Origin of the sequence: Marinobacter salinexigens (assembly GCF_008370345.1) — a bacterium.
Taxonomy (GTDB): Bacteria; Pseudomonadota; Gammaproteobacteria; order Pseudomonadales; family Oleiphilaceae; genus Marinobacter; species Marinobacter salinexigens.
Genome location: NZ_VTUU01000007.1, coordinates 57,672 through 114,696, shown reverse-complemented (window position 1 = coordinate 114,696; position 57,025 = coordinate 57,672). Strand labels below are relative to the sequence as shown.

Annotated in this window: 57 protein-coding genes, 1 tRNA gene and 1 riboswitch (2 of these 59 only partly in view); of the genes, 31 read left to right on the top strand and 27 right to left on the bottom strand. The window is 55.7% G+C overall.

Translation table 11 applies throughout. The features are described 5' to 3' along the window. The 4 genes in view from moaB to FWJ25_RS14400 are tightly spaced (at most 22 nt apart) and all read left to right on the top strand, a layout consistent with a single transcriptional unit that may run on beyond the window. Positions 1–263, top strand: partial view of a molybdenum cofactor biosynthesis protein B gene (gene moaB / locus FWJ25_RS14415; RefSeq protein ID WP_149600959.1) — the 3' portion only. Its footprint begins 310 nt before the window's first position; 263 of the gene's 573 nt are visible here — the last part of the coding sequence; the start codon falls outside the window, past its left edge; its stop codon occupies positions 261–263. Between the two features lie 22 nt (positions 264–285). Then, complete coding sequence (locus tag FWJ25_RS14410; RefSeq protein ID WP_149600958.1) at positions 286–1,500, top strand: molybdopterin molybdotransferase MoeA; 1,215 nt, start codon at positions 286–288, stop codon at positions 1,498–1,500. Between the two features lie 2 nt (positions 1,501–1,502). After that, on the top strand, positions 1,503–1,763 hold the full coding sequence (moaD, locus tag FWJ25_RS14405; protein WP_149600957.1) for a molybdopterin converting factor subunit 1: 261 nt from the start codon (positions 1,503–1,505) through the stop codon (positions 1,761–1,763). Between the two features lies 1 nt (position 1,764). Then, a complete protein-coding gene (locus tag FWJ25_RS14400) occupies positions 1,765–2,211 on the top strand; it encodes a molybdenum cofactor biosynthesis protein MoaE (RefSeq protein ID WP_149600956.1) in 447 nt (148 codons plus the stop codon). Positions 2,212–2,358: 147 nt separating this feature from the next. Here the strand turns inward: FWJ25_RS14400 and mobA are convergent, their stop codons facing one another. Further along, positions 2,359–2,958 carry a molybdenum cofactor guanylyltransferase MobA gene (mobA, locus tag FWJ25_RS14395; RefSeq protein ID WP_149600955.1) on the bottom strand — a complete coding sequence of 200 codons (600 nt, stop codon included), beginning with the start codon at positions 2,956–2,958 and terminating at the stop codon, positions 2,359–2,361. A 62-nt stretch (positions 2,959–3,020) separates the two neighbouring features. Next, positions 3,021–3,347 carry a thioredoxin TrxA gene (trxA, locus tag FWJ25_RS14390; RefSeq protein WP_012139190.1) on the bottom strand — a complete coding sequence of 109 codons (327 nt, stop codon included), beginning with the start codon at positions 3,345–3,347 and terminating at the stop codon, positions 3,021–3,023. A gap of 335 nt (positions 3,348–3,682) precedes the next feature. Between trxA and ppx the strand changes: the two genes are divergently transcribed. Continuing rightward, complete coding sequence (ppx, locus tag FWJ25_RS14385) at positions 3,683–5,164, top strand: exopolyphosphatase (RefSeq protein WP_149601033.1); 1,482 nt, start codon at positions 3,683–3,685, stop codon at positions 5,162–5,164. Between the two features lie 28 nt (positions 5,165–5,192). Here the strand turns inward: ppx and FWJ25_RS14380 are convergent, their stop codons facing one another. After that, positions 5,193–7,136: an ATP-binding cassette domain-containing protein gene (locus FWJ25_RS14380; protein WP_149600954.1), complete on the bottom strand. Its 1,944-nt coding sequence runs from the start codon at positions 7,134–7,136 to the stop codon at positions 5,193–5,195. Positions 7,137–7,176: 40 nt separating this feature from the next. Here FWJ25_RS14380 and FWJ25_RS14375 point away from each other — a divergent pair, with 40 nt between their 5' ends. From FWJ25_RS14375 to bamJ, 3 genes are all read left to right on the top strand, one after another. Continuing rightward, positions 7,177–7,689 carry a DUF2390 domain-containing protein gene (locus FWJ25_RS14375; RefSeq protein ID WP_149600953.1) on the top strand — a complete coding sequence of 171 codons (513 nt, stop codon included), beginning with the start codon at positions 7,177–7,179 and terminating at the stop codon, positions 7,687–7,689. Next, positions 7,686–8,069: a DUF4124 domain-containing protein gene (locus tag FWJ25_RS14370; protein WP_149600952.1), complete on the top strand. Its 384-nt coding sequence runs from the start codon at positions 7,686–7,688 to the stop codon at positions 8,067–8,069. Before FWJ25_RS14375 ends, FWJ25_RS14370 begins: the two co-directional genes overlap by 4 nt. Before the next feature lie 124 nt (positions 8,070–8,193). Further along, positions 8,194–8,931, top strand: a complete 738-nt coding sequence (gene bamJ / locus FWJ25_RS14365; protein WP_149600951.1) for a BamJ family beta-barrel-assembly machinery protein — start codon at positions 8,194–8,196, stop codon at positions 8,929–8,931. A gap of 83 nt (positions 8,932–9,014) precedes the next feature. On the opposite strand, the gene rsd is transcribed toward bamJ, so the two are convergent. Beyond that, a complete protein-coding gene (gene rsd, locus FWJ25_RS14360; RefSeq protein ID WP_149600950.1) occupies positions 9,015–9,494 on the bottom strand; it encodes a sigma D regulator in 480 nt (159 codons plus the stop codon). A 102-nt stretch (positions 9,495–9,596) separates the two neighbouring features. Beyond that, the gene (locus tag FWJ25_RS14355; RefSeq protein ID WP_149600949.1) at positions 9,597–10,103 is read right to left on the bottom strand and encodes a disulfide bond formation protein B; all 507 of its coding nucleotides are present in this window, start codon (positions 10,101–10,103) and stop codon (positions 9,597–9,599) included. A 136-nt stretch (positions 10,104–10,239) separates the two neighbouring features. Here FWJ25_RS14355 and FWJ25_RS14350 point away from each other — a divergent pair, with 136 nt between their 5' ends. After that, entirely contained in the window at positions 10,240–10,689 is a 450-nt protein-coding gene (locus tag FWJ25_RS14350; RefSeq protein ID WP_149600948.1) for a flagellar basal body-associated FliL family protein, read from the top strand. A gap of 9 nt (positions 10,690–10,698) precedes the next feature. Here FWJ25_RS14350 and rmf read toward each other — a convergent pair whose 3' ends face one another. The 4 genes from rmf to FWJ25_RS14330 all read right to left on the bottom strand — a co-directional run bounded on the left by rmf (position 10,699) and on the right by FWJ25_RS14330 (position 16,789). Beyond that, a complete protein-coding gene (gene rmf, locus FWJ25_RS14345) occupies positions 10,699–10,914 on the bottom strand; it encodes a ribosome modulation factor (protein ID WP_149600947.1) in 216 nt (71 codons plus the stop codon). A 114-nt stretch (positions 10,915–11,028) separates the two neighbouring features. Next, positions 11,029–12,588, bottom strand: a complete 1,560-nt coding sequence (gene gshA / locus FWJ25_RS14340; protein ID WP_149600946.1) for a glutamate--cysteine ligase — start codon at positions 12,586–12,588, stop codon at positions 11,029–11,031. A gap of 67 nt (positions 12,589–12,655) precedes the next feature. After that, a complete protein-coding gene (locus tag FWJ25_RS14335; RefSeq protein WP_149600945.1) occupies positions 12,656–14,998 on the bottom strand; it encodes a Tex family protein in 2,343 nt (780 codons plus the stop codon). A gap of 54 nt (positions 14,999–15,052) precedes the next feature. Beyond that, positions 15,053–16,789 carry an EAL domain-containing protein gene (locus tag FWJ25_RS14330; RefSeq protein WP_149600944.1) on the bottom strand — a complete coding sequence of 579 codons (1,737 nt, stop codon included), beginning with the start codon at positions 16,787–16,789 and terminating at the stop codon, positions 15,053–15,055. Positions 16,790–16,933: 144 nt separating this feature from the next. Here FWJ25_RS14330 and rep point away from each other — a divergent pair, with 144 nt between their 5' ends. After that, entirely contained in the window at positions 16,934–18,952 is a 2,019-nt protein-coding gene (gene rep / locus FWJ25_RS14325) for a DNA helicase Rep (protein WP_149600943.1), read from the top strand. 50 nt (positions 18,953–19,002) lie between these two features. Here rep and FWJ25_RS14320 read toward each other — a convergent pair whose 3' ends face one another. Further along, on the bottom strand, positions 19,003–19,416 hold the full coding sequence (locus FWJ25_RS14320) for a c-type cytochrome (protein ID WP_149600942.1): 414 nt from the start codon (positions 19,414–19,416) through the stop codon (positions 19,003–19,005). Between the two features lie 202 nt (positions 19,417–19,618). Between FWJ25_RS14320 and FWJ25_RS14315 the strand changes: the two genes are divergently transcribed. Beyond that, positions 19,619–19,957: a hypothetical protein gene (locus FWJ25_RS14315; protein WP_149600941.1), complete on the top strand. Its 339-nt coding sequence runs from the start codon at positions 19,619–19,621 to the stop codon at positions 19,955–19,957. Positions 19,958–19,968: 11 nt separating this feature from the next. Further along, positions 19,969–21,075 carry a phospholipase A gene (locus FWJ25_RS14310; RefSeq protein WP_149600940.1) on the top strand — a complete coding sequence of 369 codons (1,107 nt, stop codon included), beginning with the start codon at positions 19,969–19,971 and terminating at the stop codon, positions 21,073–21,075. A gap of 153 nt (positions 21,076–21,228) precedes the next feature. Here FWJ25_RS14310 and FWJ25_RS14305 read toward each other — a convergent pair whose 3' ends face one another. The 6 genes from FWJ25_RS14305 to FWJ25_RS14280 all read right to left on the bottom strand — a co-directional run bounded on the left by FWJ25_RS14305 (position 21,229) and on the right by FWJ25_RS14280 (position 26,035). After that, on the bottom strand, positions 21,229–22,587 hold the full coding sequence (locus tag FWJ25_RS14305) for a phosphohexomutase domain-containing protein (protein ID WP_149600939.1): 1,359 nt from the start codon (positions 22,585–22,587) through the stop codon (positions 21,229–21,231). Between the two features lie 170 nt (positions 22,588–22,757). Continuing rightward, positions 22,758–23,234 carry a bacterioferritin gene (gene bfr / locus FWJ25_RS14300; protein WP_149600938.1) on the bottom strand — a complete coding sequence of 159 codons (477 nt, stop codon included), beginning with the start codon at positions 23,232–23,234 and terminating at the stop codon, positions 22,758–22,760. A 118-nt stretch (positions 23,235–23,352) separates the two neighbouring features. Then, positions 23,353–23,559: a bacterioferritin-associated ferredoxin gene (locus tag FWJ25_RS14295; protein WP_149600937.1), complete on the bottom strand. Its 207-nt coding sequence runs from the start codon at positions 23,557–23,559 to the stop codon at positions 23,353–23,355. 93 nt (positions 23,560–23,652) lie between these two features. Then, positions 23,653–24,951, bottom strand: a complete 1,299-nt coding sequence (gene pepQ / locus FWJ25_RS14290; RefSeq protein WP_149600936.1) for a Xaa-Pro dipeptidase — start codon at positions 24,949–24,951, stop codon at positions 23,653–23,655. A gap of 9 nt (positions 24,952–24,960) precedes the next feature. Continuing rightward, the gene (locus FWJ25_RS14285; RefSeq protein WP_149600935.1) at positions 24,961–25,683 is read right to left on the bottom strand and encodes an LrgB family protein; all 723 of its coding nucleotides are present in this window, start codon (positions 25,681–25,683) and stop codon (positions 24,961–24,963) included. Continuing rightward, complete coding sequence (locus FWJ25_RS14280) at positions 25,676–26,035, bottom strand: CidA/LrgA family protein (RefSeq protein WP_149600934.1); 360 nt, start codon at positions 26,033–26,035, stop codon at positions 25,676–25,678. Before FWJ25_RS14280 ends, FWJ25_RS14285 begins: the two co-directional genes overlap by 8 nt. Before the next feature lie 70 nt (positions 26,036–26,105). Here FWJ25_RS14280 and FWJ25_RS14275 point away from each other — a divergent pair, with 70 nt between their 5' ends. The 6 genes from FWJ25_RS14275 to FWJ25_RS14250 all read left to right on the top strand — a co-directional run bounded on the left by FWJ25_RS14275 (position 26,106) and on the right by FWJ25_RS14250 (position 30,855). Next, complete coding sequence (locus tag FWJ25_RS14275; RefSeq protein ID WP_149600933.1) at positions 26,106–26,651, top strand: YaeQ family protein; 546 nt, start codon at positions 26,106–26,108, stop codon at positions 26,649–26,651. Between the two features lie 91 nt (positions 26,652–26,742). Next, positions 26,743–26,819 (top strand) — tRNA-Arg (locus tag FWJ25_RS14270). Positions 26,820–27,311: 492 nt separating this feature from the next. Continuing rightward, on the top strand, positions 27,312–28,421 hold the full coding sequence (locus FWJ25_RS14265) for a P-loop NTPase family protein (protein WP_149600932.1): 1,110 nt from the start codon (positions 27,312–27,314) through the stop codon (positions 28,419–28,421). Between the two features lie 122 nt (positions 28,422–28,543). Next, complete coding sequence (gene acuR / locus FWJ25_RS14260; RefSeq protein ID WP_149600931.1) at positions 28,544–29,182, top strand: acrylate utilization transcriptional regulator AcuR; 639 nt, start codon at positions 28,544–28,546, stop codon at positions 29,180–29,182. A gap of 52 nt (positions 29,183–29,234) precedes the next feature. Beyond that, positions 29,235–30,218 carry an acrylyl-CoA reductase (NADPH) gene (gene acuI, locus FWJ25_RS14255; protein ID WP_149600930.1) on the top strand — a complete coding sequence of 328 codons (984 nt, stop codon included), beginning with the start codon at positions 29,235–29,237 and terminating at the stop codon, positions 30,216–30,218. 46 nt (positions 30,219–30,264) lie between these two features. After that, positions 30,265–30,855, top strand: coding sequence for a peroxidase-related enzyme (locus tag FWJ25_RS14250; protein ID WP_246166844.1), 591 nt, complete (start codon positions 30,265–30,267; stop codon positions 30,853–30,855). A gap of 139 nt (positions 30,856–30,994) precedes the next feature. Here FWJ25_RS14250 and FWJ25_RS19645 read toward each other — a convergent pair whose 3' ends face one another. Further along, positions 30,995–31,168: a hypothetical protein gene (locus FWJ25_RS19645; RefSeq protein ID WP_188093640.1), complete on the bottom strand. Its 174-nt coding sequence runs from the start codon at positions 31,166–31,168 to the stop codon at positions 30,995–30,997. Positions 31,169–31,327: 159 nt separating this feature from the next. Here FWJ25_RS19645 and FWJ25_RS14245 point away from each other — a divergent pair, with 159 nt between their 5' ends. Beyond that, positions 31,328–31,603 carry a hypothetical protein gene (locus tag FWJ25_RS14245; RefSeq protein WP_149600929.1) on the top strand — a complete coding sequence of 92 codons (276 nt, stop codon included), beginning with the start codon at positions 31,328–31,330 and terminating at the stop codon, positions 31,601–31,603. A 65-nt stretch (positions 31,604–31,668) separates the two neighbouring features. On the opposite strand, the gene FWJ25_RS14240 is transcribed toward FWJ25_RS14245, so the two are convergent. Further along, entirely contained in the window at positions 31,669–32,739 is a 1,071-nt protein-coding gene (locus FWJ25_RS14240; RefSeq protein ID WP_223163260.1) for a C4-dicarboxylate TRAP transporter substrate-binding protein, read from the bottom strand. A 184-nt stretch (positions 32,740–32,923) separates the two neighbouring features. After that, complete coding sequence (locus tag FWJ25_RS14235) at positions 32,924–33,727, bottom strand: AraC family transcriptional regulator (RefSeq protein ID WP_223163259.1); 804 nt, start codon at positions 33,725–33,727, stop codon at positions 32,924–32,926. A 95-nt stretch (positions 33,728–33,822) separates the two neighbouring features. Between FWJ25_RS14235 and FWJ25_RS14230 the strand changes: the two genes are divergently transcribed. From FWJ25_RS14230 to FWJ25_RS14185, 10 genes are all read left to right on the top strand, one after another. Further along, positions 33,823–34,815: a bile acid:sodium symporter family protein gene (locus tag FWJ25_RS14230; RefSeq protein WP_149600928.1), complete on the top strand. Its 993-nt coding sequence runs from the start codon at positions 33,823–33,825 to the stop codon at positions 34,813–34,815. A gap of 109 nt (positions 34,816–34,924) precedes the next feature. Beyond that, positions 34,925–35,033, top strand: a riboswitch (TPP riboswitch). After that, the gene (locus FWJ25_RS14225; protein WP_149600927.1) at positions 35,025–36,398 is read left to right on the top strand and encodes a sodium:solute symporter family transporter; all 1,374 of its coding nucleotides are present in this window, start codon (positions 35,025–35,027) and stop codon (positions 36,396–36,398) included. (Overlaps the previous riboswitch by 9 nt.) Positions 36,399–36,595: 197 nt before the next feature. Then, positions 36,596–37,621, top strand: coding sequence for a phosphotransferase family protein (locus FWJ25_RS14220; RefSeq protein WP_223163258.1), 1,026 nt, complete (start codon positions 36,596–36,598; stop codon positions 37,619–37,621). Beyond that, positions 37,621–38,013: a DUF6285 domain-containing protein gene (locus FWJ25_RS14215; protein ID WP_149600926.1), complete on the top strand. Its 393-nt coding sequence runs from the start codon at positions 37,621–37,623 to the stop codon at positions 38,011–38,013. The genes FWJ25_RS14220 and FWJ25_RS14215 overlap by 1 nt, the downstream gene beginning before the upstream one ends. After that, positions 38,003–39,283: an acyl-CoA dehydrogenase family protein gene (locus FWJ25_RS14210; RefSeq protein WP_149600925.1), complete on the top strand. Its 1,281-nt coding sequence runs from the start codon at positions 38,003–38,005 to the stop codon at positions 39,281–39,283. The genes FWJ25_RS14215 and FWJ25_RS14210 overlap by 11 nt, the downstream gene beginning before the upstream one ends. Before the next feature lie 92 nt (positions 39,284–39,375). After that, positions 39,376–40,569, top strand: a complete 1,194-nt coding sequence (locus tag FWJ25_RS14205) for a lipid-transfer protein (protein ID WP_149600924.1) — start codon at positions 39,376–39,378, stop codon at positions 40,567–40,569. Positions 40,570–40,718: 149 nt separating this feature from the next. Beyond that, positions 40,719–41,759 (top strand): TRAP transporter substrate-binding protein, encoded by a 1,041-nt coding sequence (locus FWJ25_RS14200; protein WP_188093639.1) that lies wholly within the window; start codon positions 40,719–40,721, stop codon positions 41,757–41,759. Positions 41,760–41,835: 76 nt separating this feature from the next. Then, positions 41,836–42,420 carry a TRAP transporter small permease gene (locus FWJ25_RS14195; protein ID WP_223163257.1) on the top strand — a complete coding sequence of 195 codons (585 nt, stop codon included), beginning with the start codon at positions 41,836–41,838 and terminating at the stop codon, positions 42,418–42,420. Between the two features lie 3 nt (positions 42,421–42,423). Continuing rightward, a complete protein-coding gene (locus FWJ25_RS14190; RefSeq protein WP_149600922.1) occupies positions 42,424–43,758 on the top strand; it encodes a TRAP transporter large permease in 1,335 nt (444 codons plus the stop codon). A gap of 51 nt (positions 43,759–43,809) precedes the next feature. After that, the gene (locus FWJ25_RS14185; protein ID WP_149600921.1) at positions 43,810–45,366 is read left to right on the top strand and encodes a long-chain-fatty-acid--CoA ligase; all 1,557 of its coding nucleotides are present in this window, start codon (positions 43,810–43,812) and stop codon (positions 45,364–45,366) included. A 7-nt stretch (positions 45,367–45,373) separates the two neighbouring features. Here FWJ25_RS14185 and FWJ25_RS14180 read toward each other — a convergent pair whose 3' ends face one another. Together FWJ25_RS14180 and FWJ25_RS14175 are read right to left on the bottom strand one after the other, a co-directional pair. Then, positions 45,374–46,426 carry an AraC family transcriptional regulator gene (locus FWJ25_RS14180; RefSeq protein WP_149600920.1) on the bottom strand — a complete coding sequence of 351 codons (1,053 nt, stop codon included), beginning with the start codon at positions 46,424–46,426 and terminating at the stop codon, positions 45,374–45,376. Positions 46,427–46,561: 135 nt separating this feature from the next. Beyond that, entirely contained in the window at positions 46,562–47,686 is a 1,125-nt protein-coding gene (locus FWJ25_RS14175; protein ID WP_149601027.1) for an acyl-CoA dehydrogenase family protein, read from the bottom strand. Between the two features lie 360 nt (positions 47,687–48,046). Between FWJ25_RS14175 and FWJ25_RS14170 the strand changes: the two genes are divergently transcribed. Together FWJ25_RS14170 and FWJ25_RS14165 are read left to right on the top strand one after the other, a co-directional pair. After that, positions 48,047–49,216 (top strand): acyl-CoA dehydrogenase family protein, encoded by a 1,170-nt coding sequence (locus tag FWJ25_RS14170; protein WP_149600919.1) that lies wholly within the window; start codon positions 48,047–48,049, stop codon positions 49,214–49,216. A gap of 39 nt (positions 49,217–49,255) precedes the next feature. Beyond that, positions 49,256–50,398 carry an acyl-CoA dehydrogenase family protein gene (locus FWJ25_RS14165; RefSeq protein ID WP_149600918.1) on the top strand — a complete coding sequence of 381 codons (1,143 nt, stop codon included), beginning with the start codon at positions 49,256–49,258 and terminating at the stop codon, positions 50,396–50,398. A 56-nt stretch (positions 50,399–50,454) separates the two neighbouring features. Here FWJ25_RS14165 and FWJ25_RS14160 read toward each other — a convergent pair whose 3' ends face one another. The 6 genes from FWJ25_RS14160 to FWJ25_RS14135 all read right to left on the bottom strand — a co-directional run. After that, positions 50,455–51,618, bottom strand: coding sequence for an acyl-CoA dehydrogenase family protein (locus tag FWJ25_RS14160; RefSeq protein ID WP_149600917.1), 1,164 nt, complete (start codon positions 51,616–51,618; stop codon positions 50,455–50,457). 28 nt (positions 51,619–51,646) lie between these two features. Beyond that, positions 51,647–52,699 carry an MBL fold metallo-hydrolase gene (locus FWJ25_RS14155; protein ID WP_188093638.1) on the bottom strand — a complete coding sequence of 351 codons (1,053 nt, stop codon included), beginning with the start codon at positions 52,697–52,699 and terminating at the stop codon, positions 51,647–51,649. Next, entirely contained in the window at positions 52,692–54,368 is a 1,677-nt protein-coding gene (locus tag FWJ25_RS14150; RefSeq protein WP_149600915.1) for a long-chain fatty acid--CoA ligase, read from the bottom strand. Before FWJ25_RS14150 ends, FWJ25_RS14155 begins: the two co-directional genes overlap by 8 nt. Positions 54,369–54,462: 94 nt before the next feature. After that, positions 54,463–55,278: an HpcH/HpaI aldolase/citrate lyase family protein gene (locus FWJ25_RS14145; RefSeq protein WP_149600914.1), complete on the bottom strand. Its 816-nt coding sequence runs from the start codon at positions 55,276–55,278 to the stop codon at positions 54,463–54,465. 34 nt (positions 55,279–55,312) lie between these two features. Then, positions 55,313–56,512: a CaiB/BaiF CoA transferase family protein gene (locus tag FWJ25_RS14140; protein WP_149600913.1), complete on the bottom strand. Its 1,200-nt coding sequence runs from the start codon at positions 56,510–56,512 to the stop codon at positions 55,313–55,315. A 25-nt stretch (positions 56,513–56,537) separates the two neighbouring features. Beyond that, positions 56,538–57,025, bottom strand: the 3' end of a protein-coding gene (locus FWJ25_RS14135; protein ID WP_149600912.1) for an acyl-CoA dehydrogenase family protein. Its footprint extends 676 nt past the window's final position; only the last 488 of its 1,164 coding nucleotides appear in the window; its start codon lies off the right edge, out of view; its stop codon occupies positions 56,538–56,540.

Here is a 57,025-nt window from a genome sequence, read left to right as displayed (position 1 = left end):
GCGAGGAATTCCGCCGGATTTCAGCGTCTGAGATCGGTACCTCAACCATTCAGTCCAGAGCCTTCGGCGGCCTGGCAAATCACACCGTCATCTTTTGCCTGCCAGGATCTACCGGAGCCTGCCGTACGGGCTGGGAAGGCATTCTGGCCACCCAACTGGACAGTCGCCACGGCCCCTGCAATTTCTCTGCTCTGGTGCTGCGCAAGCCTGAAGGCCCGGCACACCGGGTTCATGAGATCATTGGCAACCGCGCGACGCGTTAAGCCAGTTAGGAGCATTGCCTGAATGAAAGGCCAACACCTTACCCCTGTCGAAGACGCTCTCACACACATCCTGGAGCGGGCAACCGTTGTTCCCGCTTCAGGAGACGTAGCATTGACCGATGCACTGGACCGAATTCTCGCCGCGGACCAGTATGTTCCGGCCGATGTACCGCCAGCGGATAATAGCGCTGTCGATGGCTATGCCGTACGCCAGGAAGACGTGAAGCCGGGAACCATTCTGCCGATATCCGCCCGGATTCCCGCGGGTACCGCCCCGGAACCTCTCTTGCCAGGCACCGCAGCCCGGATTTTTACGGGATCGGAAGTGCCTCCCGGAGCCGACTCGGTGGTGATGCAAGAGCGTGTCGCGAGCTCCGATTCCGGCATTGAGGTCCAGGCGGAGGTATCAGCGGGCCAAAATATACGGCGCCGGGGGCAGGATCTTGCCAAGGGCGATCTGGCTCTGGCCCGGGGTACCCGCATCCGTCCCCAGGAAATGGGTTTGCTGGCTTCTATGGGGTTCGCCAGGGTGCCTGTGCTGGACAGGCTCAAAGTCGCCATCCTGACCACCGGCGACGAGCTGGTCGATCCGGGCAAGCCGCTGGCGCCCGGACAGATCTATAACACCAACCGCTACACCCTGCTCGGTCTGCTGGCCCGTGCTGGATGCGACATCGTCCTGTGCGAGACATTGGAGGACACTCGGGAAGCCACCCGGGCTACCCTGCAACGAGCCGCCACGGCTGCCGATCTGGTTATTACCAGTGGAGGTGTGTCGGTGGGAGAGGAAGATCATGTAAGGGCAGTCCTGGAAGACGGTGGTGAACTGTCGCTGTGGCGACTTGCCATCAAACCGGGCAAGCCGCTGGCGTTCGGCCATATTGCCGGCACTCCGGTACTTGGCCTGCCAGGAAATCCGGCGGCTGTACTGGTGACGTTTCTGATGATCGGTATGCCGTTTATTCGAAAATGCCAGGGCAGACCAGTAACGGCGCCGCTGTCAGAAACACTGCCCGCTGCATTCCCGGTGGCATCGCCGTCGGTCAGACGAGAATTCGTCCGCGCACGAAAGGAACTGATTGATGGCGAAACCCGCGTGGCGGCGTATCCGAATCAAAGTTCCGGCGTGCTTAGCTCAGCCTGCTGGGCTGATGGCCTGGCTATCGTGCCTGAAAACACCACGGTGCAGCCGGGCGATCTGTTAACCTATTACTCATTCTCTGAATTATTGGCCTGATCATGCACTCAGATACTATCACCGTCCGTTTCTTTGCCAGACTGAGAGAAGAGCTGGAGACAGAAACACTGGAGATGCCAGCGCGGCCGGAACTGACGGCGGGTGATTTACTTGAAGAACTTGCCGGGCGGGGTGGAGCCTGGTCCCAATTGAATGGCGAGCAACCGGTAATGGTGGCAGTCAATCAGGCGATCGCCAAACCATCAACGGGGATAAAAGCCGGCGACGAGGTAGCATTTTTCCCGCCGGTGACCGGAGGCTGATGTGATTTCAATCCAGATTGAGGACTTTGATGTCGCCGCAGAACACTCAGCACTGCGAAGCAGCGGTGCAGGTACCGGTGCAATTGCCACGTTCACCGGCCTGGTTCGTGATTCCGGCGACATGGAAGGAGTTACGGGGCTCTGTCTGGAGCATTATCCGGGTATGACTGAGCAGGTCATTGCCGGGCTGATTGAGCAGGCATCCCAACGCTGGAATGTCCGGGAGGCCCGGGTGATTCACCGGGTTGGGCGGTTAACACTGAGCGATCAGATCGTATTTGTGGGAGTCTGCAGTGCGCATCGGGGCGATGCGTTTGCCGCTTGTGAATTTATTATGGATGCGCTCAAAACATCCGCGCCGTTCTGGAAGAAGGAGTTGACCAAGGACGGGGAGCATTGGGTTGAGCAGAAGAACTCCGACCTGGACAAGACCAAAACCTGGGATTGATCCTCCTGGCCTGTCACTTATAGCCTGGCCGGCCGTTAGTGCGTTTCACCCCCGAAAACCGCTACGGGCACATCCATGTGCGCTTGGGCTCCGCCATCCATGGCTCCGCACATTTTCGGGGGTGAAACGCACTAACGGCCTGCAATTTTATTTTCCTGCAAGGTCTTCTGGCCTGTTTCTGTTCTGGAAGGCAGCTTCGGCTTCTGGACAATCCACGACTACCGCATTTACCGATTCCGCGAACTTCATCACTCTTCGATTACCAGACGCCAGCCATTCACTGAGTTGAATCAGAACGCTGACGGGGTAGACACCGTGCAACGGGTGGATTCGGCCTTCGCATTCTGCGACAACCGGTCGCAATGGCTGAATTTTCCAGGCTTCTACCAATGCGCTTAGCGTTGCAGGGGTGATGTCCGGTGTGTCACATGGGCTGACCAGAACCGCCTGGGCACCCAGTCCTTCGGCTTCAATCAACCCTCGAAGAAGGCCGGCAAGCGGGCCGTTATGGGTATTATCAGGTGTGTCAGGATAAACGTGGCCGGGAGCGATCTTTTCGTAGAACACCAGGGATCGGTTGGCACTGATCAATACAGGAGACACAACGGTACTCAAGGCCCGGTAAACCCGTTCCGCCATGGGTTCGCCTTTCCAGGTCAGGAGGCCTTTGTCCTGGCCGCCCATTCGCGTACCTTTGCCGCCAGCCAACAACAGGCCGACAATCTCGCCGCTCTTTTCTGTGGTCATGGCATTAAAAAGCCGCCCGTGAACCTCTGCTCAGGGGCGGCTTTTCCGCAATCATCCAGCAATCAGAGATTGCTATCCAGGAAAGCGGCCAGCTGGGACTTGGACAGTGCGCCAACTTTGGTTGCATCCACGTTGCCGTTCTTGAACAGCATCAGAGTCGGGATACCACGGATGTTGAACTTGGGCGGAGTCTGTTCGTTTTCGTCGATGTTCAGCTTGCAGATTTTCAGCTTGCCATCGTATTCATCGGCAATTTCTTCCAGTACCGGTGCGATCATCTTGCAGGGGCCGCACCACTCTGCCCAGTAGTCCACCAGTACGGGAACGTCGGACTGAAGTACGTCCTGCTCGAAAGAAGCGTCGGTTACGTTAACGATATTTCCGCTCATTACCTTTTCCTGATTCATGCGTCCCGCGTTTGCCAGGACGGCCGCCTAACTACTGCCGGAACGCTGTTGACCATAGGTGAAAGCCTGCCACTGGTTAGTAAACAACCTATCACCCTCGTAACAATAGCCATACTTTACGCGATTGATCCGTCGGATGTGAAGCAGTAGATCTACTTGTCCTGTATGGAAAGGGCTGATGCCGATCAATCCGGGGCCACCACGTACTGACAGCCCAGAAGCATTTCGCTTATAGTAAACCGCAAGTTCACCGTATAAGGATTTCGACCAACGTGACGGCCGCATCCACCCCAGGGAACGCTGCATCTGCTCCGGAAATGATCGCAGCGATTGATATGGGCTCCAACAGTTTCCACATGGTCGTTGCCCGTTTGGTGCACGGCGAAATACGCACTCTGGAAAAAATGGGTGAGAAGGTTCAGCTCGGCGCCGGGCTGGATCAATACAATCGCTTAACCGATGAGGCTCAGGAACGCGGTCTTGAGTGCCTGAGCCGGTTTGCTCAGCGCCTTCACGGGATGCCTGTCGAAGCCGTCCAGGTGGTTGGAACCAACGCGCTGCGGGTTGCCCGCAATGCCGGTGTGTTCATTGCCAGGGCAGAAGAGGTTCTCGGCTTTCCTGTTGAGGTTATTGCCGGCCGGGAAGAAGCTCGCCTGATTTACCTCGGCGTGTCTCACACGCTTTCGGACGACGAAGGACGCCGCCTGGTTATCGACATCGGTGGTGGAAGCACCGAGTTCATCATCGGCCAACGCTTCGAGCCGGAACACCTCGAAAGCCTTCACATGGGCTGCGTGTCTTTCCGCAATCTCTATTTTCCTGACGGAAAAATCACCCGCCGCCAGATGGACAAGGCTATCACCCATGCCGAGCAGGAACTGCTGAACATTCGCAAGCGCTACCGGTCAGTTGGCTGGCAAAGCGCTGTCGGCTCATCGGGATCGATCAAGGCCATTGCCAACGTTTTGGCCAATCTGAAGATTACCGATGGCACGGTCACACTGGCCGGCATGCAGGAGTTGAGAAAGCGCCTGGTGGATATGGGCAAAACCGAAAAGCTCGGAGACCTCGGAGTGCGCCCGGACCGACAGAGCATTTTCCCTGCCGGATTTGCGATCCTGATGGCAGCTTTCCAGTCTCTGGAAATCAACGACATGGAGTTTGCTGACGGAGCCCTCCGGGAAGGCCTGCTGTATGACATTGTCGGCCGCATTCGTCACGAAGATGTTCGGGAAAGGAGCATTTCAGCACTGCAGGAGCGCTACCATGTTGATCAGGATCATGGTGCTGCCGTAGAGGCCACAGCCCTCGCAGCCTGGGATCAGGTGGCAGATAACTGGGGAATACGCTCCACCAACGACGAGGAAGTGCTCCGCTGGGCGTGTCGCCTGCACGAAATCGGTCTGACTATATCCCACAGTCAGTATCACAAGCATGGCGCTTATCTGCTTCAGTACTCGGACCTTCCCGGATTCAGTCAGCAATTCCAGCAGGAACTGGCGACCCTCGTACGCGGCCATCGCCGCAAGTTTGCCTCTGCGATTTTCGACAATGTCCCCGAGGACGATCTGGCACGGCTGCGCTATCTCTGCGTACTCACGCGCCTTGGCGTTCTGTTGCAGCACCCCCGGAATATGGAGGAACCGCCAGCGTTCACCCTGAAAGCCGGAAAAAACAAGCTGGTGGTGGAGTTTCCCGAGGGCTGGATGGATGAGCGCCCGCTGACCATGGCAGACCTGAAAAACGAACGGGACTACCTGGCCCGGCAAGATTTTGAGCTGGTGATTGAAGGGGCCTGAACGGCCCCGAGCCTCTTGTCAGCTTGTGTTAGCCCGCTAACTCTTGCTCCATGGCCTCTACCGTTTCACTGACCTCAAGCCAGTCAGCCTCAACGTCATCCAGACGCCCTTTCGCTTCCGCCTGTTTGCCCAGCAGCTCCGTCAGACGCGCCTTGCCACCGGCGTCATAAAGCCCGGGGTCTGCCAACTCGGTTTCCAGATTTTTCAGCTCGGCCTGCAGCTTTTCCATCTCGGCTTCGAGGGCCGACTGTTTCTTACGGAACGGACTCAGCTTCTGGCGCAGCTCGGCCTCCGCACGTTTGCGGGCCTTTCGGTCTTCAGCGGTTTCCCTGATCGGCGCGGAGATATCAGCGTCGCCCTCACCGTCTTCAACCTGACGACGCGGCGCTTCAGCTTCATCCTTCCGGCGATCGGCCAACCAGCGCTCGTAGTCTTCCAGGTCTCCCCGGTATTCTTCTACACGACCATCATTCACCAGCCAGAAATCGTCTACTGTGTTGCGCAACAAGTGGCGATCGTGGGATACAACCACGATGGCACCCTCGAAATTCTGCAGCGCCATGGTCAGCGCCTGGCGCATTTCCAGATCCAGGTGGTTGGTGGGCTCGTCCAACAGCAAGAGGTTCGGCTTCTGCCAGGCAATAACGGCCAACGCCACCCGCGCCTTCTCGCCCCCGGAGAAGGATCGGATCGGGCTCAGGGCTTCATCTCCGTGAAAATTAAAGCCCCCAAGGAAATTCCGGATACTTTGTTCGGACGCCCTCGGGCTCAGTCGCTGCAAGTGCAGGAACGGACTGGCGTTAAGATCCAAAGACTCCAGCTGATGCTGCGCGAAGTAACCAATGGCCAGATGCTCGCCACAGGTACGCTCACCAGAAAGCAACGTCCCCTCCCCCCGCAGAGCATCCATCAGAGTGGATTTACCGGCGCCGTTGGGGCCAAGCAGACCAATCCTGCTGCCGGGCAAAAGCGTGACATTAATTCCCGAAAGAACAGTCACGTCGCCGTGGCCGGCCTTCCCATGACGAATGGATAGCAGGGGATTGGATACCTTTTCCGAAACTGGAAACTCAAAACTGAACGGCGAGTCGATATGTGCGGGAGCTATTCGCTCCATGCGCTCCAATGCTTTCACCCGGCTCTGGGCCTGCTTGGCCTTTGTCGCCTTTGCCTTGAAGCGATCAATGAAGCGCTGTATTTCAGCAATCCGGGCCTGCTGCCGTTCGAAGCCCGCCTGCTGTTGAGCCAGCCGCTCGCTTCGCTGACCCTCAAATGCGGAATAGTTGCCGGTGTAGAGAACCAGTTTGCGCTGATCGAAATGGACAATATGGGTGGCGACCCGGTCCATGAAATCCCGGTCATGGGATATAAACAGCAAGGTTCCGGGGTACCGTCTGAGCCAGTTTTCCAGCCAGAGGCAGGCATCCAGATCCAGGTGGTTGGTTGGTTCGTCCAGCAGCAGAAGATCCGATGGACGCATCAGCGCCTGCGCCAGGTTCAAGCGTATTCGCCAGCCCCCGGAGAACGCTGACACCGGGCGATCAGCATCGGAATCTGCAAAACCCAGTCCTCTCAGCAGACTTTCTGCACGGCGCGGTGCCGACCAGGCTTCGTGGACATCCAGCTCACCGTGAATCCGGGCAACGGCATGGTCATCGCCCCTGGCCTCCGCTTCTGCCAATTCGCCCTCAAGCCGACGAAGATCCAGATCCCCGTCCAGAACGAAGTCGCGGGCACTGCGCCCCGAAGACTCAACCTCCTGCGCCATATGGGCAAGGCGACATCCGCCGGGCAGAGACACACTGCCGCTTTCCGGTGAAAGCTGGCCCAACAGAAGTTGAAACAAGCTGGACTTGCCGGCGCCATTGGCACCCACAATGGCCACTCGCTGCCCGGGCTGAACCGTCAAGCTGACGGATTCTAGCAACCAGACACCACCCCGTTGTAAACTGAGATCCGTTATCGATAGCATAAATTACTTATATCAACACAAAGGTTTCAGGAAAGCCCCCATGGACCTGCCGGACCCGCTGGAGGTGGACAACCCGCTCTGGCAATTTGCCAGGACATTCTGGCGCTCAGATGACGTTCAGACAGCCTGCCTGAGCCTTCAGGAACAGGGCTGGAGCGTCACCCGTATACTCTGTGCCGGATGGATGGCCCTGAACGGCAGAGCATACTCCGGCATTGAAGGCGCTACGGTACCAGAGTGGCGGGACCGTGTAACCGGTGCATTAAGAGGGGCGCGAAAAGCTCTGCCCAAGACCCACAGCGGCTGCTGTGCCTTGAGAGCCGACATTGCCTCCCTTGAACTGGCGGCTGAGCAACTCGAACTGGCATTGGCCTGGCAAACAATAGTGAATCGAAGCCCGGAACATGAGATCATGCAAGGCTTCGACGAATTGATCGACCAGAATCTCAAGGCAGCCGCCCCGGAACACGGCTACACTCAGGGGAACATGCCGCAACTGAATACACTGGCCAGCGCTCTGGCCCTTTTCCCCAGGGGAGACTCCCGGCCATGATGACCAAATGGCTTGTACGCCTCTCGTTCCCGGCACTCGGCTTGCTGCTGCTGCTGATTTTCTTTGGCCTCAAGGAGCCAGAGCACACGACCGAACCAGTGGCCGACGAGCAGACAGACGAGATTCCCGCATTTGAAGGCATGGTACCGTCACCCGTTCCTACGGACGGCCCGGATATCGTCTTTAAATGGCAGGACACGGAAGGTAACTGGCACTACGCTGACCAGCCACCCGATCACGGCCCCTGGAACACCCTGGCCATCGAACGGCCGGAGCAGAATCTGTCTCAGGAGCGGACCCAGAATCCCGACACTGACTGGCAATCGCCCTACCACGCTCCCTTCTCCCTCGGACCAACCGCTGGCAGCAATGGAAGTTAAGAGAACCCGTCTGTTTTCTTAACACATGTTCAGTGGCATCTCGCGCCAGAACCCGCTACCTTCTCCGTTCAGATAAACACAATTCGGGGATAACTCCCCTGCCGATATCTAAAAGGATGACGTAATGAAGAAGACGCTGCTTGTGCTGGCGATGGCTGGCATCTTTGCCGGCTGCTCCACCCCACCGGAAGCTCCGGAAGACCCCAAGCTGGACTCTGTTGACCAGAAAGTCAGCTACGGTATGGGCCTGGTGCTCGGTGAGCGCATGAGCAATGACCTGCCGGACCTGCAGATGGATCAGTTCCTCCAGGGTATCCAGCACGGCCACGCCGGTGACGAAGACGCCAAGCGCATGACCCGCGATGAAATCCAGCAGGCACTGATGACCTATCAGAAGGAACTGCAGGAAGAGCAAACCCGCCAGATGGAAGAACTGGCCCAGAAGAACAAGGATGCTGGTGAGGCGTTCCTGGCAGAAAACGGCGCCCGCGAAGGTGTGGAGACCACCGAGTCTGGTCTGCAGTATGAAGTTCTGGAAGCCGGCGATGGTGAAAAGCCAGCCGCGACCGACAAGGTCAAAGTGCACTACACCGGCGAACTGCTGTCTGGCGAAGTCTTCGACAGCTCCCGCGAGCGTGGCGAGCCTGTGACCTTTGGCCTGAACCAGGTTATCCCTGGCTGGACTGAGGGCCTCCAACTGATGAGCGAAGGCGCTCGCTACAAGCTCTATATCCCCTCTGAACTGGCTTACGGCCCTGGTGGAAACCGCGGCATCGGACCCAACGAAACACTGGTATTTGACGTTGAACTTCTGAGCATCAATCCGGATGCGAACGAAGCGGAAGGTTCAGACACCGAGTAAGCCTGTTCCCACAAAAAAGCCTCAGCCCGTTACCGGTGCTGAGGCTTTTTTGCATCTGCGCCTGCAGGCAGGCAGCCGTCAGGTCAGACAGATTCCAGCTTCGCCGCGTGTACGTTGTGCAGATGCTCGATCAGGAAATCTTCCATCTCGAAGCGGGTTTCCAGGATTTCCCCAAGCTTTGACAGCTCGCCAAACAACGCCTTCACATCCCCTTCGGTCAATTCACCGCCATCCAGACGATCATTGAAGTTCAGTGCGGCTTCGGTGGTTTCCTCGATCCTTGGATAAACCTTGGCAGCCAATTCAACACCCCCGTCGTTAAACTCCCGGGCTTCCTGAACCAACTGCTCATAGATCTCAAAGTGGCCGGTGGACACGTAATCCACCAGCACCTCGCAGAAGCTTACCATTTGCGCTTTCAGTGCCTCAGTCTCGGATGAGTCACTCTCTCCGGACAGATTACAATACTGAACCAGCAACTCCTGACGTTCCTTCAGCCAACGGTCAATGAGTTCACTCACCCCACCCCAACGTTCCGTGGCATTTCGGCAATTTTCCAACATGACGCCCAGTCTCCGCTTGCTAGTTCACTCTGATTATTCTGATTCTGACTTATTTCAGGTGACAACCAAGTTACCCCAAGGGCGCTATTGGCCGCAACCGTTTCAACCGTCAATCCAGTCTCGCGACCCCGGCCGACGAATCAGCAGAACCAGACCGGTGATCACCACCAGAGTAAAGAAAACGGCAGTCCAACCAGGGATGCTCAATCCCAGGAAGCGCCAGACGACTTCGGCACAGTCGCCGGTGCCTTTGAGCGCGGTGGACAACACATCGAAGAACGGTAGTACTTCAAGCATATACTCCACACTGGGGCCACAAGCTGGCACCTGATCCGCCGGGAGGCTCTGCAGCCATAACTGACGGCCGGCAACCCCAAGCCCGGCACCGGCAGTTAATGCCAGCAGGAATCCATAAATACGAACCCCAAAGCCGGTAGGTCCCTGCAAAAACGCCAGTAAACTGACCAACCCCGCCCCCATGAAACCAAAGCGCTGCAACCAGCACAGCGGACAGGGTTCCAGCCCCATCACATGCTCCATATAGAACGCCACACCCAGTAAACCGGCACAAAGCACGAAAATCAGTCCAAACACCCACCTGCTTGTCAAAAGAACACCTCGGATCTATCAATTGTTACTGCGAATTGAAACTGCATCCTCGCCCCGGGCCTGCTATTCTCGGTTCATCCGGTGGCGCCGTCATTGATTCGTCACTAAATCTTAAACCAGGATCAACTTCAAGCCTATGACACTTCGACCAAAATACTTTCTAACGTTGATGATCTTGCTGACCACATTAAGTTCCCTTCCGCCGACCTCTCAGGCCTCCGAAAGCGAGGATGAGGAAGCAGCGGCTGAAACAGGCGGGGTAACGGATTACATTGCCGTGGAGCCGGCATTCGTCACTCACGTCGGGCCTGCCAGTACCAAGTTGACGTATCTGAAAGCCTCCGTCAGCCTCCGGACGTCTTCAGCCGGAGCGCGCCCAGCGATCGAAACTCATATGCCGAGGCTCCGGCACGAGCTGGTCATGTTGTTCGGGGAGCAAACCGACACCAACAAACTGACCACCATGGAAGGCCAGCAGGCACTGAGGGAAGAAGCGAAGAAAAGAATAAATGCTGTACTGGAAGAGCAACACACCGGAGAGAGCGTCACCGGCGTGCTGTTTACGGAGTTTGTCGTACAGAAATAATACCGGGTTTCAGGCGATCCTGGAGAACAGGTCGTCCCAGTCGGAGCTGTCATCGACTGCGACGGCTCCGGCATCATCCCAGCCGGCTTCCCAGGCAGCGATTACCACCTCACCCCGATACGGGCAGCGAGATTTATCCATTCCCATGGATGCAGCCATATACCCCTGACGGTAGGCTTTATTCAGCGCTTCCACATCCCAGCCAAGCTTCATGTCCCGGGCCATACCAGCACCTCCCTGTTTGCGACCTTCCAAAAACTAACAGCCGCTCTGGCATCTGACAATTTTTTGATCAGCAATTTGTGCGTCAGGTCCGAAAGGAAACCGACGTTACACCGATCAGGATTTCAGATACTGCTCCAGAAACTCGCCAAATGGCTGGGTGTCACTCTCTTCAAGCTGCTTCTGTTCCGTCAGCGACGATTCCGTCATGGCCTCGAAAGCAGCCCGGACATCAGGCTCCAGCGCCTCATCTCTCAGCGTTTGCTGATGACGGCGGGACATCTCCAACACCCATTCACGATGCCCCATACCTGAAGCTTCCATCGCCGTAACCACCTGGGCTGACGGCACGGACCATATTCCGGTTTCAGGCACCTTATCCCGTTGCGCCTTCAACGCACTTCGGTAGGTTTGTGAGCCCGTCCAGCTGTCCAGTTTCTCTGCCAACGGCTCCAGGCGGTCCAGCAATTCCGATGCAGCCTGGCCAACGGCCAGTCTCTCACCAGCACGACACAGTGTCAGGGTGCGATCACGGCCATGGGCAACCACATCATCGTAGTTGTCATCCATTCGCTCGCATTCGGCATCGCCAATCCGAGGGCTGTCAGATAATAGGCAGTCCAGCAGAAACAGATCCAGAAAATCGATCTGGCTTTCGTTGACGCCCACCGGAGAAAAGGGGTCCAGATCCAGGCAGCGGACTTCAATGTACTCTACACCACGGGCCTGGAGCGCCTGAATCGGCTTTTCTTCCCGCTCGGTGGTCCGCTTTGGCCGCACAGGGCTGTAGTATTCATTTTCAATCTGCAGCACGTTGGTGTTGATCTGGATGAACTGATCCTCACGGCTGGTACCAATGGACTCATAGGCAGGCCAGGGCGTATGAATTGCCCGGTGCAGAGCGCCCGTGTATGAGTCCAGCTTGTTGAAACAAATGTTCAGGGATGACTGGGCATTATTGTGATAGCCAAGATCACCCATACGCAGCGACGTGGCATCCAGCCCATACCAGGTATTCGCATCAAAACGATCCAGGTGATGGCTGACGTTTGCGACAAAACTTGCGTCCAGCGCCGGAGAAGCACCGAACAGCAGCATCAGCAACCAACTGCGACGCCGGAAGTTCCGGATCAGCCAGAAATACTGGTCCGATTTGAAGTCTTTGAGAGAATCCTGATTACCCAACAATGACTGCCACTTTTGCCAGAACTCGTCTGGCAGTGACAGATTGTAGTGAGCACCGGCAATACTCTGCATCATCCGTCCGTAACGAACGGCCAGCCCCTGGCGATAGACGTGTTTGAGGCGACCGATATTTGAGGTGCCGTATTCCGCGATGGGAATGCTGGCGTCACCGTCCAACTCGCAGGGCATACTTCCAGCCCAGAACACTTCGTCCCCCAGTTTTTGCTGCACGAACCGGTGGATGTTGCGAAGTGATTCCAGCATCTCCGTCGTGCTTTTACACACCGGGGTGATCAGCTCCAGCAGGGATTCGGAGTAATCGGTGGTAATCCGGGGGTGCGTCAGCGTAGAACCGAGTGATTCAGGGTGAGGCGTCTGGGCGATAAAGCCATTGCGGTCGACCCGCAGCCCTTCTTTCTCTACCCCTTTCAGAAAACCGTTCCAGTCACTGGCGGCGAACTGGCTAAACAAAGCGTGGCGGGATTCAGCCATGTTGAACTCCTGCTGCGATCGACCCCGCCGAAAGACAGGGCCGACCGGTGGATACGTTTAAATCCGCTTAACGACCGCTTTTCCGGGCCGATGCAAATGCCTGCGCCAGCGCACCTGCCATGGCACCCTGCTGCGTTTTTTCATTACCGCCGGACTGCCTGGGGTTGCGGCTACCGCTTCTCTGCTCATTCCGGCTTCGACCGGCACCGGCGGGTTTACCATCATTCTTCTCACCCGGCTGGTCGTCCATGCGCATGGACAACGCAATCCGCTTCCGGGGTATATCCACATCCATCACTTTTACTTTTACGATATCGCCGGCTTTGACCACATCCCTCGGGTCTTTCACAAAGGTGCTGGACAGCGCGGAGATATGTACCAGACCATCCTGATGAACACCGATATCCACAAACGCACCGAAGTTGGTTACGTTGGTCACCGAGCCTTCGAGTATCATACCGGGCTCAAGATCGTTGAGAGTTTCCACGCCTTCTTCAAAACTCGCAAACCGGAACTCGGGACGCGGATCCCGACCAGGCTTCTCCAGCTCGGAAATGATGTCCTTGATGGTGGGCAGGCCAAACTGGTCCGTCACGTAATCCTGAGGATTCAGGCTGCGAAGGAATGCACCGTCTCCGATAACATCGTCCACATTGCGCTGATTGCGGCTGGCAATCGCTTCCACAACACCATAGGCCTCAGGGTGAACGGAGGAACGATCCAGCGGGTTGGCACCACCGGCAATACGGAGGAAACCGGCTGCCTGCTCAAACGTTCGATCCCCCAGGCGGGCCACTTTCAGCAGCTGTTTACGATCGTTAAATTTGCCATTCTGGCTACGGAAATCAACGATGTTCTGGGCAATGCTTTGATTCAGGCCAGATACCCGCGACAGCAAAGGTACAGAGGCGGTATTGAGATCCACGCCCACACCGTTTACACAGTCCTCTACGACAGCATCAAGGCTGCGGGACAACTGAACCTGTGACACATCGTGCTGGTACTGGCCCACCCCGATAGACTTGGGTTCAATTTTCACCAATTCCGCCAGCGGATCCTGCAGACGCCGGGCAATAGAGACAGCACCACGAATGGTCACGTCCAGGTCCGGCAGTTCTTTCGATGCAAACTCGGAGGCAGAATATATGGATGCGCCGGACTCACTGACCACAATTCGCGCCAGCTTCAGCTCCGGGTAGCGTTTGCACAGATCCGCCACAAGCTTTTCTGTCTCCCGGGACGCGGTGCCATTGCCGATGGCCACCAGCTCAATTTTGTACTCCCGGCACCACTTGGCCAACTGTTCAATGGACTGGTCCCACTGATTTTTGGGTGCATGGGGAAAAATCGCGCCGTGCCCCACCACCTGGCTTGTGCCATCAATAACGGCGACTTTAACGCCTGTACGCAGCCCCGGGTCCAGACCCAGAGTCGGGCGCGGGCCTGCTGGTGCGAGCAGCAACAAATCCTTGAGGTTGGCTGCAAACACGTTAATGGCTTCGCCTTCAGCGGATTCGCGGACCTGCGCCATCAGGTCAGTTTCAATCTGAGTAGAAAGCTTGACCCGCCAGGTCCAGCGCACCACCTCAGACAACCATTTGTCTGCAGGCCGGTCGTTGTCCCGGATGTTCCAGCGTGCGGCGATACGCTGCTCCGCAGGATGAGGCTGACGCCGATCCTCCTCGCCATCACCCACAACAATGGAATAAGAGAGAATACCTTCGTTACGCCCGCGAAGTATGGCCAGCGCCCGGTGCGACGGCACTTTTTTCAGGGGCTCAACATGATCAAAGTAATCCCGGAACTTGGCACCTTCATTTTCCTTGCCTTCGATTACCGAGACTTTCAACTGCCCCTCCTGCCAGATGAAATCACGCAGGTTGCCCAGCAGTTCAGCGTCTTCAGCAAAACGCTCCATCAGGATGTAACGGGCGCCATCCAGAGCCGCTTTGGTGTCTTCAACGCCGGCATCCTTATTCAGATAACCCGCAGCCGTGGTTTCAGGATCCAGGGACGGATCCCCGTATAGCGCATCCGCGAGCGGTTCAAGGCCGGCCTCACGAGCGATCTGGGCCTTGGTCCGACGCTTGGGCTTGTAGGGCAGGTAGAGATCTTCCAGCCGGTTCTTGGTATCAGCGCCGTCAATACTGACCCGCAGTTCGTCGGTCAGCTTGCCTTGCTCATCAATACTTTTGAGGATGGCCGAGCGACGGTCTTCCAGTTCCCGAAGGTAACGCAGCCGCTCTTCCAGGGTCCGTAGCTGACTGTCATCCAGAGAACCGGTGACCTCCTTCCGGTAACGGGCGATAAAGGGAACCGTTGCACCTTCATCCAGCAACTCGACGGTAGCGTTAACCTGCTGTTCATTTACGCCGAGTTCGTCAGCAATGCGCCTGGAAATACTGTTCATGGAACCTCTGTATATAGCGTCGGGATCAGATCAAGGAGGAAAAGGTACAGCGGCTCACCGTTCCAGGCAAGCCGCCTGGTCACGATTGTTCAGGAACTGCACAAGGTCATTCCAGGGCATCGGGCGGGCATAGTAGTAACCCTGGATTTCATCACAGTGCTGCTGACGCAGAAACTCGAGCTGACCTTCTTTTTCCACACCCTCGGCGACGACACTGATCTGCAGGCTGTGGGCCAGACTGATGATAGCCCGGATGATGTGTTCTGCGTCGGCGGAGTGTCCGAGGTCCTGAACAAAAGATTTATCGATTTTGACCAGAGAGATAGGAAGGTGCTGAAGATTGCTCAGGGAGGAAAAGCCGGTACCAAAATCATCGAGGGCGAAACTGATGCCAAGCTGATTCAACTCCCGCAGGCACCGCTGGGCATATTCAGGATCGTGCATCATGGCGCTTTCTGTGAGTTCCAGTTCCAGAAGACTGGTGTCCACATTGGCATTGAAGATGATCCGAAAAATGGTTTCCGTCATCTTGCGGTCATGGAACTGGCGGAATGACAGGTTAACGGCAAAGACCAGGCCCGGGAAGCCGAGTTCGCCAGACTCCTGCAAACGTTTACAGGCCTGCTCAATCACCCAGTAGCCAATTGGCACGATAAGGCCACTGCGCTCCGCGACCGGGATAAACTCGTCTGGCCCGACCAGCCCGCGTTCAGGATGGTTCCAGCGCAACAGGCACTCAACTCCTCGCACTTCTTCCGTGGCCAGATCGATACGGGGCTGGTAGTAAAGCTCCAGTTCGTTGCCACGCAGCGCGGTGCGGAGATCCGCTTCGAGCCGGAGCTGGTAACCCGCCGAGATGTGTAACTGGCGGTCGTAAAAACGATAGCTCGTGCCCGGGTCCCGCTTGGCTTCAAACATCGCCCGGTTGGCTCTGCGAAGCAGGTTTTCAGCGTTGTCCCCGGCTTCCGGATAAGTCGCGACACCCAGGCTCGCGCTCACCCCAATGGCTTGTCCGTCAATGGTTACCGGATCATTCATGGCAGTAACAACCTTGCGAATGATCTGGGTAATATCCAGGGAGTCTTCCACCTTCTCGACGATAATCGCCAATTCATCCCCGCCAATACGCATCAGTGAATCAACCCGCCTCAGGCTGTTACGCAGGCGATCCGCCAGCTTGATCATCAGCTGGTCGCTCTTCTGGTACCCGAAGGATTCATTAATGCTGCGGAAGTCATCGATATTAAGGTGGAGCAGCGCCAGCCGGTGCCCCCCACGCTCAGCCCTGAGGAGTGCCTGATGCAGCCGGTCAAAAAACAGGTCCCGGTTAATAAAACCTGTCGCCACATCCCTGCCAAAATGGCCCTGGGAGGATTCCGACAACTGCACCCGATACCACAAGGCCTTTACCGCTCGACAGAAGGACCAGCGCTCCAGCGAAGACCGGCAGAGATAATCCGAAGCTCCGGCGGCCAGAAGCCCCGGACCACGCTCATCGGGAGATTCGGCACTGAGCGCCAGAATGGGCTTCTCATTGCTGGCAACCGAGAGATACTGGAGAAACGCCGTTTCAGACCCTCCGTGGAAAACGCAGTCCCAGATAATGACATCAAAATTGGCGTTGCGTATCAGATCATCGCAGTCAATCAGATCCGGACACCAGGTTGCATCCGGGAAAAACTCTGCCTCCCCGGCGAGAAGGGAAGTCAGCCAGAGAAAGTCCGAGTAATCCGGAACCAGGACCAACAGGCGCAGCTGATTAGTCGCTGATGTTTCCAGAGGCAATGTCATCAAGCAGGATCCATTTGTGCGTAAACCACCAATTCCGTTGTATCTAGGATAGCCGATAGACAGACAAGGTACAGAATGTCCGGGTGGTGTAGAATACACCAAACGTCCGATAACTCCATTTGCTGCACTTCTGGCCCCGAATCTGTGAACAAGCTCAACCCGAGACAACGCGAGGCGGTTCGCTACGCCGATGGCCCACTGCTGGTGCTTGCCGGCGCCGGCAGCGGCAAAACCAGCGTGATCACCCGAAAGATTGCCTACCTGATTGAAGAACTGGGCATTCCGGGGCGTCATATTGCGGCCGTTACGTTTACCAACAAGGCTGCCCGTGAAATGAAAGAACGGGTGGGCCGGATTGTGGATCGCAGCCAGACCCGGGGGCTCATCGTCTCCACGTTTCACAACCTCGGCCTGAATATGATCCGGGAAGAGCATACTCATCTGGGCTACCACCCGGGGTTCTCGATTTTCGACGCAGAGGATGCCAAGGCCCTGCTGCAGGATCTGATGATGCAGGGAGGGAGCCTTGAAGCCGGGGATGAAGTGAGTGATGTCCAGATGACCATCTCTTCATGGAAAAACGCCCTGCGAAGCCCCGCCGAGGCCCTCAGCAAAGCCGCGGATGAACGCGAACAGCGCATTGCCATCATCTATGGCAAGTACAACGAATACCTGAAGGCCTACAACGCTGTCGACTTCGACGATCTGATCCTGCTACCAGTGCAACTGTTCCGCACCCACCCGGATGTTCTCGCAAAGTGGCGCAGGAAGATTCGCTACATGCTGGTGGATGAATACCAGGACACCAACGTGTGCCAGTATGAGCTGGTCAAACTGTTGGTTGCCGAACGCGCAGCCTTTACCGTGGTTGGCGACGACGATCAGTCGATCTACGCCTGGCGGGGAGCCAGGCCGGAAAACCTCGCCCAGCTCAAAGAAGACTTCCCAAGCCTGAAAATCGTCAAACTTGAGCAGAACTACCGCTCAACGGCCCGCATCCTGCGCAGCGCCAACACTGTGATCGCCAACAACCCTCACGTCTTCGATAAGGCGCTCTGGAGCGACCACGCCATTGGCGAAGAGCTCAGGATCATCCGGTGCCGGAGTGAAGACGCGGAAACCGAGCGGGTGGCCACCGAGATCATTGATCAGAAACTGAAACAGGGGCTGGATTTCCGGGACTTTGCGGTACTCTACCGGGGCAACCATCAGGCCCGCTTGCTGGAAATGAAGTTACAGGCCTACCAGATTCCCTACCGGCTCTCAGGTGGCCAATCCTTCTTCTCCAAAAACGAGATCAAAGATGCGATGTCCTACCTTCGCCTTCTGATCAACCCGGACGACGATGCAGCTTTCCTGCGAGTGGTTAACGTTCCGAGACGGGAAATCGGCCCCCGCACACTGGAGCAGCTCAGCCATTACGCCCGGGCCCGCAACGTCAGCCTGTTCAAGGCCTTGGGGGATATGGGCGCGGAAAGCCACATCACCGAAAAGGGACTGGACCGGCTTCGCCGCTTCGCACACTGGGTGGACAAAACCTGCGAACGCCTGCATTCGGAAGACCCGATTCCGGTTATCAAACAGCTGTTCACCGACATTGAATATGAAGAATGGCTGCACCAGCATTCCGGCAGCCCGAAGCAGGCCGAACGGCGCATGGAGAATATCTGGTATCTGGTGGAATCCGTTCAGCGAATGCTGGATGACGGCAAGGGAACGGCAGACGAAATCGGCATTGAAGACGCCATCACCAAGCTGATTCTGAGAGATATGATGGAGCAGCGGGAAGAGGAGGATGACAGCGACAAAGTACAGTTGCTCACCCTTCACGCGTCCAAAGGGCTGGAATTCCCCCACGTGTTCATCATGGGACTTGAGGAAGAGATACTGCCCCACCGTACCAGCATAGAAGAAGGCAACATTGAGGAAGAACGACGCCTGATGTACGTGGGTATCACCCGGGCCAGGGAGACGCTGACGCTGACCTACGCAGCCTCGCGGAAACAGTACGGAGAAAAAATTGAAACCATTCCGAGCCGGTTTCTGGACGAGTTACCCGAAGAAGATCTGAGATGGGAAGGCACTGGCGACCTTGATGCCGAGGCCAACCAGAAAAAAGGCAAGGCTACCCTGAGCGCGCTGCTCGGTGATCTCGGCCTGTAAACAAAAAGCCTCCGCGTTGCGGAGGCTTCTGTACTCATGGAGCAGAAAGCTTATTTGCTTTCAGAAACCATAAACTCTACAGCCGCCTGAATTTCCTCATCAGGACAGCTCGCGCAACCACCTTTGGCCGGCATGGCGTTGAAGCCATTCAGCGCGTGGTTGATCAGGGTTTCCATGCCCTTGTCGATGCGTGGAGCCCAGGCAGACGCATCGCCTTTCACCGGCGCACCGGCAACGCCAGTACCGTGACAAGCCATACACACGGAGTTGTACACTTCATCGCCGGAACGCGGGCCCGCATTCGCAGCCTGAGTCGGAGCTGCCGCAGCGCCACACTCTTCACCTTCCAGACACATTTCGCCAACCGGGGCGATACGTGCGCCGATTTCTTCTTCAACACTTGCCATTGCAGTGCCGGCCACCAGGCCGAAACCAAGCAGAACAGCTGCCAGAACTCTCTTCATCTTCACAATGCACCTCGCATCAGAGCGTTATAATCGTTCGGTCGCCGCATTATAGCGACTGAGTCCAGGCAAAAAAACCAAACCAAAGAATCATAAATTGATTTCGACCATTTTAGTTGCCATTTGGTAAGCCTGAAGCACTGCTCCAACAATGCAGGTAACATAGCCGGCAAGTTGAATTTGAGCACAGCGGAAACCTCATATGGCCCATCCAGAAAAACCTTCTCCACATCCCCTGCGGAAAATTTTCCTGACCGTGGAGTTTTCCTCCCTGGCGATCCTTCTGGCCTCCATGGCCTGGCTCTCTCGCCAGACAACAGACACAGGAAGCATCAACCCGGCATGGTTACTGATTCCTGCGCTGGCGAGTCTTGGCGTTTTTCTGAGCTTTATCGGCCTGATGTATCTGCGCTGGGTTGTGTCGGCCGATGACAGCAGCCGGTCCGGCCACAAAATCATTTTTTCACTTTTGGCAGTTACCCTGCTCGGTGTCTGGGTGTATGGCATTGCCAATACCTGGTTCAGTCTCAACACCCAATAAGGAACGGCTCAATGAAGCTTCGCCTGCTTCCCGGATCAACAACTCTGATGCTGCTGGCCACCAGCCCGATGCTGGTATACGCCCAGGGTGCAGAAAGTGATTCAGATGCGACAACGCTGAAGGATGAGGAACAGTGCGCCCTGATTGCAAACGGCGTCAGGCGACTGGCCTGCTATGACACTTTGTACCCAACAGGCCAGATCCGAAAGGCCGCTGACTCAGAAGATATCGAGCAGGCCGAAGCAGCTTTCGCTGTACCTGCAGACAACACCAATTCTCTCGATGGTGATGAGGACGAGGACGACGGGGTCATGGACGGTATCGTCGATCGATATATTGCTGCGGAGAAGGCCATTTTTTCGTTCTCCGGCAGTTTTGTTGGCCATCGCCCGACCTATATTTTGCCAATCAGCTGGGTCAAGGATCCCAACCCAACACCTACCAGCCCCAGGCTGCTATCGACGGATTACGACTATGACCTTCGGCATGAAGAAGCCAAATATCAAATCAGCTTCAAGGTGCCACTGCTGACGGGCTTACTGGATGACCGTACGACCCTGTGGTTCGGTTACACCCAGCAGTCTTTCTGGCAGGTTTATAATCAGGACGAATCTGCGCCGTTCAGGGAAACCAACTACCAGCCGGAACTCTTTGCCCGCTATCAGACTGACTGGAAGTTTGGCCCCGGCAAACTGAATGCGTTGACCGTTGGTTTCAATCACCAGTCGAACGGGCAATCCGAACCCCGCTCCCGGAGCTGGAACCGGATTGTCGGCTCCGCTGCCTACAGCTACAAGCGCTGGCTATTCGTTGTAGAGCCCTGGTACCGGATTCCTGAAAACAATGACGATGACAATGCCGACATTGAGCGCTATCTGGGCTATGGCAATTACTATGCGGTTTACAAGCTGAGTGAGGATCGTACGTTTTCGCTGCGGCTGATGAACAATATGCGTTCGGATAACCGGACCACGGTCGAGTTCGGGTACAGCTTTCCCATGGGGGATACGGTCAAGGGGTTCTTTCAGTACTACAACGGGTATGGGGAGAGTCTGATTGACTACAATCACCGGATTGAGAGGTTCGGGATCGGGATTATGCTGAACGACTGGCTGTAAATTCCTCGCCCTGAGACACCGTGCCGGGCAGGGGATGATTCGCTTCTCTGAAAACCGCTCCTTGCGGCACGTCCATGTGGCGCTTGGGCTCCGCCATCCATGGCTCCGCACATTTTCAGAGAAGCGAATCACCCCCTGCCCTCAACATCAGAGTTAGCCTGCTTCGTTCAGGCGTTGCATTTCTGCCAGTAGCTCTTCTGTTTTTTCTTCCATCAATACCTTGTCCGCCCGCGATTCCACGTTCAAACGAACGACCGGTTCGGTGTTGGACATGCGCAGGTTAAAACGCCACTTGTCATATTCGATGCTCAGACCGTCAACGTGGTTGATGGATTTGGCATCGGGGCTGTATTGGGCTTCGATGGCGGCGATGACTTTGGCCGGGTTGTCGATGGTGCGGTTGATTTCGCCGCTGGCCGGGTAGGCTTCGATTCTGGCGTCGATGAGGGACGAGAGGGTATGGCCGGATTGGCAGAGGCGTTCGGCAACCAGTAGCCACGGAATCATGCCGCTGTCGCAGTAGGAGAAGTCGCGGAAATAGTGGTGGGCGCTCATTTCGCCGCCGTAGATAGCGTCTTCGTCTCGCATGCGCTGTTTGATGAAGGCGTGGCCGGTTTTACTTTCCACCGCTTCACCACCAGCGGCTTTGACCAGGTCGAGGGTGTTCCAGGTCAGGCGGGGATCGTGGATCACTTTTCCTCCACCGGTTTTGCGCAGGAACTGGTCGGCCAGCAGGCCTACGATGTAATAACCCTCAATGAAGCGGCCGTTTTCGTCGAAGAAGAAACAGCGGTCGTAATCACCGTCCCAGGCAATCCCCATGGCTGCACCGTGCTCAATCACCGCATCAGCTGTCGCGGCGCGGTTTTCCGGCAGGATCGGGTTGGGCACGCCATTGGGGAAGCTGCCGTCCGGCTGGTGGTGAACCTTGATGAATTCGAATGGCAGGTGTTTTTCCAGCTGATCGATCACCAGCCCTGCTCCACCGTTGCCAGCGTTGCAGACAATTCTCATAGGCTTGAGTGAGCCTGCGTCGATGTATCCGAGCAGATGATCAACATAGGCAGCCATCACCTCCAACGGCTCGTGCCCGCCCCGGTTTGGTGCATTAGAGAAGGGCTCCAGTACCCGGTCCCGTATATCGTTCAGGCCGTTATCGGAACTGATAGGTCGGGATTCCGGGCCGACCATTTTCATTCCGTTGTGGTCTCTCGGATTATGGCTGGCGGTGACCATGATGCCGCCGTCCATCTTGTAGTGACTAGTCGCGAAATACACCTGCTCGGTGCCGCACAGCCCGATGTCGAACACGTCTGCGCCAGCCGCCATCAGCCCTTCGCTCAGGGCTTCTGCGATGTCCGGACTGGAAAGGCGAATATCGTATCCGACGATGACTTTTTTCGCGCCGGTGACTTCCACATAGGCGCGGCCAATTTTTTCGGCAAGTTCAGGGTTGAGTTGATCAGGCACCCGACCACGGAGGTCGTAAGCCTTGAAGCAGGACAGGTCCATTGCAGTCTCCCGTTTTGTTTGCATCCAGAAGGACGGATGATTCAGAGCATCACTTGCGCCCTATTCTACCCACAATAAGAGGCAAATACCGGGCCACGGGAGGAAAAGACGGGGATTTGGGGCGGGATTCGGCAATCGCCATTCAGGCGGCGATTGCCGGTAAAGAGCGATTATTCAGCGGCGCTCGATTGCAGCTGGATATAGTTCTGAATTCCCATCTGGGAGATCATTTCCAGTTGGGTCTCAAGCCAGTCGATATGCTCTTCTTCGCTATCCAGAATGCCGCGGAAAAGCTGGCGACTGGTGTAGTCCTGAATCTCTTCGCAGTAGGCAATGGCTTCTTTCAGATCCGTGTGGGCAATATGCTCCAGCTTGAGATCACACTGGATCATTTCCTCAACGTTCTCGCCGATCAGGAGTTTGTTGAGATCCTGAAGATTGGGCAGGCCTTCGAGGAAAAGAATACGTTCGATCAGCAGATCGGCGTGCTTCATTTCATCGATGGACTCTTCGTACTCTTTTGCAGCCAGCTTGCTGATACCCCAGTCCTTGTACATACGGGAATGGAGGAAATACTGGTTGATGGCGGTCAGCTCGTTGGCCAAGACCTTGTTCAGAAACTGAATGACTTTCTTATCGCCTTTCATCGTCGGAGTCCTTGTTTGGTTCACCAGTCTAGGTAAACAAGGATAGACGGTTTAGGCGCAATAAAAAATCACGACTGCAAAGAGGTCGCAATTGATAATGAGGGAGGGAAACGCAGCCTCAGGCAGGCTGCGCGAGCATATTAGCGAGCGACAGGTAATCCGCTGAACGACTTTCCCGGAGAATCTCCCGAGCCATGCAGGCACAGCGACCACATTGGCGGCCTACCCCGAGTTCTTTGCCCAGCTGACGCATGGAAGACACCCCATTCTCAGCTGCTTCACGGATTTCCCGGTCAGTCACACCCTGGCAAAGGCACACGTACATAGAAAATACTCACTAACACCATTAAATTTAGTGATAAGTATTGTCATTTGCACCCGCTAATGCAACCCCTTTGTGTTAATTTTTGTGCAGATTTCAGACCTGCCGTTCGGCTTCACGGGTCAGGTTTCGGGCACCACCCGCCATCACGGCTACATTATCCTCAATTCGTATGCCACCACAGCCACCGAGCTCTTCAATCAACCGCCCGTTCACATGCGTCGCTAGCCTCCCTTCAAGAAGAGGCTGGAGCAATGAAGGGATAAAGTAGAGACCGGGCTCGATGGTTACGACCATGCCTTTTTCAAGCTTCCGGGTCAGGCGCAAAAAGGGTGCCTCGACAGGCGCAGGGGTTGGTTTTCCCGCCACATCGTGCACCTGTACGCCCAGGTAGTGGCCGATTCCATGGGGGAAGAAGGCCCGCGTAATGCCTGCCTCCACCATGCTTTCGTCACTCATGCCCGACACCAGACCAGAGGCGGATAAGAGTGCCGCAACACCCAGGTGGGCCTTGCGATGGATGTCGATGTAGTCGACTCCGGGGCCAACCATATCGCAGAGTCGTCTTTGGATACTTTCCAGCCCGTGGACCAAAGCGCTAAAACGGCCTTCGCCCGGCCCCGGTATCGTTCGGGTAATATCCGAACAGTAGCCGCGAAAGCGAACGCCCGCATCAATCAGCAGGCTGCGGGGCCGTGCCGGCGTCCGGGTATCATAGTATTGATAATGCAGGGTTCCAGCGTGCTCGTTCAGACCGATGATGCTGTGGTAGGGGGCATCCGCTTCACGCTGCTGTGTTGCCTGCTGGTAGGCCAGACTAATGCCGAACTCACTTTCCCCCGCAAGGAATGCCTCCCTCGCCGCCCGGTGCCCCTGTAACGCAAGCCGGTTAGCAACGGACAGGCACTCAATTTCATAGTCGGTTTTCCGGACGCGGGTTTCTTCAATGGCCCGAACGAGCCCCATGGGATTGTGATCTCCCGGAGCACCGTCCAGGCAGGCAGGATCGCCCAGCACCGCGAGGCGTCCCGGGCTTTCCAGCTCGGGTGCACCGGTTTCCTGACGCCCCCGCAACTCGATACATTGCTGCCAGGGTTCCTCTGGTAAGGTTGGGCTGGCATGCCAGAAGTCGATTGGCTGATACAGCCATAGCACGGGTTTCTCACCGGCCCGAATCCACAGCCAGGCATGCTCCTGGCCAGTCAGACCTGTCCAGTGAACGAACGGGCCATAACCCTGAAAATGCCATGCCTGATCATCGCCATACCGGTAAGGAGCTGCACCGGAAGCAATCAGCAGGCTGTCGTACCCGTTATCTGCCAACGCCTGTTCGTAGCGGACCTGTAGCTCCGAGAGATGCTCAGGCTGAAGAGTCAGGACAGATTGCTTGAACATGGCAGCGCCTCAGAAAGGAAACATAAACGGCAGGAACAACGCCGTAAAAACACCCGTGAGCCCCATTCCCAACGAGGAAAATGCCCCCGCCGTTGGGCTTATTTCAAACGCTCTGGCGGTTCCAACGGCGTGGCCATTAAGCCCCAGGGCGAAACCGATAATCCGCTCATCGGTTACCTTCATCCATTTTGCCCCCCAATCGACAAACAGAGAAGCCAACACACCCGTTATAAGCAGGGCTCCCAGCGTCAGGGAAACAGAACCACCGAGTTGTTCAGACACCCCCATGGCAATGGGTGCTGTCACCGATTTGGGGGCGAGGGATGCCAACACCATGGGACTGGCTCCCATACCCCAGGCAATCACCAACGAATAGACCGCCGCCAGGGTCGCAGCAATCGGCAAGGTCACCAGTATTGGTTTCCAGAGTGCCCGGATGTGATGCATCTGCTGGTACAGCGGTATTCCCAGAGCAACAGTAGCGGGCCCAAGCAAGGCCGTCAGCCAGCGTGCGCCGTGCTGGTATTTTTCATAACCAATCCCACTCAGGGCAACGACTCCCGACAGCAATACCGCTGCAATAAGAACCGGGGGCATCCACAATGGTCGACGAATTCGCACAAAGATCCATTGTGCCGCAAGGAATGCGGCCAGAGTCATCGCAATGGACAATAGTGGGCCAACCGTCCACACCGACATCAATTCGTTATAGACGCCAGAACGCTCAGTCATGCTTCTTGCCCTCGGACGCAGCAACCCAATTCATTACCCAGAGGGTTGTAAGAACACTCAACAAAGTCCCTGCAGCCAACGCGACCGCCACGGTCAACCAGTGTTCAGAAAATTGATCTGCGATAAAAAAAACACCCACTACCCCCGGCGAGATCAACATAACCAGAACCGCAATCAAGCCCTGGCTGGCTGATGCCAGTTCGTCACTAACGCGACCACGCAACATCAGTGTACCCGTGGCCATAACCATGCCCAAAACACCACCACTGATGGGCAGCCCTGCCAGTACCCGAACCGCCTCCCCGAGCAGAAAGAAAACCACCAGAGTTAAAAAACCACGCAACAACACCATGCTGTAATGTCCTGTCACTTCAAAATTGCACTAAACTTAGGCACCCATTTTCTATAAGGACCGCCCCTGAATGGCACTGAAAGCCACGATATTCAAAGCCACCCTCCATATCGCCGATATGGACAGGCACTACTATGCGGATCACCACCTGACCGTGGCACGCCACCCTTCAGAAACCGACGAGCGCATGATGATTCGTCTGCTGGCCTTCGTTCTGAATGCCAGTGAGAACCTGGAATTCACCAAGGGACTGAGCACGGACGACGAACCGGAACTCTGGCAGAAATCCCTGACCGATGAGATAGAACTCTGGGTGGATCTGGGGTTACCGGACGAGGACCGCCTGCGAAAAGCCTGCAACCGCTCGCAAAAGGTGACTCTCTATACCTACGGTGGGCGCGCCGTACCCGTATGGTGGGAGAAACACCATAACAAGCTGGAGCGATTTGGCAACCTGACGATTGTCGACCTGGCTGCCGAAGAAACCGAGGCCCTGGCAAACCTTGCTGAGCGTTCAATGGACTTTCAGGTGACCGTTCAGGACGGTGAAGTCACCTTCAGCAATGACCAAAGTCTGGTGAGCATCACCCCCCACCAGCGCCTGCCTGCAGCCTGACACCAATCCATGTCTGGAAGGGCTGGACAGACGCCCCCTGCACACGTAAGATTGCGCACTCGAAATTGACGCACCATGCGAACAGTTTCATCCGCCCGTAGCTCAGCTGGATAGAGCGCTGCCCTCCGGAGGCAGAGGTCAGAGGTTCGAATCCTCTCGGGCGGGCCATTATTTTCAAAGGCTTGCGTGAAAACGCAGGCCTTTTTTGTTTGGGTGTGTCCTAATGGTGTCCATGGTGTGTCCACGGTTTTGAGGGAATTATTCTGAGTGCAAACATTCCGACCTTTGCACTGAAAACATTATATTCGACCCCGGACACATGAAACTTCTGAATCACCCTTCTCAGATGGGCGTGAGCCACTTTCTAACCTTTGATTGACCCTACCCCAAAATAGATCCAGATGCATTTCGCAAGCAACTCATATCGGCGGCCCCTTTTTTCGATGAAAAGCTGAGCGACTCGGCGATTGAGGAGATGGTGACTCTGCACGCTCGGGAATTCACGGACGATCAGATCGTGGAGTTCATTCTCCTGGGTATGACAGCTGCGGATATTCCTCCTCCAGAGAGGCACTGAACTACCCCGCAGAACATGCTTTATTAAGCTTTAGTAGCGTGACATACTAATTAGTAAATTCGATTACTAAATGGTACTAAGGCATGGCAATCAACTGGCACTACCCTCGCCCTGACCTAACTGAGAGGGTTCTTAACGCTTTTGATACCGGCGTTTCAAGCACTTTGACCTTATTCGCGCCAAGGCGAATGGGAAAAACTGAATTCGTCCTCTATGACTTGATACCCGAAGCGGCAAAACGCGGGTACGTGCCCGTCTATGCCAGTTTTTGGGACAACAAAGATGATCCCACATCGGCTTTGCTGCAAGCCATCAATGCCGCCCTCTCCGAAAGAAGTTGGTGGAAGCGTGCAACCAGTCGTATTGGTGGGGCTCATGTTAATGTCCGAACTGGCGCAGATGGATTCGAAGCTGGCATGGGCGTTACCGAGTCCCATCCAGTCACTCCGGATTCTGTTTCTTTAGAAGAGCTTCGAAAGCAGTTCTCTGAGTTGTTGAGGAAGAATGATCGGATACTGCTCTGTCTGGATGAGGCTCAACACCTAGCAACCAGTCAGGCCTTCGAAAACTTAGTGTTCTTTTTAAGAACGCTCTTGGATAAGAACAGGGAAAAAATCTTCGTGATGTATACCGGCTCCAGCCGGGACGGTTTGCGTAAGTTGTTCAGCCGTCGAAAAGCTGCCTTATTTCAAAGCTCCTCCCAGATTGATCTACCAAACCTTGGCTCAGGGTTCATTGAACACATGAGAGGGTGCTACAGGCTGGCTTCAGGGCGAGAGTTTTCCTTCGCAGAAGCTCAGAGGGCCTTCAGTCTGTTGCACTATGTCCCACGGGAGTTCCGGTCAGTGATTGAAAGGATGATCCTGACCGGAACTGACAACATATTGAATGAGGCAGCTTTGGCAAATGATGATCAGATGGAAGACAGCGGCTACCCGGCAATGTGGAAGACCCTCAAGGCCATAGATCAAGCCCTGCTCATCTGGATTGCATCAGGAAATGCAGCGCTATACCAAGATCCATGCAAAGAGTTTCTTGCGGACAGATTGGGCGTGGACTCAATTGAAACTCATACCATCCAGAACGCCATTAATCGACTACGGGGTGAATACGTTTCACTGATCTCACATGGGCACTATGAGTTCGAGGACGCTCGGTTCCAGGACTGGGTAGTTCAGCATTGTGATGAATGAATGTAACCAGTGTAGCGGCCAACTAATCCTCCCCCCCCCCTTTAGAAGCGGATGGGCTTTAAAAAAAAGAAAGTAGCAGCTAGCCACTTTTATTTTTGAGACAATCGGTCTAATATCGAGACATGGACACCAATCAAACTCTGCATCGCCGTCGTGGAAGGCCACCCAAGCGACGGGAAAATACCGATAACACCCGAGAACTCCTGCTACGTGCTGGTTTAGAAGTTCTCACTGAGAAAGGTTTTTCTGCTACCGGTATTGATGAGATTCTGCGCCGAGTGGGAGTGCCTAAAGGGTCGTTCTATCACTATTTCGATAGTAAAGAGGACTTTGGGCTCGCCCTTATTGACTGTTACGGGAAGTTCTTTGCCAGGAAGCTTGACTTACATCTACTGAATCAAGAACTCAATCCAATAGATCGACTTCATGCCTTTGTGCACGACGCGATTCGGGGTATGGCACGCTTTGAATATAGGAGGGGTTGCCTGATAGGTAATCTGGGGCAAGAGATGGGTTCGCTTCCTGACAGCTTCCGGGCTCAATTGAGAGGAACTTTCGAGGATTGGCAGAGAAGGTTCGCGACTTGTCTGGAGGAAGCTCAAAACAAAGGAGAGCTCTCAAGAGATGCAAATCCCGCGCAGTTAGCTCTTTTCTTCTGGATAGGTTGGGAGGGCGCAGTACTGCGGGCAAAGCTGGACAGGAATCCTGAGCCTTTGCACCTTTTTTCTGAGGGCTTTTTCGCGAGCTTGCCCGTGAGTTAAAAAATTTTACCATTTTAAAGACGATCGGTCTAAATTCGAAAAGGAGGATAACGTGTTTAGAGGTGTCTTGATTCAGAAGGACGAAACTGGCCTGCACGCGGCTGTTCGGGAAATTGAAGATCATCAGTTGCCTGATGGAGACGTTACGGTTCGTGTTAGCCATTCGACGATCAACTATAAAGACGCATTAGCCATCACAGGCCGGGGGCGGGTCGTAAAAAACTTTCCAATGATCCCGGGTATAGATCTGGCGGGGATTGTTGAGAGCAGTTCCCATCCGAATTGGAGAGAGGGAGACCGCGTGCTCCTGAACGGGTGGGGGGTCGGAGAATCTCATTGGGGCGGTCTGGCACAGAAAGCCCGCGTGAATGGCGATTGGTTAATTCCGCTTCCTGAGGCATTTACACCGCAACAATCCATGGCAATCGGCACTGCCGGCTACACTGCCATGCTGTGTGTGCTCGCATTGGAGAAACATGGCGTAAAGCCGGAGGACGGAGAAATCCTCGTAACGGGCGCCGCAGGAGGTGTTGGAAGCTTTGCTGTAGCCATACTTGCCAAGCTGGGTTATTCGGTGGTTGGCGCTACCGGCAGCAACAGCAACAGCGGATATTTAAAGCAACTCGGGGCAATGGAGGTTCTCCCTCGAACAGAACTTTCTACTCCGAACAAGCCTTTACAAAAAGCGCGATGGGCTGGCGTCGTTGATGTGGCCGGCAGCCATCTCCTGGCCAATGCATGCGCTTCTACAAAATACGGCGGCGTGGTCACAGCATGTGGTTTAGCTGCTGGTATGGATTTTCCGTCCACTGTTGCGCCCTTTATTCTTCGGGGCGTTACGTTAGCTGGAATAGATAGTGTGCAGTGTCCGGTTCCTGCTCGGATCGCAGCTTGGCAACGTCTCAGTACAGACCTCGACTTAAGCAAACTTGGTGATATTGGACAGGAGATCGGACTCTTCGAAGCAGTTCCAGCTGCGACACAACTTCTGAACGGTCAGGTTCGCGGGCGTCTCATCATAAATGTAAACCAGTAAGTCTATCAGGCATCTCAAGACCGCTTTGAACAACCAGGAGTCAAATATGAACGAAGTTATGAATACTGCGAATGGCCCCCAAATAAGCCGCTTTCCTGTGCCAAAACTTGAAGACATGCCCGATGATATCCGGGAAAGAATTCTTGCCGTCGAGGAAAAATCGGGGTTCATTCCGAATGTCTTCCTGATGCTGGCACATCGTCCTGATGAGTTCCGAGCATTTTTCGAATACCACGACGCATTGATGGAAAAACCAGGCAACTTAACCAAAGCCGAGCGGGAGATGATTGTCGTTGCAACCAGTAGCATTAACCAATGCCAGTACTGCGTTATAGCACACGGAGCCATTTTGCGGGTTCGAGCCAAGAATCCTCTGATTGCTGACCAGATTGCCACCAACTACCGTAAGGCGGAGATCACTGAACGGCAGCGAGTTATGATCGACTTCGCAATGAGAGTCTCGCGACAAGCTGAACTCGTTGGAGAGGATGACTTTAACTTGCTTAAGAATCATGGGTTCGAAGAAGAGGATATCTGGGATATTGCAGCGATTTCTGCTTTCTTCGGAATGTCCAACCGCTTGGCAAATGTGACCAACATGGTACCTAACCCCGAGTTCTACTCAATCGGTCGTTAAAGAAAAACCCTTCTAAAACCCCGCAGATGGCTGGCCAGGATTGAAAACCAATATAGGCCGGGATAACTCTCCCGGCCGCAACCCGTGCAGGTATACGCAGGTTTATGAGTTATGGTCGATTATCAGCATCTAACAATCCTCAACGAGGTACGCCGCCTCTGGCCGGGGGATCACCGTAGTTACGGACTAGCTGTCGAAGGAAGAAGGATGCCATCCAGGCATTCGCGCGATCCGGCTGGGTGCTAACGGACCACAGAAGAACATCCACCGTGTGGTCCAGCAAGGCGATCAAAGCAAGCAGAAACCCCGACACACATCACATCTTCGGAAACTCCCGATACCGGCCCCACGCCGCTTGCTCTATCGTATAGCCCCTATATTCATCGGAGGTTTTGTGCAGTCATATCACAACCATTCCGCAGGGAGCTCACTCACCAAAGGACTGGTTAAGTGGATCGCAAGCAGGTCGCTCATGCTCGCGTTCAGCGTCATCGCTATATGGTATGGACTGTATGAAGCACTCCTGATCGCTGAGGCAGAATTCTCTGCGATCGGCCAGCAATTGCACCTCCCTTTAGCCAATATCGTTATGTTGGCAAACATTCCCGACCCTGCGGTTGTACTGCATTTGCCCTCTTTAAGCGCTGCAATCCATGATAATGGTACAGCGGCTCTCGGCATTGCAGTGGGGCTGGTTGTTTATTGCGGGGTCATCAGGTTGGTAGCAGGCCGCACACCGGCGGCCTGAGCGAAACATTTTCAGGGAAGGAAGCGAGCCGGTTCGGACAAACCTGATCAGCTCGCCTCAGAGCATCAACGCTCCCAGGGGTAGCCTGACTGCTCTTTTTCGGCTTCGTAGCGGGCAACGATGGTCATGTACTCATCCCAGATACCCTGGCCATCCACCCCAGCACTGTCCATCGAGTCAATCCAGTCCTGGATGTACTTCTCCGAACCATCAATCAGCTTCTGGCGCTCCGCCTCAGCCCAACGAGTCACCGGTACTTTTTTACCTATCTCTCCGGTAGTGAGTCCGTCTACCACCTGCCCCATCTCATCCACCTGCAATCGGGCAAAGTAATCGATGGTTCGGGAGCCTGCCTGCTTCAGTGCAGCGCGCTGGTTGTCCGTCAGATCGTTCCAGATATCCCGGTTGATCATGACAGCAAAACCGGCGATCTGCCCCCAGTTCGACAACGAGACGTGGTCGATCACTTCAAACGTTTTCAGCGCCCGGATGGTATAGAGATAGCTCGCGCTGCAGTCCACCAAGCCGGTATCCAGTGCCTGGTAAATTTCTCCCGCCGTGACGCTGACGATATCAGCCCCCATGTCTTTCAGCACTTTGCTGTAAATGGCCACCGCCCGTATTTTCTTACCGGCAATATCGGCAGCCGACTCGATGCGGTTGTCACCAGAGCATTCAAACTGCACTCCGCTGCTGGAAAAACCGGTCAGATACATCAGGTTCTCGTCAGCCAGCATGCGCTGCAGATCTTCGTTCGTGGTCATTAACTCATACATCGCCCGCATCCCCACCCAGGGATCGGCAGACTGATGAGGAATATCGCCAATTGCGAGCGCCTTGAGTTTGGTGGGGGAATAAACTGCCAGTAAAGAACCGAGATCGGCGGTGCCCACCGCCACACCATTAGGAACGGCTTTGTAGTCCAGCAGTGCGCCGCCCCAGTGCATATCGAACTTGAGTTCGCCGCCACTGAGATCGCTCGCGTCACTAATGAAGTGCTCAACGGCTTGCGACCGCGTACCCCGATTGGGGCCGCCCTCGGCAAACCTTAATGTGGTTTCGGCGCAGACACCGGTTGATAGAAGGCCAACGGTAAGATAACAACTCATTTGACGCAGCAATTTTGTTTTTATCATTCTGAAGCTCCATGCATTATTGTTTGAAACTTAACGCTAGCACCCTGCCCGCGTTTCAACCTGTATCATTTATCTATATTTTCCATACCGATCAGATATAACCGGGGCAAGCGTTGCTTGGCAGTGGTGAGTGGCGATCGCAATACCCTATTGAGTATAAGAAACGAAGCACTGACAAAATTACTCAACGCTCTTCCGCTGGCAAAAACGTCCCCGGCGTAACTCCGAAATGAGATCGGAATGCGTAAATAAAAGCCGAGGTAGAGTCATACCCGCAGGCAAGAGCGATATCAGTTACCCGTTCCCTTTTCTCAAGCATAGGCAGCGAGCTCAGAAGCCGGAGTCGCTGGCGCCATGACCGGAAGCTCAGGGATGTCTCTTTCTTGAACAGGCGGGTGACGGTTTTTTCTGACACCCCCATCCGGGCCGCCACATCAGACAACGCCATAGGAAGATCAGGGTGCTCGTTCAGCTCCCTGCAGATCGTCTGTAAACGATCATCCGCGGGCCAGGGGAGATGAAGATTGGTATTGGGCGCGGCCAGTAGCTGATCAATGAGGACACTGACCAGCCGCCCTTCCTCTCCATTTTCATCGTAATCCACAGCGTAGGTACTGAAACTTCGAATCAGTTCGTGAGCCAGCGGCTGGATTTCCAGAACCTGACATGTGCCTGCCAGCGCCGGGAACTCCTCACTGCGTATATACAGACTGCGAATCTCTGTCTCAGCCTCGCTGCTCACGCAATGCTGCAACCCCGCAGGAATCAGAATGGCCCGGTGAGGCGGTGCCAGATAGCGGCCTCCCATTGTCCGAACTTCCATTACCCCGCGAATGGCGTAGGACAACTGGATCCATGGATGATCATGCCAACGGGTAATAGCCGGCTCTTTCAACGATTCAGCCCGGGAAAATACCCTGCGTGGCAACTCCGGCATGTCCGGAACTGAGCGAAATACCGTTTCAGCCTGTCCGTTTCTCGACACCATGGTCATTAATCGCGTTAGTCAGAATTAAATTAAAGAATAAACTCCCCTGTTAAACAGCTTCAAGCTGATTCAATCGTCTATGTGAGTAGAACCTGATGAAACTGAAAAGCTTTATTCCCGACAAGTTGATCCTCATGATGTTGGGAGCAGTGTTGCTTGCCAGCCTGCTACCGGTCCATGGCGAAGCCGCAGAAGCGTTCTCCGTGGTGACCGATCTCGCCATCGGCCTGCTGTTTTTCCTGCACGGCGCAAAGCTGTCCACCAAAGAAGTTTTCGCGGGTTTGACTCACTGGCGCCTGCATCTACTGATTTTCAGCTTCACCTTCGTGTTATTCCCAATCCTGGGACTACTGCTCAAACCCGTGCTCGTGCCGCTCGCCGGAAACGAGCTTTACATCGGAATCCTTTACCTCTGCGCCTTGCCCGCCACGGTTCAGTCTGCCATTGCACTGACATCCATGGCCGGCGGGAATATCCCTGCGGCGGTCTGTAGTGCAGCCACCTCAAGCCTGATCGGCATTTTCCTCACACCGTTTATCGTGATGATGCTGATCGGAGGCCAGGCGCAGAGTATTGATCCGACCGACGCGATCACCGGCATCGTCATCAAACTGCTGTTGCCCTTTATTGCGGGGCAGATTGCCCGGATCTGGATTGGTGGCTGGGTGGCCAGGAACAAGTCATGGCTCAAAAATGTGGACCAGTCTTCCATTCTGCTGGTGGTCTACGGAGCTTTCAGCCATGCGGTTACCGAAGGGCTTTGGACGCGACTTCCCATCATGGATATCGTCGGCCTGGTCGTCGCCTGTCTGGTGCTTCTTGGTGTTGTGCTGCTGCTTACCAACGCCGTCTCCAGGCTGTTTGGATTTCCTTTGGAAGACCGGATAACCATCGTCTTCGCTGCCTCCAAAAAGAGCCTTGCCACCGGTGTTCCCATGGCCCAGGTACTGTTTGCCGGCACCGCCAGCATGGGCACTCTGATCTTGCCTCTGATGCTGTTTCACCAGATCCAGCTGATGGTGTGCACCGTCCTCGCCCAGCGCTATGCAAACATGCCAAGAGAACAGGAACTGGCACCGCAAAGCTGAAAGCTCTCTCTAGGCAAGGGCCTTGCTCTTCAGGGTAAGGATCGCTATGTTCACTGGTCGGCATGTATTCAGGCTCTTTTGTTCTTTCTTGATGTGCTTAACCAAATAACCCAGTCCACAGGGGAGTCCCGGCTGACAGCCGGGGCTGAGAGTGTCTTTGACAGACCCTGGAACCTGATCCGGCTCACACCGGCGGAGGAAGTGCGACAATGATAATGACCCACCTGGCGGGCCTTGTGGCCGCTTTGTGCCTTTTTGGCTGGCTCGGGCTACGTGCCCGCAAAACAACCGACACCCTCGACGACTACATGACGGCCCGCAACAGCCAGGGCGCTGTGACCATTGGCCTGTCATTCCTGGCCTCAGGTATGGGCGCCTGGATTCTGTTTGCGCCTCCGGAAGTGGGTGCCTTTGTTGGCCCTGTCGCCCTCGCTGGATATGCCTTGGGCGCGGCACTGCCGTTTATCGTCTTTGCCATGCTCGGCCCCCGGATTCGGGAAAGCATGCCCGAAGGCCGCAGTATCAGTGAGTTCGCAGAACAGCGTTTCGGCAAGGGTATGCGCCGTTGGGTTTCGCTGATATCCGTTCTCTACATGGCGTGTTTTCTGTCTGCGGAGTTAACGGCCATCGGCTCCATTACCGGGTTACTTTCGGACCTGAACGGGCAGATCGTCATCATTGCCGTGGCCGTGACCACCCTGATCTACACATCCTGGGGCGGGCTACGAGCCAGCCTTGCTACCGACCGCTGGCAGGCGCTGCTTCTGATGGCACTGCTGGCGACGGTGTTGTTTGTCGACTGGAAACATCTTCCAGCCTCAACCAGCTCGGCAGAGCTGCCCGGCATTCCGTTCTGGAGTGCTGTCAGTGTTGCACTAACCCTGGTGCTCGCAGTCACCGCTGCCAATCTGTTCCACCAGGGCTACTGGCAGCGGGTCTGGGCGGCTCGGGATAACGCATCACTCTGGAAAGGCGCCATACTCGGCGGGGGCACTACCATGATTGTCGTTGCCGTGGTTGGCGGGCTTGGCATAAGCGCTGTCATGGCTGGCCTTGATCTGGGCAGTCCGGCCATTCCCTTCTTTGCCCTGCTGAACGCCGCCCCCGCATGGTTAGGCGCCGTCGCTCTGATATTGGCAGTTACACTGGTTGCATCGTCAGTGGATACGCTCCAGAACGGTATCGCCTCATTGGCGGTTGCCGAAAAGAAGGGGCTCACCCTGTCCTCCGCCCGATGGTTCACCGTCATTCTGATGGTGCCGGTTATTGTGATCGCCTTGCAGGGGGTGTCCGTTCTCAGGTTGTTCCTGATTGCCGACCTGCTGTGCGCAACGGCCATCATCCCGGTTCTGATGGGCCTCTGGCCCCGCGTTCCCCCTGTTGCCGCAATAACCGGCGCACTGGCCGGGCTCATTGGAGCTGTCCTGCCTGACTGGGTAGTCACCGGTAGCCTCTCCGAGGCCATAACCATTGCCAGTTTCCCGGGTGGAGCACCTACATTAGCGCCGTTTGTCGGCGCATTGATCGCATCTTCTGGTGTTACGCTGGTGATGACGGCCTTGTCAGGAAGAGACAACACCTGACGCCCAGCATCACATAGCACAGATAAACAGACCCGCCCCTGCCTGGCGGGTTTTCTTTTTTCCGAGCCCGCTCTCCCCAACCAATTCCCTATCAAGTATTGCCAGTCAGTTTCCACAGATCTGCCATTGGCTCGTCAGGATCACCACCGATATTGTCTTGAGTTCGACCATCGGCGGTAGAGGAAAACAACAACAGAATGCCTCCCTCAAAGATCGACCCCAAACTTCAGCAACAACTCACACAGCTTATGAACCGCCAGTCTCTGGCGGGAACCGTCGACGACCTCAGGCAACTGTCCGGCGGTGCAAACCAGGAAACCTGGGCATTCAGGCTGCAGACCCCTGCCGGAGATCAGAGCCTGATTCTGCGACGTTCCAGGTCAGAGGTTCGTCAATCTGACGACCCGGGAGCCAACATTCTTTCACCGATGGCACTGGAAGCCACACTCCTTGAACACGCAGCAGCCGCGGGTGTCCCGGTACCCAAGGTGCTCGCGATCCTGCAACCTGATGATGGCATGGGCGACGGGTTCATCATGAACCTCATACCCGGTGAAACCCTCGGAGGCCGGATTGTACGAAACCCCGAGTTTACGGCGGCCCGCAAGGTCCTGGCCTACCAGTGTGGCAAGACTCTGGCCGCCATTCACAGTATGGATGTGGCATCACTCCCGAGCCTCCCGGAGATAGACGCTCCCAATACCCTGGACACCTACCTGTTGCGACATCGCAGCAGTGGTTTTGATCGTCCGGTGTTCGAGCTGGCGTTCCAGTGGCTGCGCGGCAATATGCCCGTCACAACAGCAGAGCCAACTCTGGTTCACGGGGACTTCCGCAATGGCAACCTCATTGTTGGCGAAACCGGGCTCCGGGCGGTGCTCGATTGGGAGTTGGCCCACCTTGGGGACCCAATGGAAGACCTGGGCTGGCTCTGCGTCAATTCATGGAGGTTCGGGAAGACCGATCTTCCAGTCGGCGGCTTCGGCCACCGTGAGGATCTGTTTTCCGGGTATGAAGCCGGCGGGGGACATGTTGACCCTGACCGGGTGCGTTTCTGGGAGGTCATGGGTTGTCTCAAGTGGGGCGTGATGTGCCAGGGCATGGCCAGATCTCCGGGGGATGGCTCTCCCCGGACTATCGAACGGGCAGCTATCGGCCGGCGCACCTCTGAAACCGAGATTGATTTGCTGAACCTGCTCGCGCCCCTTGAAGGAGTCCGATAATGCAATCTTCCCCCGAAGCAGATGAGCTTCTCCAGTCAGTCAGCTTTTTCCTGCGCAACAAGATACTTCCAAAGCTATCCGGACGAGACGCCTACGATATTCGGGTGGCCGCCAATGTACTGAATATCGTCGAGCGGGAACTCCGGCTCCGACAGCGTGCGGAAACGGAAGAAGCTCTCAGGCTGGCAACTCTGCCAGGTATCCGTCAGGACGCCCTGCATGCAATGAATCTCCAGCTCTGCGAAGGCATTGCCTGCGGCGATTTCGGGCCTCATACACCCGGCCTCACAGAACATCTCTGGGCAACAACCCTCAGCACACTCGCGGTAGACCAGCCTGAGTACAGTAGCTACCAGGCCGCACTACGATCTGGAGCAAACCATGAACTTTGACCTTCCCAAGGAACTTGTTAACTACCTTGATGAGCTTGACCGTTTTATCGAATCGGACATCAGGCCTCTGGAGTCGGAACATGACAATATCCGTTTTTTCGACCACCGCAGGGAGTGGGCCAGAACAGACTTCGAAAACCAGGGGCTGCCAAGACCCGAGTGGGAAGCGCTGCTTAAAGAAGCCCGACGGCGGGCAGACAAGGCCGGACACCTTCGTTTCGCCCTACCTCCAGAGATGGGAGGCAAAGGGGGGAACAACCTGTGGATGGCCGTCATCCGGGAACACCTGGCGGCTAAAGGGCTTGGCCTTCACAACGATTTGCAGAACGAACACTCCATCGTCGGCAACAAACCCTTTGTGCTGGTTATCCGCGACTTCGGCTCGCAGTCCCAGCAAGACATTTTTATCAAAGGCATGCTGGATGAACACCTGAAACTGTCATTCGGTCTGACCGAGCCGGATCATGGTTCCGATGCAACCCACATGGAAACACGGGCTGTGCCGGAGTGTCGCAACGGACAGGACGGCTGGCGTATTGATGGCGAAAAAATGTGGACGACGGGCCTCCATACGGCCACCCACATTGTGGTCTTCGCCCGCACCAGTGGCGAGCCGGGTAATGCCAGAGGCATCACCACATTTCTGGTGCCCACCAACACTGCAGGTGTCCGGGTCGAGGAGTATCTGTGGACATTCAACATGCCTACCGACCACCCTCGCGTCAGCTTCACGAATGTCTGGGTGCCTGAGGATGCCGTTCTCGGAGAGGTTAATGCCGGGCTGGCGATTGCACAGCACTTTGTCCATCAGAATCGCATTCGCCAGGCAGCCTCCAGCCTTGGTGCGGCGGATTACTGCATCAGGGAAAGCGTTCACTACGCCCGGGAGCGGAAGCCCTTCGGCCAGGAGCTGGCCCGCAGTCAGGGCATTCAGTTTCCTCTGGTCGAACTGGCCACTCGTGCAGAAATGCTGCGAACGTTTATTCGTCAGACCGCCTGGCAAATGGATCGAATGACCAAAAAGGACGTGGAGAAGCAGCTGTCCGACAAGGTCGCCATGTGCAATTACACTGCCAACCGTCTCTGCTGCGAAGCCGCTGACACAGCCATGCAGGTGCATGGCGGCATCGGCTATTCGCGGCATAAGCCCTTCGAACATATCTACCGCCACCATCGCAGATACCGCATCACGGAAGGCTCAGATGAAATACAGATGCGCAAGATTGCGGCCTACCTGTTTGGCTACATCAAGCAACCAGGAGCTGTTTAGTTTTGACAGTGACTTTCCATCAATCCGCCATTGGAACAGCCATTAAGCCGCTGAATACTGAATGAACGATTAACAATAAATGGAGAACGGCCATGCAAGATAGTCAACGAACCGTCCACGTCGTCGGCGTGGGAATGATCCCTTTCACCAAACCCGGAGCCAGCGATCCCTATCACGTGATGGGCGCTAATGCGGCGAGGAAAGCACTCGACGATGCTGGCGTTGACTACAAGCTGGTAGAACAGGCTTATGTGGGCTACGTCTACGGTGACTCAACCTCTGGTCAGGCCGCCATTTACGGCGTAGGCCTTACCGGAATTCCGGTGTTTAACGTCAACAACAACTGTTCCACCGGTTCCAGCGCACTGTTCATGGCGCGTCAAGCCGTCGAAAGCGGTTCGGTGGAGTGTGCCATCGCCCTGGGTTTTGAACAGATGGTTCCCGGAGCTCTGAAAGGCGCGTACGACGACCGTCCTTCACCCATGGAGCGCTTTGTTGAAGTCATGAAGGCCCGCCAGGGCATTGACCCCAATCTGCCCCGTGCCGCCCAGTTCTTCGGGGGTGCTGGTGCTGACTACATCGAGCGGTACGGCATTCGACCGGACACCCTGGGGCGCATCTCCGTAAAAGCCCGCCAACATGCAGCAAACAACCCCTTTGCGGTGTTCCGTAACCCTCTGACGCTGGAGGAAATCATGGAGTCGCCGACGGTATACGGCCCGCTGACCCGCTACCAGTGTTGTCCGCCAACCTGTGGAGCGGCTGCCGCGATTGTCTGTTCCGCCGAGTTTGCCCGCAAACACAATCTCGACACTGGCGTTGTCATCGCGGCCCAGGCGATGACAACCGATGGTCCCAGTACCTTTGAAAGTAACGATATGATGAAGCTGGTGGGCTATGACATGACAGCCTCAGCGGCTGAACTGGTCTACGAACACGCTGGCATAAGCCCTGAAGACCTGGACGTGGTTGAACTCCATGACTGCTTCACAGCCAACGAGCTGATCACCTATGAGGCCCTGGGACTGACTCCCGAGGGTAGCGCCGAAAAATTCATTATCGACGGCGACAACACCTATGGGGGGCGTATTGTCACCAATCCCTCCGGTGGACTGCTGTCGAAAGGTCACCCACTGGGCGCAACCGGCCTCGCCCAGTGCTATGAGCTGGTATCACAACTTCGCGGCACCGCTGAACAGCGTCAGGTAGAGGGTGCCCGACTGGCCCTTCAGCATAACCTTGGTCTGGGTGGAGCATGTGTTGTGACGCTCTACAAGCGCGCGTAAGTTCGCTCAAAGACTGCGTATAAGCATCGGGCCCACCCGGACTTGATGCTTCGGAACAAACCCTGGCAAGACAACAATAAACAGTGAGGCCACCCATGGAACGATTCAAGCAATTCAGTCTACGAAAAACATTTCCCACATGTGCCCTGATGATCGCACTCGTCGCAGGGTTCGGAGTGGGTCAGGTCGAGGCACGCACGCTTCACTACTCCACTCCGGCTCCCCCGACGGATCGCCCCACTAATCGTGTTCTCCGCTGGTGGGCGGAAGAGGTTTCAAAGCGTACCAACGGCTCCCTGGACATAGAGATCCACTGGTTGCAGAGCCTCCTGAAATTCAAGGATGCCGCCAAGGGCATTCAGGCAGGTATCGCGGATATCGGTCCGGTTTCCCCGGAATACAGCACAACCATCGCGCCTCTGCTGGGCGTGTCGCAAACAGAACTCGGTTCCGGTGACAACTACGTAGCGGTGGAGGCATGGAGCCGTACCGTTAAAGACTCCGAAGCCATGGACAAGGAGGCTCTGATCACCGGTCTAAAACCGATTGGCTACTATTCCAGCGGCTTCCGAGCAAATCTCAGCACAACCAGGCCCTACATTTCCCCGGAAGATTTCAAAGGTGACAAAGTTCGACTGACCAACCGGGGAATCATCGCCGCTAAAGCCGAAGACTGGGATGTAACTCCGGTAAACCTGACCTTTGCGGATTTCTACTCTGCACTGGAGCGAGGCACCGTTGATGGCGTGCAGAGCTATATCTACCTGATTCTCCCGTACAAACACAACGAAGTCGTTAAATACGTTGTCCAGACAGGTATTGGCCAGTCCCTGGTCGCTGTGATGATGAACCAGAGGGTCTGGAACAGCCTTTCCCCGGAAGAACAGAAGGTCATTTCTGACCTTGAGCCCATTTTCAATGAAAAAATGGCGCAGGCAGGACTGGAAGCGGCCGACATGGCTCTGGATGCCCTCAAGAACAACCCGGACTATCCCGTTGAGTTCTATCGCCTGAACGAAGAACAACGCAAAGTATGGGAAGAGGAATACACCCCGGCGGTTAATCAATACGTTGCTGACCTCGCCAAACGCAATCCGGCAGCCACGGAAATCCACCAAAAGCTACTGGCCGAACTGAACAACGTCGAGAAGGAAGTACGCGAACAGGGTTACCCCTGGGAACGTAACTGAGACCAGATCCGGAGCGGCGATTCAATCCTGCCGCTCCGATGTCTTATAGCCTCCTGCGAAGACGAAGGATGTCCTCATGGCCAGACCCGGAGAGTCATTCATCCGCCTGATCGGCGCGATTGACCAACAGATTGTCCGCCTGAGTCAGTGCCTGCTGGCGCTGATGGTAATCATCACCTTTGTATCAGTCATCGGACGCACCTTCTTTTCCAAGTCGGTGCCGGACGACCTGCTGTTCTCCGAAATGCTGATGGTAGCGGTGGTCTTCCTACCCATGGGCTTTGTTCAATCCGTCGGAGCCCACCTGGAAGTCACGGTTATCACCGAGCACTTCCCACAAAAAATCCAGACCGTACTGGTCAAACTTGGACTAATCATCGGCATCACATTTTTCGGCCTGATGACCTGGTTCAGTGCCCAGATGGCATGGGAAGCCTGGGAGCTTGATGCCATTGCCTACGGCAGCGCGCTGAGCATACCGGAATGGCCTGCCAAGGCCCTGATCCCTCTCGGACTCGGCTGGTGGTGTGTGCGCATGTTTGTACAACTGGTGTTCAGAGCCGCCAGACCAAAGCACGAGACGGAACTCACTCAGGCACTCGAAGCAACCGAAGGCTACACCTCCGGTAACACTCAAACAAAAAACGGAACAGGTGTGTGACTCATGGATCCAACCACCATTGGAATCTGGGCAACAGTCGGCATGGTCTCTATGCTGCTGTTGAGAATTCCCATTTCTGTTGTGCTGGTGGCCACCGGTTATACCGGACTGGTTATTGTCATGGCTGGCCGTGGGGGAGGGTTTGATCTCGAACTGGGATTCATGGCCGCCAACAGCTTTCTTGGCGAACTCCCTTATTCCTCAACAGCGGAATACACGTTCGTCACCATTCCGATGTTTCTGCTCATGGGATACATCGCCACCGAGGCGGGTTTCACCAAGGACCTGTACCATACCGCCCGTATGTGGCTTGGGCGAGTGCCCGGCGGTCTGGCCGTAGCATCATCAGTGGGCTGTGCGCTATTTGCGGCCATCAGCGGTAGCAGCCTGGCAACGGCCGCAGCCATGGGGCGTATGGCGGTCCCGGAAATGCTCGCCCGCGGCTACGACAAAGGCCTGGCAACAGGTGTTGTGGCAGCCTCAGGTACCTTGGGCTCACTGATTCCCCCAAGTATCCTGATGATTCTGTATGCAGTGTTTACGGACCAGTCCATCGCTGCGATGTTCGTTGCCGGCATCATTCCGGGGCTGCTTTCTTTGCTGATTTATGTCGGCATGGTGATGATCCGCGCCAAGATCAATCCGGCCCTGGCGCCACCAACCGAGAAATCCACCTGGCAGGAAAAGTTCGGCTCCCTCAAGAGTACCTGGGGGATGCTGCTGCTCCTGACTGTTGTGGTATCGGGGCTTTACACCGGCATGTTCACACCCTCGGAAGCAGGTGCAATCGGAGCCGCCATCGCGTTCCTTATCAGCCTGTTTTCGAGAAGAATAAACCGCGAGAAAACATCCTCCGCCCTTCTCGAAACCCTCAAGAGCACCTCAATGCTGTTTGCTGCCGTGATCGGCGCCTATATGGTGACCTCGTTCACCGCACTGACAGGCATTGCCGCAGAGCTCACCAGTTGGGCCGGCAGCTTCGACGTTCATCCCATCGTGGTGATTGCATCGCTGTCCTTGCTCTACATCTTTCTGGGCACCTTCATGGGCTCCATTGAGATCATGCTGCTGACCCTGCCCATTGTGATTCCGATTGTGAAGGGGCTCGATTACGACCTCATCTGGTTCGGCATCATCATGATCAAATATCTGGAAATCGGTCTGGTTTCTCCTCCGGTTGGCATCAACTGCTTCATTCTCAAGTCCGTGGTGAATGACGATGTCCGCCTGTCCCAGATATTCCGGGGTGTGTCCTGGTTCATCGTGATGGACATCATCACGATCGCTCTGCTGGTGATCTTCCCTGAAATCGTAACCTTCCTGCCCAACCTGATGTAGCACCAGGAATGTATTCCCGATCATAAAAACCGATGTATTGACGAGGAAAAAATGAACATTACCCAAGCTCTCCACAAAGCACTCAGGGAATGCCCCGACGCTCTCGCCGTTGTTGATGGCACCAGCCGCCAGACCTGGCGCGAGCTCGGCAAACAGGTCGCCCGCCTCGCCGGGGGACTTCAGGGATTGGGAATGCAGCCCGGAGACCGGGTCGGCATGCTGGCAGCAAATTCCCATCACTACATCGAATATCTGTACGCCGTGATCTGGGGAGGCGGAGTGGTCAACCCGGTCAACGTTCGCTGGAGCGCCAAAGAAATTGCCTACTCCCTGGACGACTGCGAGACCCGGATTCTGTTCATCGACGACACCTTTCTGCACCTGCTGCCGGGCATAAGGGAGAACTCGTCCGCCCTTGAAACCGTCGTATTCATTGGCAAGGAAGCTCTCCCGGAGGGCACCATATCATTCAATAAACTGGTCAGCACTGCCCCGGAAATTGCAGACGTACGCCGCCACTCCGAAGATCTGGCAGCAATACTCTATACCGGAGGAACCACCGGTCAACCCAAAGGGGTCATGCTCAGCCACACCAACTGCGTGATGGGCGCTGTCGGAGCATCTCTGGCGGCGCCCAGGCCGCCCCGACAGGTCGGCCTCCATGCGGCACCACTCTTCCATGTTGCCGGCATGCAGTCGGTTTTTGGCATGTCCATGCGGCTCGGAACCCACATTATCCTGAGAGGTTTTGAACCGGCCAAGGTACTGGAAACCATAGAACAACACCGGATCGCCGAAATATTCCTGGTACCGACGATGCTGCGAATGCTGCTGGACTATCCGGATTTCAAGACCCGGGACCTGTCCAGCCTGAGATCAATCCGATACGGCGCCTCGCCTATTGATCTGACCCTTCTGGAACGGGCCATGAAGGAATTGCCTGGCGCCGAGTTCTCCCAGGCGTACGGCATGACCGAGCTTGCCGCAACGGTCACGGTCCTTCCGCCCAGCTATCACTCCCCGGAAAACAGGGAGAGTGGAAAGCTCAAATCGGCAGGCATCCCGACCACCGTTGCAGAAATCAGGATTGTTGACCCGGCAGACAAGGAACTTCCGAATAATCAGGTGGGAGAAATTACCGTACGTGGTCCCATGGTGATGCAGGGCTACTGGAACAAGCCAGGCCAGACCGCCGAAGCCTTGCGCGGAGGCTGGATGCACACTGGCGATGCCGGTTTCATGGACAACGACGGCTTTCTGCACGTGGTTGATCGTATCAAGGACATGATCGTATCCGGTGGCGAGAATGTGTATTCCGCAGAAGTGGAAAACACCATTCTCAAACTGCCACAGGTCGAATTGTGTGCCGTCTTCGGTATCCCTGATGAACGTTGGGGAGAACGTGTACACGCAGCTATAAAGCTCCGCCCCGGCGAGGATCTGACCGAGGAAGAACTGGTATCACACTGCAAGGATTATATTGCGGGCTACAAATGCCCGCGCAGCATTGAGTTTGTCGACGAGATGCCGATGTCCGGTGCCGGCAAGCTGCTCAAGTTCAAAATGCGGGAGCAGTACTGGCAAAACGAGACCCGCCGCGTCAGTTGAAGCTTGATCAGTAATCCTGGCCTGCCGCGAGAGGGATATCGTCGGAAAGCACGACCTGGCGATACTCCCCCGGTGGCACTCCGGTCCATTTCTTGAATGCCCGATGAAACGTGCTGGGTTCGGAAAAACCCAGCTTTTCCGCGACTTCCGCCAGCGTCAGATTAGGACTGGTCAGGTAATTGATCGCTACATCTCGTCGCAAGCCGTCCTTGAGATCCTGGAAGCGTACCTGCTCCATCCTCAGCTTGCGGCGTAGGGTATAGGCGGGCATCCCCAGTGCATCTGCAACCTGTTCCAAGGGCACCGAGCCGTTCGCCAGGTGCTGTCTCAAATACCGTCGGACCCGTTCGATAATATGGGACCGATCCCGGTAACGAACCACCAGGTCACCCAGGGAGCGGCGCAGAAAACCGTGCAGACTGGTCTTGTCCTGCCTGAGAGCGCAGTCGAGCCACTTGGCGTCGAATGCGAACGCATTACCCTGCAGGCCAAAACTGACCGGGCCGTTGAAGAGCAGGCTGGCAACGGGCTCTGTGAAGCTGGCTTTGCCCCGCATCTGGATGCTGGTCAATGGCAAGCGTTCCTCCAGCAGCCAGCAAATCACACCGTAGCAGAAGAAAATAAACAGCCTCTCCGAGAAATCGGAGTTACGGGACAACGGCCGGTGGCTATGCACCCGAACCCAGGCCAGCCCGTCCTGGCACTGTAGTCTGACGGTAAAATCCTGAAGAACCAGATGATAGAAATGGCTTCCGGCACGCAGTGCGTCCCCCAGCGTACGGGCATGGACCATCAGTTCACAGCATTGGGCAAAGGTTCCGAACTGTACCGGGTGGGAGCAAAGACCCCAGTACTCGTCTCCCGTGCTTTTCTGGACAATTCTCAAAAGCCGCGCGAACTGATCCTGGGGTACCCGGGACAGCCGTGAATTAAGCAGGGTCGGAGAAATGCCCGCCCTGCGAAGTAACCCATCTACATCCCCGCCCTGCTCCCGGGCGCCGCCCAGTATGCTGTGGATATGAGCAACAGGAATGGTATTCCTTGGCGATTTCTGTTTCATAAGACGTCATTCTATTGTTGTTGTTCATCTCAGGAATGATCATCTTCAACAAAAGGTTTGCGGGTTGCCATCAAGCAATCGTTAAGGTCGCCTTTTAGAACGCTTAACCCCCGCTGCCCGCTCAGGCACCAGGCATCAGACCGTTTTTCGCGCAATAAGCTCCTTCATAATCTCGTTGGAGCCACCGTATATCTTGCTGACCCGGGCATTGGCATACATCTTTGCGATGGGGTACTCAAGGATATAACCGTACCCACCATGGAGTTGCAGACACTCGTCGATGACGTCGCAGTTCTGCTGAGAGGTCCACCACTTCGCCATGGCTGCCGTCGTCGTATCCAGGCTTCCTTCGAGCAGCCGCATCACACACTGGTCAACGAAAGTTGTGGCAACGGTGGCGATGGTCTGGCACTCGGCAAGCTTGAAACGGGTATTCTGCAACTCGCTCAGGTGCTGGCCGAACACTTCCCGCTGACGTACGTATTCCGCAGTGAGTTCAACGGCACGGTGCATACTTGACACCGCATTCACCGCAATGATCATCCGTTCCTGTGGCAACTGCTGCATCAGTTGCACGAAGCCGACACCTTCCTGGTCGCCCAGGAGGTTGCTGCAGGGAGCACGTACGTTATCGAAAAACAGCTCTACGGTATCCTGGGCTTTCAGACCAATCTTCTCCAGAAGCCGGCCCCTGCGGAAACCCTCCTGACCTTCGGTTTCCACCATGATCAGGGAGATCCCCTTGGCTCCAAGTTCAGGATTCGTCTTGGTGACGACACAGATCAGGTTGGCGTGGTAGCCGTTGGTAATAAAGGTTTTGGAGCCATTGATGACATAGTGGTCGCCCTCCCGCACTGCCCGCGTCTTCACGTTTTTCAGGTCCGAGCCAACCCCCGGCTCTGACATGGCGATTGCGGCAACCATTTCACCCGTTGCCATCCGGGGTAACCAGTGTTGCTTCTGTTCTTCGCTGCCATACGCCAGGATGTAGTGCGCAACAATGCCACTGTGGACTCCCACACCGAAATTGGCCTGTACCCGGGTCATCTCCATGTTGATAACAGCTTCGTGGGCGAAATTGCCACCGCCACCGCCGTACTGTTCGGGAATACTGGCACACAACAAGCCCATTTCTCCCGCCTTGAGCCAGGCTTCCCGATCGATATAGCCCTGCTTGCTCCAGCGTTCCTGATGGGGTAGAAACTCCCTCTCAAAAAACTTTCTGACGGCATCCCGGAAGATTTCCAGCTCTTCCGTCATCCAGGGTGTTTTGTAATTTTCCACAGTCAATCTCCAGATTATTGTTATGTTCTAACGTCCCTTCCCCAGCCTCTTCCAGGCAGAAAAAAGCTGACATTAAAGGCCAGATTACGTCCCCATAGTTACCTGACCAATGGCAAAATCAGATGCTTTGATTGGCAATAATTCGCGACTGTCGATCACAACCCGGAAATCCTCACATCCCGCGGCTCCATCGCGCTCTCGCCATATCTCACCGGCATGGCTCCGATAAAGATTAGGCTTTTCTCAGTTCCCCGCTAACTTGCTATGGTGGGCTCAGGCCCCTGTATGCGGCCTACTTTCAGAACAATAATTAGCAAGCTACTTGGAGGTGGCATTGTGGATAACACTCTTTCCGACGAGGATCTGAAATTCCGGGAGGAAGTCCGGAGCTTTTTCGCCCGGTCTGAACCAGACAAAGCCCAACAACTGATGGCTAATCCAGCCACCTACAAAGAAGGCGCCATTCAATGGCAGAAGCAGCTCTTCAAACAGAACTGGGCCGCGCCCTTCTGGCCCCTTGAACACGGTGGTGCAGGCTGGACCATCACCCAGGCCTACCTCTATGAAAGCGAGCGGGTTAAAGCCGACGCGCCGGATGTGCTTCCGTTCGGTCTGAAAATGGTCGGGCCAGTCATCTACACCTACGGCAGCGAAGCCCAGAAAGCACGGTTCCTGCCCGGCATCCTCAATGGTGACGACTGGTGGTGTCAGGGCTACTCGGAACCTGGAGCCGGTTCAGATCTCGCCTCCCTCAAAACCCGCGCGGTGCGTGAAGGGGACGACTATATCGTCAATGGTTCAAAGATCTGGACCACCTACGCGCAACACGCCGACTGGATTTTCTGTCTGGTTCGGACCGATGCCTCCGGCAAACCCCAGAACGGTATCAGTTTCCTGCTGATCGACATGAAGAGCCCGGGTATCACCGTGTCGCCCATTCACAGTATCAACGGGCTGCATTCTCTCAATGAAGTCCATTTCGACAACGTCCGAGTGCCCCGAGAAAACCTCATCGGCGAGGAGGGCCAGGGTTGGACCTACGCCAAATCGCTGCTGGCACACGAACGCACCGCCATCGCCAAAGTCGCCGACTCCAAGAAACGGCTCGACAAGCTCCGGGCACTGGCCGCCAGCGAGCTTCAGGGTGGCCGGCCGATGATCGAAGACGAGGCGTTTCGTTTGCGCTTCACCACTATCGAAATTGAGCTGATGGCACTCGAATACATGGAACTCAGGGTTCTGTCCGCATTGGCTGACAACCGCAGCCCCGGTGCGGAGTCGTCACTGCTCAAAATCAAGGGCACCGAGATTCAGCAAGCTCTTCATGAACTCGCCATTGAACTGGCAGGCGTCTATGGCGGCGTAACAGCCGGTGCTGGCGATACCGGCCACGATTTCGGCAACCAGGCAAGACAGGATTTCATGTATGGCCGCGCTGCAACCATCTATGGCGGCTCCAACGAAATCCAGAAAAACATCATCGCCAAACGCGTACTTGGCTTCTGACAACAACAAACAGCCTGATTATCAAGGAGGGAGTGGCTTGTGAACTTTTCCCTATCAGAAGAACAGCAGATGTTGAAAGACAGCGCTGCCCGTTTTATCCAGCAAGAATATTCATTCGAGCGTCGACAGGAGGATGTCAGCAACCCGGAAGGCTTTGACCCGGGTCTTTGGAAACAGCTTGCAGATCTCGGCTGGCTGGCAATTCCCTTCATGGAAGAGAACGGAGGCTTTGGCGGAGATGCCACAGACCTCATGCTGCTGATGGAACAATTGGGAGCAGGTCTTGTGCCCACCCCTTATCTCGCAACCATCTTGCTGTTCGGCAAACTGGTGGAGTCCGGCACCGACGGCGACCTCCGAGCCAGTCTGCTGAACAGGCTCATAGCCGGTGAGATGCAAGGAGCCGTTGCCTTCATGGAACGCCAGTCACGCTATGCACTGGCAGATACCACCGTTCAGGCCAAACGATCCTCAACGGGCTTTGAACTGAATGGGGAAAAGACCCTGGTTCTCAACGGACCAGTAGCCGACAAGTTCATCATTTCAGCCCGGACAGGGGGAGGCGCGCAGGATAAAACCGGCATTACCTTGTTTCTCGTCGACGCTGGAACAGAAGGTCTGGAGCTCAACGAGTTGCGTCTGATGGACGGCCAGTTGGTGGCAAACCTTACCCTGAGCCACGTACTTGTCCCGGCACAGCACCGGGTGGGCCAGGAAAACCGGGGGTTTGAACTTCTGGAACGGGTTATTAACGAGTCACTTCCAGCTGTATGTGCAGAAGCCCTGGGGCTTATGCACCACCTCACCGAGACAACCATTGAGTACACCAGGGCCCGAAAGCAATTTGGGGTGCCGATCGGCTCTTTTCAGGTGCTGCAGCATCGTATGGTCGATATGTTTACCGCATGTGAGGAGACTCGCTCCCTGCTTTACCGGACCGTGTGCTCAAGCGACAACCTGGCTTCTCCAGAGCATCGCAAAAACCTTCACGCCCTCAAGGTACTGACCGGGCTCAGGGGAAAACGGGTGGGCAACGAAGCTATTCAGCTTCATGGTGGTATGGGATTGACCGACGAACTGGATGTCGGCCACTACGTCAAACGGCTGATGGTGCTGAATTCCCTGTTCGGGGATGCTGACTACCACCAGCAGAAGCTGGCAGAGATTTCTCTGGGCATGTGAAGGGAAAAGGCAGGCTCACCGTTTCATGGGTGAGCCTGCGCTGGCGACCGGGTCGCTCAGTTCCCTCGATTCTGGGCGTTCCGAATCATCTGCTTGGCAATCACCAATTGCTGGATCTGCGAGGTTCCTTCATAGAGCCGGAACAGCCGGACATCCCTGAAGAATCGTTCAACGCAGTATTCGCTGATGTAGCCAGAACCACCGTGAATTTGCACCGCGCGATCAGCAACACGGCCGACCATTTCGGTACAGAACAGCTTACAGCTCGCCGCATTCATGGACACCGGTTCTCCTGCGTCAAACGACCTGGCCGCGGCTTCTACCATGGATTTGCCGGCAAAGTATTCGGTCTGACTGTCCGCCAGCATCGCCTGGACCAACTGGAAATTGGCAATTTCGGTTCCAAACTGTTTGCGCTCGGTGGCGTAGGACACGCTCTCATCAATGAGGCGCTTCGCGGTACCGACACTCAAGGCGCTGATATGCAGGCGCCCGCGATCAAGCACTTTCATTGCAGTTTTGAAGCCCTGCCCTTCCTTACCACCGATCAGGGCATCGGCAGGCACCCGCACATTTTCGAAAACCACGTCACAGGTGTGGGCGCCTTTCTGGCCCATTTTCTTGTCTGGCTTACCCAGGGAGATGCCAGGCAATTTTGCATCCACGAGGAACGCCGACACGCCTCGGCCACCCTCTTCCCGGGTACCGGTACGTGCCATCACGGTAAAGACCCCGGCCCGGGGGGCATTGGTAATGAACCGCTTACTGCCGTTGATCACGTAGAAATCACCGTCTCGGCGGGCAGAGGTTGTCACCGAACCAGCATCCGAACCGGCATCAGGCTCAGTCAGCGCAAAGGAGCCAATCAGTTCGCCGGTTGCCAGCTTGGGCAGGTACTTCGCCTTCTGTTCCGGCGTACCATCCATCACAATGCCCTGCGAACCAATACCCACGTTGGTACCAAACATGGAACGGAAGACCGGCGAGGTATAACCCATCTCCTGAATAATGGCGGCTTCTTCTGACATGCTCAGCCCCAGCCCACCGAACTCGGACGGAATGGAAATACCGAACAGTCCCATTTCCTTCATTTCATCGATAACGTCTTCCGGAATCCGGTCCTCTTCCGCCACCTGCATTTCCAGGGGCATCAGACGGTCACGTACGTAGCGACGAACACTGTCAACAAACTGGTTCAAGGTTTCCTGGTCAAGTGCCACGGACAGTTCTCCCTTCTAATTATTGAAATTACGCTTTCAGCGAGCGGTATTGCCAGACGCCATCCGGGCCGGTCACGCGCTCTACTTCCGCCAGATTCATGAGATAGTTGAGGCAAGCTAGGGTTTCACCGGTTGCCAGGCTGAAAATCAAAAGGTTGTCGTGACCGATATCGCGTCCAAACAGCACTTCGAACAGATCAACCACCCTTTTGGGTTCACGTTTAAGGGCCTGGCGCAACCTCGCCAGTGCCCGTTCCTGGTTGTCCGCCAGCTCGTCAATACGAGCATGCAGACCTTCGAAACACTGTTGATGGGCAGGCAACACCAGTACATCAGCAGGTATCTCACGTTTGAGTTTTTGCAGAGAACTGAGCCAATCCGCCATGGGGTTTGCCTCGGGTTCAGCATGCATGACCGAGATATTTGAAGAAATGCCCGGCAACACCTGATCACCGGAAATCAGCAACCGGCTTTCCTCACTGTATAGGCAGGCATGTTCCGGCGAATGTCCATTCCCGGTGACAACTCGAAAGCGATGCCCTCCCAAAACCAGCTCCTGGCCTTCTTCCAGCCGGCGATAGCTCTTGGGGAACCGGTAGATGCTTGCAGCCCGGTTCCGGAGATTATTGCCATAACCGTCTATCGCCTGTTCCGGCCAGCCGCTGGCACGCTGAAAATCACAATACGCCTGCACCTCGGACTCGTCTTCAGCCTGAGCGGCATGCAGCCGGCATGTCAGGTATTCCTGGCGGGTCATCCAGAATTCGCTCGCACCCTGTTCCATTAACCATCCGGCCATGCCAATGTGATCAATGTGCAAATGCGTTGCGATCACCCGCTTCAATGGCAGCCCGCCAAACTCGGCAAGGACAGAACGCCAGGCGTCTTCAGCCGCCGGGTTGTACATCCCGGAGTCAACAACGGTAAGACCGTCGTCATCACGAAAGAGCCAGACGTTTATATGGTTCAGCTTTCCCGGCAACGGGATACGGGACCAGAACAGGTTGGGAGCGACCTCAACCAGCCCGGCCGGCTCCGGGGACTGAACAACCCGATGAGCCTTTTCCGCAAGTTCAGACAAGACCAGCCTCCTCCGAGCGGGCATCCTCCTGAAGCTTACGCCACATGATTTTTCCGGTACCGGATTTGGGTAACTCGTCGAGAATCGAGACCTGAGTAGGCACTTTGTAGGCGGCCATGTGTTCCTTACACCAGGCGATGATGTCGTCTTCTGTGATATTCACCGGTGCGGTTTCTTTGAGAACCACCAGCGCCCTGGCAGTTTCGCCACGTTTCGGATCACTGACTCCGATGATGCAAGCCTCGTGGATATCCGGGTGCCCATACATGATGTTTTCCACCTCGGCAGGCCAGACTTTGAATCCCGAGGCGTTAATCATGCGCTTCAGACGATCGACCATGAAGAAATAGCCTTCTTCGTCCATGTACGCCAGATCACCCGTACGCAGGAAGCGCTTACCATCAATCTCCATGAAAGACGTGGCTGTCGCTTCCGGGTTTTCCCAGTATTCCAGCATAACCTGCGGACCATGCAGGATAATTTCTCCCGTCTCCCCCTGCGGCAGTTCCTTAAGAGTGCCCGGATCCACAATACGGGCATCAACTCCAAAACTGGCAATTCCCAGGCACTGGCGTTTGCCGCGCTCGATGGGATTACCAAGAATGAAGGCTGCGGTTTCGCTCAGCCCATAGGCCTCATTGAAGACAATATTGAACTCATCGTTGAGTTTCGCAGAGATGGCTTCAGGCATGGCAGCACCGCCGCCCATCAGTTTGCTGAGGCAGGAGATATCGTGATTCGCCAGATCAGGGTTGGAGAAGAAGTCGACAATCATCGACGGTGGCGCACTCCACAAACTGACGTGATAGCGTTCGATGAGTTTAAGCGCCACATCCCGGTCCCAGCGCTGCATCAGTACACAGGTAGCACCGTTGTAGATAGGCCCGTTCATGCCCCCTTGCATACCGAGGAAATGGAACAGTGGCGCGATCGCCAGCGCCGCAAACGCCGGGGAACCACCTCGCCACACCGCAGACCCGGCTACCGATGCCATCACCGTGCTGTGGGAATGTACGCAACCTTTCGGATACCCGGTCGTACCCGAGGTATATCCGATAACACTAAGATCGGTGTATTTCCCGGTGAAAGCCGACGGCTGGAGTTTCTGACCGAGGGCTTCCTGCCAGTCCACCACGCCATCACCCGCAACAAAAGTCCGGGCCTCTCGCAGAGCTGGCGGCAGGTTAAGATCGGTTTCTGCGACCACGTAGTCGGCATACGCAAACGTTATGATCCGGTCCAGTTCTCCCGAGCCCAGCAATGGCCGGGCATTCCCCAGCAACTCCTGAGACACCAGTGCCGTGCGGGCGCCACTGTTCGTAGCACAATAGCGAACTTCATCGGCCAGGTTCATGGGATTGACCGGTACCACGACGGCCTGGGCCCGCAGGATGGCGTAATATCCGATAATGAACTGAGGGCAGTTCTGAGCGTACAGGGCTACTCTGTCGCCGGGCTTAACACCACATTCCTGCTGCAGATAGCCAGCCATGGCCAGAACCTGGTCGAGCAGTTCGGAGTAACTGATCACGGAATCGTAGAACACAATGCCAGGCTTGTCGGGGTAGCGTGTGGCTGCCACTTCAAGGTTATAGAAGAGACTGGTTTTCGGTACATCCAGGGTTCGGGGTAAACCTTTGGGCCAATACAGCGTTTGTTCCACGTTCATTTCTCGCTCCCGGCTCGACGCCAACTTATTATTGGAAATGTGCGATAAATCCCGGGGTTCCGTATGGCTTGAGCTAACGGAAACCCATATTTTCCTATTGGGCTCTTTCCAGAATGGTTCTGGCCATGGCAATGACCGGCGCGTCCACCATCTGGCCATCCACTTTGAATGCCCCGTCATTTGACTCGGCAGCAGCCACCACCTTTTTCGCCCATTCCACCTGTTCAGGTTCCGGCGAAAACCCTGACTGCGCTGGTTCGACCTGCCTGGGATGGATACACAGCATGGCTCCGAATCCCATATTACGGGCACGCCGGGCCCGTGCATGAACGGCTTTTTCGTCATCAAACACCGGGAAAACCGTTTCGACAGGGGCCTGCAGGTTGGCCGCGCGGGAGCTCACCAATAGCTGGTAGCGACATTGGTCCAGAATGGTTTCTGCGCCTTCCGTGTTGCTTTCGATGCCGAGATTCTCGGACAAGTCCAGGCCACCGTAGCTCAGCCGTTCCACACCCTCACTCGCGGCGATGTCATTCAATGCCACCAGGCCTGCGGCAGACTCGATAAGGGGAATGACAGACTTCCCGGTCGCAGCGACCAACTGGATGTCGCTGGCAGACTCCGCTTTCGGCAAGACAATACCGGCTACTTTCCCATGGCGCCGGCAAACCGCGAGGTCAGCCTCAAACTCTTCAGTGCCCCGACCGTTTATACGAACGTAAATAGGCGCTCCCTGATGATCCGACAGAAAGCTGTCCAGTGCGTCTCTGGCAGAGTCCTTGGCGTCTGCAGGCACGGCATCCTCCAGATCAACAATGACCGCACCAGCCCCACTGGCCAGTGCTTTGGCAATACGTTCTGGTCTGGACGCGGGCACAAATAACAAGGTTTTCAGTTGGCTGCCTGTCATGACACTTTCCTGTTTTTATAGGTACCGGCGGCGATCATATGACGCCGTCGTTTTTCAATTGTTCAATGCCTTCGCGGCAGTAACCCAGTTCCGCCAGAATGGCACCGCTGTGTTGCCCCACCGCGGGAACTTCAGATACCGCTTCTGGAAACCAGAGCCCCGGACTTTTCAGGGCTGGGACCACGCCCGCCTGGGTTTTCACACTCAGCCATCGCTCACGCGCAGACAGTTGAGGATGTTGCCAGACCTGATCCATGGTATTGACCGAGGCATTGGCAATACCTGCGTTATCCAGCCGGCGCGAAACATCCTCCAGAGTCATTCCTGCAAATACCCGTTCGATCAGGGCTTTCAGTTCACCCCGGTTGTTCGAACGCAACGGGTTACTGGCAAAGCGTATGTCGTCCGTCAGGTCTGGACACTCAAGCACCTGTTCACAGAAAGCACGCCACTCACGTTCGTTCTGCAAACCGAGCATGACCGTACGCCCGTCGCCGACCGGGAACGGACCATAGGGGTATATTGTCGAGTGTGCCGCTCCTGCTCTTGGCGGTGGGGTCGCCCCTTCGAAGCTGTAGTACATCGGGTACCCCATCCACTCCACCAGGCTTTCCAGCATCGAGACGTCAATGTGACTGCCTTCGCCGGTTCGGCCCCGAAGCAACAAAGCAGACAGAATGGCATTCTGCGCATACATACCCGCCGCAATGTCCGCAACGGAACAGCCCGCCTTGGCCATACCATCCGATTCAGGGCTGCCGGTAACCGAAAGAAATCCACTCTCGCTCTGGATCATCAGGTCGTAGGCCTTCTTCTGCTCGTAGGGTCCACCCTGGCCGTAGCCCGAGATGTCGCAGACAATCAGCTTCGGGTATTGCTCATGCAGCTGCGCATAGGACACCCCCATACGCTCGCAGGCACCAGGAGCCAGGTTCTGCACAAAGACATCAGCTTCCGCCAGCAGACGATGCAGGACGCCCTGCCCGGCCTCGGACTTCAGGTTCAGGGTCAGGCTTTCCTTCGACCGGTTAACCCACACAAAGTGGGACGACAACCCGTGAACACGGTCGTCATAGGCCCGGGCAAAATCTCCATTTCCGGGGCGCTCGACCTTGATCACGCGGGCCCCCTGCTCAGCCAGATGGCGGGTACACAAAGGGGCCGCAATCGCCTGCTCCAGAGACACAATGGTCACCCCTTCCAATGGAAGGGGGATGTTATTTGAGGCAGTCACAAACACTCACCAGCAGTTAGGCCTGTCAGAACGACCGTGGCAGTTCCAACAGGTGCTCAGCCACGTAGGACAGGATCAGGTTGGTTGAGATGGGTGCGACCTGATACAGGCGGGTTTCCCGGAATTTCCGCTCGACGTCATACTCATTGGCGAATCCGAACCCACCGTGGGTCTGCAAGCAGACGTTGGCTGCTTCCCAGGAAGACTCCGCCGCCAGATACTTGGCCATATTGGCACTGGCACCGGAATTACGACCGCTGTCGTATTCCTCACAGGCTTTCCAGCGCATCAGATCCGCCGCTTCCACATTGATGTGGGCCTTGGCAATCGGGAACTGAATCCCCTGGTTCTTGCCGATAGGGCGGCCAAAAACTTCGCGATCAGTCGCGTATTTACGGGCCTTGTCGATAAACCAGCGACCATCGCCAATGCATTCAGCCGCGATCAGAGTACGCTCGGCATTCAGGCCATCAAGGATGTAGCGGAAGCCTTTGCCTTCCTCGCCGATCAGGT

Bases quoted from the DNA above. Each gene is read 5' to 3' on its own strand.
- FWJ25_RS14240 (WP_223163260.1), bottom strand. From the start codon at position 32,739: ATGATAAAAACAAAATTGCTGCGTCAAATGAGTTGTTATCTTACCGTT.
- FWJ25_RS14230 (WP_149600928.1), top strand. From the start codon at position 33,823: ATGAAACTGAAAAGCTTTATTCCCGACAAGTTGATCCTCATGATGTTG.
- bfr (WP_149600938.1), bottom strand. From the start codon at position 23,234: ATGAAAGGCGATAAGAAAGTCATTCAGTTTCTGAACAAGGTCTTGGCC.
- mobA (WP_149600955.1), bottom strand. From the start codon at position 2,958: ATGACCACAGAAAAGAGCGGCGAGATTGTCGGCCTGTTGTTGGCTGGC.
- FWJ25_RS14250 (WP_246166844.1), top strand. From the start codon at position 30,265: ATGAACGAAGTTATGAATACTGCGAATGGCCCCCAAATAAGCCGCTTT.
- FWJ25_RS14205 (WP_149600924.1), top strand. From the start codon at position 39,376: ATGCAAGATAGTCAACGAACCGTCCACGTCGTCGGCGTGGGAATGATC.
- FWJ25_RS14265 (WP_149600932.1), top strand. From the start codon at position 27,312: ATGGCAATCAACTGGCACTACCCTCGCCCTGACCTAACTGAGAGGGTT.
- FWJ25_RS14220 (WP_223163258.1), top strand. From the start codon at position 36,596: ATGCCTCCCTCAAAGATCGACCCCAAACTTCAGCAACAACTCACACAG.
- FWJ25_RS14335 (WP_149600945.1), bottom strand. From the start codon at position 14,998: ATGAACAGTATTTCCAGGCGCATTGCTGACGAACTCGGCGTAAATGAA.
- FWJ25_RS14235 (WP_223163259.1), bottom strand. From the start codon at position 33,727: ATGGTGTCGAGAAACGGACAGGCTGAAACGGTATTTCGCTCAGTTCCG.
- FWJ25_RS14215 (WP_149600926.1), top strand. From the start codon at position 37,621: ATGCAATCTTCCCCCGAAGCAGATGAGCTTCTCCAGTCAGTCAGCTTT.
- FWJ25_RS14210 (WP_149600925.1), top strand. From the start codon at position 38,003: ATGAACTTTGACCTTCCCAAGGAACTTGTTAACTACCTTGATGAGCTT.
- FWJ25_RS14375 (WP_149600953.1), top strand. From the start codon at position 7,177: ATGGACCTGCCGGACCCGCTGGAGGTGGACAACCCGCTCTGGCAATTT.
- FWJ25_RS14180 (WP_149600920.1), bottom strand. From the start codon at position 46,426: ATGAAACAGAAATCGCCAAGGAATACCATTCCTGTTGCTCATATCCAC.
- FWJ25_RS14275 (WP_149600933.1), top strand. From the start codon at position 26,106: ATGGCACTGAAAGCCACGATATTCAAAGCCACCCTCCATATCGCCGAT.
- FWJ25_RS14320 (WP_149600942.1), bottom strand. From the start codon at position 19,416: ATGAAGAGAGTTCTGGCAGCTGTTCTGCTTGGTTTCGGCCTGGTGGCC.
- trxA (WP_012139190.1), bottom strand. From the start codon at position 3,347: ATGAGCGGAAATATCGTTAACGTAACCGACGCTTCTTTCGAGCAGGAC.
- gshA (WP_149600946.1), bottom strand. From the start codon at position 12,588: ATGGCTGAATCCCGCCACGCTTTGTTTAGCCAGTTCGCCGCCAGTGAC.
- FWJ25_RS14150 (WP_149600915.1), bottom strand. From the start codon at position 54,368: ATGAACGTGGAACAAACGCTGTATTGGCCCAAAGGTTTACCCCGAACC.
- FWJ25_RS14305 (WP_149600939.1), bottom strand. From the start codon at position 22,587: ATGGACCTGTCCTGCTTCAAGGCTTACGACCTCCGTGGTCGGGTGCCT.
- FWJ25_RS14310 (WP_149600940.1), top strand. From the start codon at position 19,969: ATGAAGCTTCGCCTGCTTCCCGGATCAACAACTCTGATGCTGCTGGCC.
- ppx (WP_149601033.1), top strand. From the start codon at position 3,683: ATGATCGCAGCGATTGATATGGGCTCCAACAGTTTCCACATGGTCGTT.
- FWJ25_RS14195 (WP_223163257.1), top strand. From the start codon at position 41,836: ATGGCCAGACCCGGAGAGTCATTCATCCGCCTGATCGGCGCGATTGAC.
- FWJ25_RS14185 (WP_149600921.1), top strand. From the start codon at position 43,810: ATGAACATTACCCAAGCTCTCCACAAAGCACTCAGGGAATGCCCCGAC.
- FWJ25_RS14370 (WP_149600952.1), top strand. From the start codon at position 7,686: ATGATGACCAAATGGCTTGTACGCCTCTCGTTCCCGGCACTCGGCTTG.
- FWJ25_RS14280 (WP_149600934.1), bottom strand. From the start codon at position 26,035: ATGGTGTTGTTGCGTGGTTTTTTAACTCTGGTGGTTTTCTTTCTGCTC.
- FWJ25_RS14225 (WP_149600927.1), top strand. From the start codon at position 35,025: ATGATAATGACCCACCTGGCGGGCCTTGTGGCCGCTTTGTGCCTTTTT.
- FWJ25_RS14330 (WP_149600944.1), bottom strand. From the start codon at position 16,789: ATGACATTGCCTCTGGAAACATCAGCGACTAATCAGCTGCGCCTGTTG.
- FWJ25_RS14380 (WP_149600954.1), bottom strand. From the start codon at position 7,136: ATGCTATCGATAACGGATCTCAGTTTACAACGGGGTGGTGTCTGGTTG.
- bamJ (WP_149600951.1), top strand. From the start codon at position 8,194: ATGAAGAAGACGCTGCTTGTGCTGGCGATGGCTGGCATCTTTGCCGGC.
- FWJ25_RS14245 (WP_149600929.1), top strand. From the start codon at position 31,328: ATGCTCGCGTTCAGCGTCATCGCTATATGGTATGGACTGTATGAAGCA.
- FWJ25_RS14145 (WP_149600914.1), bottom strand. From the start codon at position 55,278: ATGACAGGCAGCCAACTGAAAACCTTGTTATTTGTGCCCGCGTCCAGA.
- rmf (WP_149600947.1), bottom strand. From the start codon at position 10,914: ATGGCCCGGGACATGAAGCTTGGCTGGGATGTGGAAGCGCTGAATAAA.
- rsd (WP_149600950.1), bottom strand. From the start codon at position 9,494: ATGTTGGAAAATTGCCGAAATGCCACGGAACGTTGGGGTGGGGTGAGT.
- FWJ25_RS14350 (WP_149600948.1), top strand. From the start codon at position 10,240: ATGACACTTCGACCAAAATACTTTCTAACGTTGATGATCTTGCTGACC.
- FWJ25_RS14295 (WP_149600937.1), bottom strand. From the start codon at position 23,559: ATGTACGTGTGCCTTTGCCAGGGTGTGACTGACCGGGAAATCCGTGAA.
- moaD (WP_149600957.1), top strand. From the start codon at position 1,503: ATGCACTCAGATACTATCACCGTCCGTTTCTTTGCCAGACTGAGAGAA.
- acuR (WP_149600931.1), top strand. From the start codon at position 28,544: ATGGACACCAATCAAACTCTGCATCGCCGTCGTGGAAGGCCACCCAAG.
- pepQ (WP_149600936.1), bottom strand. From the start codon at position 24,951: ATGTTCAAGCAATCTGTCCTGACTCTTCAGCCTGAGCATCTCTCGGAG.
- FWJ25_RS14410 (WP_149600958.1), top strand. From the start codon at position 286: ATGAAAGGCCAACACCTTACCCCTGTCGAAGACGCTCTCACACACATC.
- FWJ25_RS14315 (WP_149600941.1), top strand. From the start codon at position 19,619: ATGGCCCATCCAGAAAAACCTTCTCCACATCCCCTGCGGAAAATTTTC.
- FWJ25_RS14190 (WP_149600922.1), top strand. From the start codon at position 42,424: ATGGATCCAACCACCATTGGAATCTGGGCAACAGTCGGCATGGTCTCT.
- FWJ25_RS14285 (WP_149600935.1), bottom strand. From the start codon at position 25,683: ATGACTGAGCGTTCTGGCGTCTATAACGAATTGATGTCGGTGTGGACG.
- FWJ25_RS14175 (WP_149601027.1), bottom strand. From the start codon at position 47,686: ATGACGGAAGAGCTGGAAATCTTCCGGGATGCCGTCAGAAAGTTTTTT.
- FWJ25_RS14200 (WP_188093639.1), top strand. From the start codon at position 40,719: ATGATCGCACTCGTCGCAGGGTTCGGAGTGGGTCAGGTCGAGGCACGC.